General features: G+C 75.5%; 53 protein-coding genes (2 of these 53 only partly in view). 23 read left to right on the forward strand and 30 right to left on the reverse strand.

Annotated elements, in window-relative coordinates; all coding sequences use genetic code 11:
• Positions 1–3,154 carry the 5' portion of a non-ribosomal peptide synthetase gene (locus K353_RS16430; RefSeq protein WP_111554340.1) on the reverse strand. It extends 1,958 nt beyond the left edge of the window, so the window shows 3,154 of its 5,112 coding nt (coding positions 1–3,154); the start codon lies at positions 3,152–3,154; its stop codon lies beyond the left edge, outside the window.
• Between the two features lie 88 nt (positions 3,155–3,242).
• Positions 3,243–4,106: a DUF5829 family protein gene (locus K353_RS16435; RefSeq protein ID WP_111554341.1), complete on the reverse strand. Its 864-nt coding sequence runs from the start codon at positions 4,104–4,106 to the stop codon at positions 3,243–3,245.
• Positions 4,107–4,369: 263 nt separating this feature from the next.
• Here K353_RS16435 and K353_RS16440 point away from each other — a divergent pair, with 263 nt between their 5' ends.
• From K353_RS16440 to K353_RS16465, 5 genes are all read left to right on the forward strand, one after another.
• A complete protein-coding gene (locus tag K353_RS16440; protein WP_233533624.1) occupies positions 4,370–5,146 on the forward strand; it encodes an AfsR/SARP family transcriptional regulator in 777 nt (258 codons plus the stop codon).
• A 281-nt stretch (positions 5,147–5,427) separates the two neighbouring features.
• Positions 5,428–6,429 (forward strand): beta-ketoacyl-ACP synthase III, encoded by a 1,002-nt coding sequence (locus K353_RS16450; RefSeq protein ID WP_233533625.1) that lies wholly within the window; start codon positions 5,428–5,430, stop codon positions 6,427–6,429.
• Between the two features lie 93 nt (positions 6,430–6,522).
• Positions 6,523–6,771: an acyl carrier protein gene (locus K353_RS16455; protein ID WP_100835545.1), complete on the forward strand. Its 249-nt coding sequence runs from the start codon at positions 6,523–6,525 to the stop codon at positions 6,769–6,771.
• Positions 6,768–7,991 (forward strand): beta-ketoacyl synthase, encoded by a 1,224-nt coding sequence (locus K353_RS16460; protein WP_111554344.1) that lies wholly within the window; start codon positions 6,768–6,770, stop codon positions 7,989–7,991. The genes K353_RS16455 and K353_RS16460 overlap by 4 nt, the downstream gene beginning before the upstream one ends.
• 78 nt (positions 7,992–8,069) lie before the next feature.
• On the forward strand, positions 8,070–9,641 hold the full coding sequence (locus K353_RS16465) for a GMC family oxidoreductase (RefSeq protein ID WP_233533626.1): 1,572 nt from the start codon (positions 8,070–8,072) through the stop codon (positions 9,639–9,641).
• 64 nt (positions 9,642–9,705) lie between these two features.
• On the opposite strand, the gene K353_RS16470 is transcribed toward K353_RS16465, so the two are convergent.
• Together K353_RS16470 and K353_RS16475 are read right to left on the reverse strand one after the other, a co-directional pair.
• A complete protein-coding gene (locus tag K353_RS16470) occupies positions 9,706–10,578 on the reverse strand; it encodes an LLM class F420-dependent oxidoreductase (RefSeq protein WP_158585419.1) in 873 nt (290 codons plus the stop codon).
• Positions 10,575–11,531 (reverse strand): proline iminopeptidase-family hydrolase, encoded by a 957-nt coding sequence (locus tag K353_RS16475; protein ID WP_111554346.1) that lies wholly within the window; start codon positions 11,529–11,531, stop codon positions 10,575–10,577. Before K353_RS16475 ends, K353_RS16470 begins: the two co-directional genes overlap by 4 nt.
• Before the next feature lie 202 nt (positions 11,532–11,733).
• Between K353_RS16475 and K353_RS16480 the strand changes: the two genes are divergently transcribed.
• The 3 genes from K353_RS16480 (at position 11,734) to K353_RS16490 (ending at position 14,624) form a co-directional block, all read left to right on the forward strand.
• A complete protein-coding gene (locus K353_RS16480) occupies positions 11,734–12,765 on the forward strand; it encodes an acetylserotonin O-methyltransferase (protein ID WP_233533627.1) in 1,032 nt (343 codons plus the stop codon).
• Between the two features lie 63 nt (positions 12,766–12,828).
• On the forward strand, positions 12,829–13,287 hold the full coding sequence (locus K353_RS16485) for a thioesterase family protein (RefSeq protein WP_100835549.1): 459 nt from the start codon (positions 12,829–12,831) through the stop codon (positions 13,285–13,287).
• Positions 13,284–14,624 (forward strand): MFS transporter, encoded by a 1,341-nt coding sequence (locus tag K353_RS16490; RefSeq protein ID WP_111554348.1) that lies wholly within the window; start codon positions 13,284–13,286, stop codon positions 14,622–14,624. The genes K353_RS16485 and K353_RS16490 overlap by 4 nt, the downstream gene beginning before the upstream one ends.
• Before the next feature lie 79 nt (positions 14,625–14,703).
• Here the strand turns inward: K353_RS16490 and K353_RS16495 are convergent, their stop codons facing one another.
• Positions 14,704–15,114 carry a Fur family transcriptional regulator gene (locus K353_RS16495; protein WP_111554349.1) on the reverse strand — a complete coding sequence of 137 codons (411 nt, stop codon included), beginning with the start codon at positions 15,112–15,114 and terminating at the stop codon, positions 14,704–14,706.
• A 192-nt stretch (positions 15,115–15,306) separates the two neighbouring features.
• Here K353_RS16495 and katG point away from each other — a divergent pair, with 192 nt between their 5' ends.
• Positions 15,307–17,529 (forward strand): catalase/peroxidase HPI, encoded by a 2,223-nt coding sequence (gene katG / locus K353_RS16500; protein ID WP_111554350.1) that lies wholly within the window; start codon positions 15,307–15,309, stop codon positions 17,527–17,529.
• Between the two features lie 57 nt (positions 17,530–17,586).
• Here the strand turns inward: katG and ddaH are convergent, their stop codons facing one another.
• From ddaH to K353_RS16575, 15 genes are all read right to left on the reverse strand, one after another.
• Positions 17,587–18,396, reverse strand: a complete 810-nt coding sequence (ddaH, locus tag K353_RS16505) for a dimethylargininase (protein ID WP_111554351.1) — start codon at positions 18,394–18,396, stop codon at positions 17,587–17,589.
• 91 nt (positions 18,397–18,487) lie between these two features.
• Positions 18,488–19,840 (reverse strand): FAD-binding oxidoreductase, encoded by a 1,353-nt coding sequence (locus tag K353_RS16510; protein WP_111554352.1) that lies wholly within the window; start codon positions 19,838–19,840, stop codon positions 18,488–18,490.
• Complete coding sequence (locus K353_RS16515; RefSeq protein WP_233533628.1) at positions 19,837–20,193, reverse strand: hypothetical protein; 357 nt, start codon at positions 20,191–20,193, stop codon at positions 19,837–19,839. The genes K353_RS16510 and K353_RS16515 overlap by 4 nt, the downstream gene beginning before the upstream one ends.
• A complete protein-coding gene (locus K353_RS16520; protein WP_100835555.1) occupies positions 20,181–20,531 on the reverse strand; it encodes a cupin domain-containing protein in 351 nt (116 codons plus the stop codon). The genes K353_RS16515 and K353_RS16520 overlap by 13 nt, the downstream gene beginning before the upstream one ends.
• Before the next feature lie 72 nt (positions 20,532–20,603).
• Positions 20,604–21,281 carry a response regulator transcription factor gene (locus tag K353_RS16525; protein ID WP_111554354.1) on the reverse strand — a complete coding sequence of 226 codons (678 nt, stop codon included), beginning with the start codon at positions 21,279–21,281 and terminating at the stop codon, positions 20,604–20,606.
• A 157-nt stretch (positions 21,282–21,438) separates the two neighbouring features.
• On the reverse strand, positions 21,439–23,166 hold the full coding sequence (gene tsrT, locus K353_RS16530) for a tryptophan 2-C-methyltransferase (protein ID WP_111554355.1): 1,728 nt from the start codon (positions 23,164–23,166) through the stop codon (positions 21,439–21,441).
• A 53-nt stretch (positions 23,167–23,219) separates the two neighbouring features.
• Complete coding sequence (locus tag K353_RS16535) at positions 23,220–24,389, reverse strand: acyl-CoA dehydrogenase family protein (protein WP_111554356.1); 1,170 nt, start codon at positions 24,387–24,389, stop codon at positions 23,220–23,222.
• Between the two features lie 40 nt (positions 24,390–24,429).
• The gene (locus K353_RS16540) at positions 24,430–25,623 is read right to left on the reverse strand and encodes an acyl-CoA dehydrogenase family protein (protein WP_111554357.1); all 1,194 of its coding nucleotides are present in this window, start codon (positions 25,621–25,623) and stop codon (positions 24,430–24,432) included.
• On the reverse strand, positions 25,620–26,936 hold the full coding sequence (locus tag K353_RS16545; RefSeq protein ID WP_111554358.1) for an acetyl-CoA carboxylase biotin carboxylase subunit family protein: 1,317 nt from the start codon (positions 26,934–26,936) through the stop codon (positions 25,620–25,622). The genes K353_RS16540 and K353_RS16545 overlap by 4 nt, the downstream gene beginning before the upstream one ends.
• Complete coding sequence (locus K353_RS16550; RefSeq protein ID WP_111554359.1) at positions 26,933–28,216, reverse strand: ATP-grasp domain-containing protein; 1,284 nt, start codon at positions 28,214–28,216, stop codon at positions 26,933–26,935. Before K353_RS16550 ends, K353_RS16545 begins: the two co-directional genes overlap by 4 nt.
• Positions 28,213–29,484 carry an MFS transporter gene (locus K353_RS16555; RefSeq protein WP_111554360.1) on the reverse strand — a complete coding sequence of 424 codons (1,272 nt, stop codon included), beginning with the start codon at positions 29,482–29,484 and terminating at the stop codon, positions 28,213–28,215. The genes K353_RS16550 and K353_RS16555 overlap by 4 nt, the downstream gene beginning before the upstream one ends.
• A complete protein-coding gene (locus tag K353_RS16560; protein ID WP_233533629.1) occupies positions 29,481–30,644 on the reverse strand; it encodes an FAD-binding oxidoreductase in 1,164 nt (387 codons plus the stop codon). The genes K353_RS16555 and K353_RS16560 overlap by 4 nt, the downstream gene beginning before the upstream one ends.
• A complete protein-coding gene (locus tag K353_RS16565; RefSeq protein ID WP_111554361.1) occupies positions 30,641–32,188 on the reverse strand; it encodes a class I tRNA ligase family protein in 1,548 nt (515 codons plus the stop codon). Before K353_RS16565 ends, K353_RS16560 begins: the two co-directional genes overlap by 4 nt.
• Positions 32,188–33,468 carry a lysine N(6)-hydroxylase/L-ornithine N(5)-oxygenase family protein gene (locus K353_RS16570; protein WP_111554362.1) on the reverse strand — a complete coding sequence of 427 codons (1,281 nt, stop codon included), beginning with the start codon at positions 33,466–33,468 and terminating at the stop codon, positions 32,188–32,190. The genes K353_RS16565 and K353_RS16570 overlap by 1 nt, the downstream gene beginning before the upstream one ends.
• Before the next feature lie 246 nt (positions 33,469–33,714).
• Positions 33,715–35,118: a hypothetical protein gene (locus K353_RS16575; RefSeq protein WP_111554363.1), complete on the reverse strand. Its 1,404-nt coding sequence runs from the start codon at positions 35,116–35,118 to the stop codon at positions 33,715–33,717.
• A 388-nt stretch (positions 35,119–35,506) separates the two neighbouring features.
• On the opposite strand from K353_RS16575, the gene hemC reads away from it, so the two are divergent.
• Together hemC and K353_RS16585 are read left to right on the forward strand one after the other, a co-directional pair.
• On the forward strand, positions 35,507–36,433 hold the full coding sequence (gene hemC / locus K353_RS16580; RefSeq protein ID WP_111554364.1) for a hydroxymethylbilane synthase: 927 nt from the start codon (positions 35,507–35,509) through the stop codon (positions 36,431–36,433).
• Between the two features lie 68 nt (positions 36,434–36,501).
• Positions 36,502–37,248: an SDR family NAD(P)-dependent oxidoreductase gene (locus K353_RS16585; RefSeq protein ID WP_111554365.1), complete on the forward strand. Its 747-nt coding sequence runs from the start codon at positions 36,502–36,504 to the stop codon at positions 37,246–37,248.
• Between the two features lie 66 nt (positions 37,249–37,314).
• Here the strand turns inward: K353_RS16585 and K353_RS16590 are convergent, their stop codons facing one another.
• The gene (locus tag K353_RS16590; RefSeq protein ID WP_111554366.1) at positions 37,315–37,734 is read right to left on the reverse strand and encodes a VOC family protein; all 420 of its coding nucleotides are present in this window, start codon (positions 37,732–37,734) and stop codon (positions 37,315–37,317) included.
• A 76-nt stretch (positions 37,735–37,810) separates the two neighbouring features.
• Positions 37,811–38,626: a UbiA family prenyltransferase gene (locus tag K353_RS16595; protein WP_233533630.1), complete on the reverse strand. Its 816-nt coding sequence runs from the start codon at positions 38,624–38,626 to the stop codon at positions 37,811–37,813.
• A 548-nt stretch (positions 38,627–39,174) separates the two neighbouring features.
• Here K353_RS16595 and K353_RS16600 point away from each other — a divergent pair.
• The 4 genes from K353_RS16600 to K353_RS16615 all read left to right on the forward strand — a co-directional run bounded on the left by K353_RS16600 (position 39,175) and on the right by K353_RS16615 (position 42,139).
• Positions 39,175–40,239 (forward strand): type III polyketide synthase, encoded by a 1,065-nt coding sequence (locus K353_RS16600; protein WP_111554368.1) that lies wholly within the window; start codon positions 39,175–39,177, stop codon positions 40,237–40,239.
• Positions 40,240–40,245: 6 nt separating this feature from the next.
• A complete protein-coding gene (locus tag K353_RS16605; protein WP_111554369.1) occupies positions 40,246–40,764 on the forward strand; it encodes an isoprenylcysteine carboxyl methyltransferase family protein in 519 nt (172 codons plus the stop codon).
• Positions 40,761–41,789, forward strand: coding sequence for an NAD(P)/FAD-dependent oxidoreductase (locus K353_RS16610; protein ID WP_111554370.1), 1,029 nt, complete (start codon positions 40,761–40,763; stop codon positions 41,787–41,789). The genes K353_RS16605 and K353_RS16610 overlap by 4 nt, the downstream gene beginning before the upstream one ends.
• Before the next feature lie 116 nt (positions 41,790–41,905).
• Positions 41,906–42,139 (forward strand): hypothetical protein, encoded by a 234-nt coding sequence (locus K353_RS16615; protein ID WP_111554371.1) that lies wholly within the window; start codon positions 41,906–41,908, stop codon positions 42,137–42,139.
• Positions 42,140–42,154: 15 nt separating this feature from the next.
• On the opposite strand, the gene K353_RS16620 is transcribed toward K353_RS16615, so the two are convergent.
• Positions 42,155–43,033 carry a LysR substrate-binding domain-containing protein gene (locus tag K353_RS16620; protein ID WP_111554372.1) on the reverse strand — a complete coding sequence of 293 codons (879 nt, stop codon included), beginning with the start codon at positions 43,031–43,033 and terminating at the stop codon, positions 42,155–42,157.
• A gap of 88 nt (positions 43,034–43,121) precedes the next feature.
• On the opposite strand from K353_RS16620, the gene K353_RS16625 reads away from it, so the two are divergent.
• From K353_RS16625 to K353_RS16640, 4 genes are all read left to right on the forward strand, one after another.
• The gene (locus tag K353_RS16625) at positions 43,122–43,715 is read left to right on the forward strand and encodes a nuclear transport factor 2 family protein (protein WP_111554373.1); all 594 of its coding nucleotides are present in this window, start codon (positions 43,122–43,124) and stop codon (positions 43,713–43,715) included.
• A 371-nt stretch (positions 43,716–44,086) separates the two neighbouring features.
• Complete coding sequence (locus tag K353_RS16630; RefSeq protein WP_111554374.1) at positions 44,087–45,007, forward strand: hypothetical protein; 921 nt, start codon at positions 44,087–44,089, stop codon at positions 45,005–45,007.
• Between the two features lie 210 nt (positions 45,008–45,217).
• Positions 45,218–46,237 (forward strand): phosphotransferase family protein, encoded by a 1,020-nt coding sequence (locus tag K353_RS16635; protein ID WP_111554375.1) that lies wholly within the window; start codon positions 45,218–45,220, stop codon positions 46,235–46,237.
• A gap of 3 nt (positions 46,238–46,240) precedes the next feature.
• Positions 46,241–47,452, forward strand: coding sequence for an acyl-CoA dehydrogenase family protein (locus K353_RS16640; RefSeq protein WP_111554376.1), 1,212 nt, complete (start codon positions 46,241–46,243; stop codon positions 47,450–47,452).
• A 50-nt stretch (positions 47,453–47,502) separates the two neighbouring features.
• Here the strand turns inward: K353_RS16640 and K353_RS16645 are convergent, their stop codons facing one another.
• Genes K353_RS16645 through K353_RS16655 form a run of 3 tightly spaced genes read right to left on the reverse strand, consistent with a single transcriptional unit; the run spans position 47,503 to position 50,065 of the window.
• Positions 47,503–48,459, reverse strand: coding sequence for an NADPH:quinone oxidoreductase family protein (locus K353_RS16645; protein ID WP_111554377.1), 957 nt, complete (start codon positions 48,457–48,459; stop codon positions 47,503–47,505).
• Positions 48,459–49,313, reverse strand: a complete 855-nt coding sequence (locus K353_RS16650) for an SDR family oxidoreductase (RefSeq protein WP_111554378.1) — start codon at positions 49,311–49,313, stop codon at positions 48,459–48,461. The genes K353_RS16645 and K353_RS16650 overlap by 1 nt, the downstream gene beginning before the upstream one ends.
• Positions 49,310–50,065, reverse strand: a complete 756-nt coding sequence (locus tag K353_RS16655; RefSeq protein WP_111554379.1) for an SDR family oxidoreductase — start codon at positions 50,063–50,065, stop codon at positions 49,310–49,312. The genes K353_RS16650 and K353_RS16655 overlap by 4 nt, the downstream gene beginning before the upstream one ends.
• Before the next feature lie 135 nt (positions 50,066–50,200).
• Between K353_RS16655 and K353_RS16660 the strand changes: the two genes are divergently transcribed.
• Both K353_RS16660 and K353_RS16665 read left to right on the forward strand, forming a co-directional pair.
• On the forward strand, positions 50,201–50,827 hold the full coding sequence (locus K353_RS16660; protein ID WP_111554380.1) for a TetR/AcrR family transcriptional regulator: 627 nt from the start codon (positions 50,201–50,203) through the stop codon (positions 50,825–50,827).
• Positions 50,828–50,932: 105 nt separating this feature from the next.
• A complete protein-coding gene (locus K353_RS16665; protein WP_199528123.1) occupies positions 50,933–51,718 on the forward strand; it encodes a DUF2470 domain-containing protein in 786 nt (261 codons plus the stop codon).
• Between the two features lie 33 nt (positions 51,719–51,751).
• Here K353_RS16665 and K353_RS16670 read toward each other — a convergent pair whose 3' ends face one another.
• Positions 51,752–52,534, reverse strand: a complete 783-nt coding sequence (locus tag K353_RS16670) for a VOC family protein (protein ID WP_111554381.1) — start codon at positions 52,532–52,534, stop codon at positions 51,752–51,754.
• A 209-nt stretch (positions 52,535–52,743) separates the two neighbouring features.
• Between K353_RS16670 and K353_RS16675 the strand changes: the two genes are divergently transcribed.
• Positions 52,744–53,949, forward strand: a complete 1,206-nt coding sequence (locus tag K353_RS16675) for an NAD(P)/FAD-dependent oxidoreductase (protein ID WP_111554382.1) — start codon at positions 52,744–52,746, stop codon at positions 53,947–53,949.
• A 77-nt stretch (positions 53,950–54,026) separates the two neighbouring features.
• Here the strand turns inward: K353_RS16675 and K353_RS16680 are convergent, their stop codons facing one another.
• Together K353_RS16680 and K353_RS34385 are read right to left on the reverse strand one after the other, a co-directional pair.
• Entirely contained in the window at positions 54,027–54,314 is a 288-nt protein-coding gene (locus K353_RS16680; protein ID WP_199528124.1) for a DUF1876 domain-containing protein, read from the reverse strand.
• A 91-nt stretch (positions 54,315–54,405) separates the two neighbouring features.
• Entirely contained in the window at positions 54,406–54,570 is a 165-nt protein-coding gene (locus K353_RS34385; protein ID WP_158585420.1) for a hypothetical protein, read from the reverse strand.
• Between K353_RS34385 and trxA the strand changes: the two genes are divergently transcribed.
• A complete protein-coding gene (gene trxA, locus K353_RS37175) occupies positions 54,518–55,228 on the forward strand; it encodes a thioredoxin (protein WP_370447612.1) in 711 nt (236 codons plus the stop codon). The genes K353_RS34385 and trxA overlap by 53 nt on opposite strands.
• 128 nt (positions 55,229–55,356) lie before the next feature.
• On the opposite strand, the gene K353_RS16690 is transcribed toward trxA, so the two are convergent.
• Positions 55,357–55,786 carry the 3' portion of a MarR family winged helix-turn-helix transcriptional regulator gene (locus tag K353_RS16690; RefSeq protein WP_111554384.1) on the reverse strand. It continues 35 nt past the right edge of the window, so 430 of the gene's 465 nt are visible here — the last part of the coding sequence; the start codon falls outside the window, past its right edge; it ends in the stop codon at positions 55,357–55,359.

The raw sequence follows: 55,786 nt of genomic DNA on the forward strand, positions 1-55,786 counted from the left end.
CGAGCACCCGGCGGCGCTCGGCCTCCGGGAGCAGGTCGAGCCGGTCGTAGGGCAGTTCGGGGTCGTCGAGGGCGGCGGCCAGCAGGGTGAAGTAGTGGCCGACCATCCGGCGGACGGTCTCCGGCTCGAACAGGTCGGTGGCGTACTCCCAGATCAGGGTGATCGGGGCGTCGTCGTCGGCCACGCCGTGGCCGGCCCGCTGCTCGGCGCGGGGCAGCACGACCACGTTCAGGTCGGTCTTGGCGGAGCCGTTGTGCCGCTCCAGGACGCTGCCGCTCAGGCCGGCGAACTCCAGGTCGGGCAGCTGCGAGTCGTGGAAGCTGAACATGACCTGGAACAGCGGGTTGCGGGACGGGTCGCGGGGCAGGTCGAGCGCCTCGACCAGCCGGTCCAGCGGGGTGTCCTGCCACTGGTGGGCGCGGCCGGCGGTGGCGTGCACCCGCTGGGCGAGCCGGTCGAAGCCGGGGGCGCCGGAGAGGTCGATGCGCAGCGGCACGGTGTTCACGACCATGCCCATCATCTGCTCGATCTCGGCGAGCCGGCGGTTGGCCATGCCGGTGCCGACCACCAGGTCGTGCTGGCCGCTGTAGCGGGACATCAGGGCGGCGAAGCCGGTGAGCATCGCGGTGTACAGGGTGACGCCGCGGGAGCGGGCGTGGCTGCGCAGCGCGCGGGCCAGGCCGGACGGCAGGTCGATCCGGACGGCGGCGCCGGCGAAGGACTGGTCGGCGGGCCGCGGGTGGTCGGTGGCGAGCTCCAACGCGGCCGGGACGCCCGCGAGTTCGCGGGTCCAGTGGTCGAGGTAGCCGTCCAGCACCGCTCCCCGCAGCCACTCGCGCTGCCAGCGGGAGAAGTCGGTGTAGCCGATCGGCGGCTCGGGCAGCGGGGACGGGTGGCCCGCGGCGAGCGCCGGGTAGATGTCCTGGAGCTCGTGCAGGAACAGCGCGTAGGACCAGCCGTCGTGCACCAGGTGGTGCTCGACGTGCACCAGGGTGTGGTCCTCGGCGGTGTGCCGGATCAGCACCCAGCGGGCCAGCGGCGGCGCGGCCAGGTCGAAGGGGGCGTCGACGGTGCGCCGGACGATCTCCTCGGCGCGCTTCTCGCGGGCGGCCTCGTCGGGCTCGTCGCTGAGGTCGTGCAGCGGCAGGTCGACGTCCATCGGGGCGAGCGGGATCTGCCGGGGCTGTCCGTCGACGGCGCGGAAGGCGGTGCGGAACACGTCGTGCCGGCGGACGATCTCGGTGAGGGTGGCGTTCAGCGCGGCGGGGTCGAGCGGGCCGCGCAGCCGGATGGTGGCCTGGGCGTTGTAGGCGAGGTTGCCGGGGGCCAGCTCCTCCAGGTACCAGATCCGCTCCTGCGGGAAGGAGAGCGGCACCGGCACGCCCAGCGCCCGGTCGGCGGCGGCGGTGATCCGCGGGACGACGGGCGCGGCGTCCGGGGAGTCGAGGTGGGCGGCCATCGCGGCGACGGTGCGGGCCTCGTGGATCTGCCGCAGCGGCAGTTCACGGTGCAGTTCGGAGCGGACCCGGGAGGCGAGCCGGCCGGCCAGCAGCGAGTGGCCGCCGAGCGCGAAGAAGTCGTCGTCGCGGGCGATCCGGTCGACCGCCAGCAGGTCGGCGAGGATCGCGGCCAGCGCCCGTTCGGTGGGCGTGGCGGGCTCCTGCCCGGCGTCGAGGGGCTCGGCGCGCTGCGGCAGCGGCAGCGCCTCGCGGTCGATCTTGCCGCTGGGGGTGAGCGGCATCCGCTCCAGCACCAGCACGGTGTCGGGCACCATGTGCGCGGGCAGCAGGGCGGCGAGGTGGGCGCGCAGCCGCGCGGGGTCGAGGACGGCGCCCGGGGCCGGGGCGGCGTAGCCGACCAGCCGGGGTCCGGCGCCCAGGTCGGGGGCGGTGACCACGCTGTCGGCGACGTCGGGGTGCTCGGCGAGCCGGCGGGCGATCTCGTCGGGTTCGATCCGGAAGCCGCGGATCTTCACCTGGTGGTCGATCCGGCCGAGGAACTCCAGGTCGCCGTCCGGGCGGCGGACCACCAGGTCGCCGGTGCGGTAGCGCAGCGCGTCGGGCCGCCCGCCGTCCGGGTCGGGGACGAAGCGCTCGGCGGTCAGGTCGGGGCGGTGCAGGTAGCCGCGGGCGACGCCGAGGCCGCCGACCAGCAGTTCGCCGGGGGTGCCGTCGGGCACCGGGCGCAGCTCCGCGTCGACGACGGCGGTGTGCGCGCCGGCGATGGCGCGGCCGATCGACGGCTTGCCGCCGCCGGGGGCGAGTTCGGCGACGGTGGCCCAGACGGTGGTCTCGGTGGGGCCGTAGGCGTTGAACATCCGGCGGCCGGGCAGCCAGCGTTCGGCGAGCGGCTCGGGGAGCGCCTCGCCGGCGCAGACCAGCACCTCCAGGTCGGGCAGGTCGGTGTCGGGCAGGGTGGCGAGCACGGACGGCGGCACGGTGAGGTGGCTGATCCGCCGCTCGCGCAGGAAGTCGCCGAGCCCGGGTCCGGGGGCGATGTCGTCGCGCGGGGCGAGCACCAGGGTGGCGCCGGTGGCCAGCGCCATCACCGTCTCGAACACCGAGGCGTCGAAGCTGGTGGGCGCGAACTGCAGGACGCGGTGGCCGGGGCCGGCGCCGAACGCCTCGGCCTGGGCGGCGATCAGGTTGGCCAGGCCGCGCTGGAGCAGGGCCACGCCCTTGGGGCGGCCGGTGGAGCCGGAGGTGTAGATGACGTACGCGAGTTGTCCGTCCTCGGTCGCCGCCCGGGGGCCGGCCGGGTCGGAGCCCTGCGCCGGGTCGATCGTCCGGACGTCCGGGACGGGGGCCGGGCCGGGCAGCCCGGCGTCGCCGACGACCAGCTCCAGGCGGGCGTCGGCGGCCATGTGGGCGAGCCGGTCGGCCGGGTAGGCCGGGTCGAGCGGCAGCCAGGCGGCGCCGGTGCGCAGCACGGCGAGGACGGCCACCGGGAGGTCGAGCGAGGGCCTGGTGGCGATGCCGACCACGGCGCCCCGCTCCACCCCCTGCCGGGCCAGTTCGGCGGCCAGCGCCCCGGCCCGGTCGGCCAGTTCGCGGTAGGTCAGCCGGGTGCCGCGGAACTCGACCGCGACGGCGTCGGGCATTCTCGCGGCCAGGCCGTCGAAGACGTCGAGGAAAAACGGATTCCGTGCTTCCATCTGTGCGCGTTCCCCCTGGTGTCGGGACTTCACCGCAGCGCGGCGAAGGGAAGGCGGAGCATCGTTTGCCGGGCCGCCGCCGGGATATTCAGGACGCCGGGTCGAAAATCCACCGGGCGGTGCCCTGCGGTTCGAACAGGATTCGGGACGTGCCGTCGAAGTCGACGGATTCCGGGAGTTCGCCGGGGGCGGTTTCGGCCACGGACAACCGGATTTCCGCAATCCGGTCGGTGGTGCCCTCGCCGGCATTCAGGACCAGCTCGAAGTCCTCGCCGGAGAGCCGGATCGCGCCGTCCGCGGCGGCGGTCCGTTCGAAGCCCAGCGCGCCCAGCACCGCGGCCAGCCGCTCGGCCCGCTCGGGGCCGGTCTCCAGGGTCACCCCGGTCAGGTCACGCAGCAGCCGGCCGTCCTCGGCGGTGCCGAGCGAGGCGTCCAGGTAGTCGGCGCGGCGCATGGCGCCGTCGGGCCGGGGCACCGCCCCGAGGCTCTCGAAGTACTCCGGGGTGACCTCGTTGAGGAACAGCAGGATTCGGCTGCCCTCGCCCAGGTCGGCGTTGATCAGGTGGTACCAGGGCTGCTGCTCGCCGCTGCCGGGGTCGGCCCGGGTGACCAGTTGGTGCTGGTGGCGCAGGCCGGCCTCGTCCAGCAGCCGGTGCGCGACCGGCGAGGAGCCGGGCTCCTCGAAGGAGAAGACCAGACCGCCGGTGAGCGGCGAGGCGCTGGGCATCGGGCTGCCGAAGAGCTCGACCAGGGTGTTGCGGCCGGCCACGCCGAGCGTGGAGTACGAGCCGGCGACCGAGCTGTCGGCCACCTTGCGCTTGACCCGGCCGAGCCGGCCCTCGACGAAGCTGTTCGAATCGACGGCCGTCAGCACGTCCTCGCCGACCAGGACCATCACGTGGTCGATGCGCGGCACCGGGCGCTCGGCGCCGGAGGCGGATCCGCCTGTCATCGGTCTCCCCGATCTCGTTCCCGCCCTCGGCTTCCGTGTCCGGTCACCCACGGGCGGACCAGGCCATCTGGCCGGTCGAGTCTTGCATCGGGCTCCGTTCGAACACACCGGGGGAAAACCCTGGGGACCCCTGGGACGACCCTGGGTTCCACCCTGCCTCGGGAGGACCGGGCTTGACACCGCGTCGAATCCCGGGCGAGCATCCTTCCGGTCCGTTCGATTTGCGATTCGGGGGAACCGTGCAGATCAATCTCCTCGGTGCCGTGTCCGTCACCACCGGCGGCATTGACCGAACAATTCCCGCGAACCGGGTCCGCACACTCCTGGCCGTCCTGGCCCTGAATATCGGCCGGGTGGTCCCGCAGCAGGAACTGGCCGAGGAACTCTGGTCCGGCCGGCCCCCGGCCGGTGTCCCGAACGCGCTCCAGGCCGCCGCCACCCGGCTGCGCCGGGTGCTGGAGGGCCCGGCCCGCGAGCGCACCGGCGGGACGGCGCTGCGCTCCGTCCCGCACGGCTACCTGCTCGACCTGGACCGCGACTGCGTGGACGCCAACCGCTTCCTCGCGCTCACCGCGCAGGGCTCGGCGGCGCTCGCCGCGGAGCCCGGCCGGGCCCTCGGGCTGCTCCGCTCCGGCCTCCAGCTGTGGCGCGGCCCGGCCCTGGTGGACGTCGGCGACGGCCTGCGCTGCCGCTCGGCGGCGACGCTCTTCGAGGAGCGGCGGCTGACCGCCCAGGAGGACCTGGCCGAGGCGCTGCTCGCGGTCGGCGACGTCCGGCAGGCGGTCGCCGAACTGCGCCGGCTGACCGCGGCCCGGCCCTCCCACGAACGGTTCTGCGAACTGCTGATGGTGGCGCTGTACCGCTCCGGACGGCAGAGCGAGGCCCTGACCGCCTACCACCGCACCCGGCTGCGGCTGGACGAGGACTTCGGCCTGCGGCCGGGCGACGCCATGCAGCGCCGCTACGCCGAGATCCTCTCCCAGGACCCGGCGCTGCTCGGCCCGGCCGGCCACCGCGTCCCGGTGGCCGCGGCGGGCTGACCGGCTCCGCCCGCCCGACCCGCTCCACCCGCCCGACCCGCCGCACCGGCGCGACCGGCTCCACCGACCCGACCCGCTCCACCGATCCGACCCGCCGCACCGGCCCGACCTGCTCCACCGGCCACCGATGCCCGCCGGCGCCCGCGCGGTGCCCCGAACCGCCCGGTGCCGCCGCGACTTCCGCGTCCTCCGCGACTTCCGCCAAAGGAGCGTACTGCCATGACCTCGAACCGCCCCCGCCCGCCCGGCGGCCCCCGGTGACCCCGGCGACACCGGCGGCCGTGCTCTGCGGGATCGGCAGCTGCCTGCCCGCGCGCCGGGTCGGCAACGACGAGCTCGCCGGGGTGCTGGACACCTCCGACGAGTGGATCCGCTCGCGCACCGGCATCGGCAGCCGCCACTGGGCCGACCCGGACAGCGCGACCTCCGACCTAGCGGTCGGCGCGGGCCGGCGGGCGCTGGCCAGCTGCGCCCCCGAGGACCGGCCGGGGGTGGACGCGGTGGTGGTCGCCACCACCACCCCGGACCGCAGCTGCCCGGCCACCGCCCCGCTGGTGGCGGCCCGGCTGGGCCTGGGCCCGGTCGCCGCGTACGACGTGGCGGCGGTCTGCACCGGCTTCGTGTACGCGCTGGCCTCGGCGAGCGGCCTGATCGCCGCGGGCATCGCCGAGCGGGTCCTGGTGATCGGCGCGGACACCTTCTCCAGCATCCTCGACCCGGCCGACCGGACCACCTCGGTGATCTTCGGCGACGGCGCGGGCGCGGTGGTGCTGCGGGCCGGCCACCCGGACGAGCCGGGCGCGCTGGGCGCGTTCGACCTGGGCAGCGACGGGGACGGGTACGACCTGATCACCGTCCGCGGCGGCGGCTCCGAGCAGCACCTGTCGACGGCCGCCCCGGAGCCGGGGCGGGCGTACTTCACGATGGACGGCAAGGCGGTCTTCCGGCACGCGGTGGAGCGGATGTCGCGCTCCTCGCGCACCGTGCTGGACCGGGCCGGCTGGGAGCTGTCCGGCCTGGACTGGATGGTCGGCCACCAGGCCAACCGGCGCATCCTGGACCGGCTCGCCGACGACCTCGGGGTGCCGCGCGAGCGCTCGGTCGGCAACATCGCCGAGGTCGGCAACACCTCGGCGGCCTCGATCCCGCTCGCCCTGGACGACGCCCGCGGCGCCGGCCTGCTCAAGCCCGGCGACCGCGTCCTGCTGACCGCCTTCGGCGGCGGCCTCACCTGGGGCTCCGCCACCCTCACCTGGCCCGGACCGGACCGCTTCGTGTCCTGACGTTCCGTCAGTTCCCTTTCACCACGAGCACGTTCCCCACCCGCACGTTCCCTACCCGCACGTTCCGCATCCCGCGACGACGAAGGAGCCACCATGGCCACGATGTACGACACCCTCGCCGACCTGATGGTCGACCAGTTCCAGGTGGAGCGCTCGGAGATCCGGCCCGACGTCACCTTCGAGGACCTGGAGATGGACTCGCTGTTCCTGGTCGAGCTGCTGCTGGTGGTGCAGAAGGAGGTCGGGGTGCAGATCTCCGACGACGTCGCCACCCCCCGGGACACCATCGGCCGGGCCGCCGAGGCGATCGAGGAGCAGGTCGCCGCCGCGAAGGCGTCATGACCGGCACCCCGGTCGCGGTCACCGGTCTCGGCCTGGTCACTCCGGCCGGGATCGGTGCCGCGGCGAGCTGGCAGGGCGTGCTGGCGGGGGTCTCCGCCGCCCGGCGCGACCCCGCACTGGCCGGGCTGCCCGTGGACATCTCGTGCGCCGTGCCGGGCTTCGAACCGGCCAAGCACGTGGGGCGGCGCAGCTCGCTGATGCACGACCGGTTCACCCAGCTCGCCGTCACGGCCGCCCGCGAGGCGGTCCTGGACAGCGGGCTGGACACCGGGAGCTGGGACGCCGCCCGGGTCGGCGTGGTGATCGGCTGCGGGCTCGGCGGCGTCTCCACCTGGGAGAAGCAGCACCGCCGGATGCTCGACGACGGCCCGACCACGGTCTCCGCGCTGCTGATCCCGATGCTGGTGCCGAACATGGTGGCCGGCCACCTGGCGATGGAGTTCGGCGCGACCGGCCCCAACCTGGTGACCGCGACCGCCTGCGCCTCCGGCTCCACCGCCATCGGCATCGCCATGGGCCTGCTGCGCGACGGCAGTTGCGACGTGGTGATCGCCGGCGGCAGCGAGGCCGGGATCTCCCCGCTGATCGTCACCGGCTTCGCCCAGATGGGCGCGCTGTCCCGCCGCACCGACGACCCGGCGGCCGCCTCGCGGCCGTTCAGCCAGGACCGGGACGGCTTCGTGATCGGCGAGGGCAGCGGCATCCTGGTGCTGGAACGGGAGGCGGACGCCCGCGCCCGCGGCGCCCGGGTCCGGGCCCGGCTGCTGGGCTTCGGCGGCTCGGCGGACGCCCACCACATGACCGCCCCCGACCCGGAGGGCGTCGGCCAGGGCCGGGCGCTGACCTCGGCGCTCGCCGACGCGGGCGCCGCGCCGGACGAGGTCGACCACGTCAACGCGCACGGCACCTCGACGCCGCTGAACGACGTCGCCGAGGCCCGGCTGCTGGAGCGGGTGATCGGCACCGGCGCGTCCGTCACCTCGGTCAAGGGCGTGCTGGGCCACTCGCTGGGCGCGGCCGGCGCGGTGGAGGCCGCGCTGACGGTGCTCACCGTGGAGCACGCGACGGTGCCGCCGACCGCGAACCTGGAGCAGCCCGACCCCGAGATCAAGCTGGACCTGGTGGCCGGGGCGCCGCGTCCGCAGCAGGTCGGCCTGGCGGTGAGCAACTCCTTCGGGTTCGGCGGCCAGAACGCGGTCCTGGTGGTCGGCCGGGCCTGACCGCCCCGCCGACCGGGCCCCACCGACCGCCCCGCCGACCGGGCCCGACCGCCCCTCACACACAACGGAAATGGGACCGTGAGCGAGACCTTGGTCAACGACAGGACCGACAACAGGTACGACGTCATCGTGGTCGGCGCCGGCTCGGCCGGCTGCGCGGTCGCCGCCCGCTGCGCCGAGGCGGGCGCCCGGGTCCTGCTGCTGGAGGCGGGCGGCGCCGACACCAACCCGGCGATCCACGACCCGCGGCGCTTCGGCGAGCTGTGGTTCGGCCCGGAGGACTGGGCGTACCGCACCGCCGCCCAGCCGGGGGCGGCCGACCGGCAGCTGCACTGGCCGCGCGGCCGGGTGCTGGGCGGGTCGAGCTCGCTCAACGCCATGATCTGGGCCCGCGGCGCGGCGCTCGACTACGACCACTGGGCGTACCTCGGCAACGCCGGCTGGTCCTGGGCGGACGTGCTGCCGGTGTTCCGCCGGATCGAGGACTACGACACCGGCGGGGACGGGCTGCGCGGCGCGGGCGGCCCGGTGCCGGTGCTCACCGACTACCGGCCCGACCCGGTGCACCTGGCCTTCCTGGAGGCCGCCGGGAGCATCGGCGTCGAGCGCCAGGAGAACTACAACGACGGCCATCCGCACGGCATTTCGCAGATCCAGTTCACCATCGCGCAGGGCCGCCGGTTCAGCGCCGCCGCCGCGTACCTGCGCCGCCCGGGGGTGCCCGGGCCCGAGGTGCTGACGGGGGCGCGGGCCCGGCGGCTGCTGCTCCGGGACGGGCGCTGCACCGGCGTGGAGTGGGTGCGCGAGGGCCGGCTGGAGTCGGCCACCGCGGACGCCGAGGTGGTGGTCAGCGCGGGCGCGATCGAGTCGCCCCGGCTGCTGATGCTCTCCGGCATCGGCGACCCGGCCGAGCTGAAGGCGGTCGGGGTGGAGGTGGCGGCGGCCCTGCCCGGGGTCGGCCGGAACCTGCACGACCACCTGCTGGTGCCGGTGCTGTTCTCCACCGAGCGCGACCCGGGCCGCCCCTCCGAGGGGCTGGGCCCGGCCCAGACGCACCTGTTCTGGCACAGTGGCCCGGGCCTGCCCGGCCCCGACCTCCAGCCGCTGCACTTCCCCGTCCCGATGTACCTGCCCGGCATGTCCGGCCCGCCGACCGGCTTCACCCTCCAGGCGGGCCTGGTCCGGCCGGCCGGGCGCGGCTCGATCCGGCTGACCGGTGCCGAGCCGGAGGACGAACTGCTGATCGACCCGGGCGTGTTGAGCACCGCGGCGGACGTGGACCGGCTGGTCGCCGCGGTCGAGCTCTGCCGCGAGCTGGGCAACGCGGAGCCGCTGCGCACCGAGTGGGGGGCGCGCGAGCTGTACCCCGGCCCGGCGGGCTCCGGCGCGGAGCTGCGCGAGCACGTCCGGCGCACCGTCGGCACCTACCACCACCAGGTCGGCACCTGCCGGATGGGCGTGGACGCGGACGCGGTGGTCGACCCGCGGCTGCGGGTGCACGGGGTGGCGGGCCTGCGGGTCGCCGACGCCTCGGTCTTCCCGACGGTGACCACCGGCAACACGCACGCCCCCGCGCTGCTGGTGGGCGAGCGGGCGGCCGAGTTCATCGCGGCCGACCACGGCGCCGGGTGGGTGGGCGCGGCGAACTGACGGGTCGTCAGGCGAGCGGGGGCGGACCGGCGGCTGCCGGTCCGCCCCCGTCGCCGGTGGCGGGTCAGTGCGGGCGGGCGCCGATCAGCTCCGGGGCGTTGTGCTCGACCAGCTCCTCCAGTAGCGCGGTCTCCGGGTTGTACGGGGTGATCACCACCAGCCGGTGCACGCCGAGTTCGGCGTAGGCGCGGACGGTGTCCGGGTCGAGCGGCCGGGAGGGGGCGACGGTGATCCGCAGCGGCGGGCCCTGGCGGCCGACCTCGGCGGCGGCCTCGGCCAGCGAGCGCAGCTGCTCGGCGGTGGCGGCCGGACTCAGCCGGAAGCCGAACCACTCGTCGCCGTACCGGGCGGCCCGCCGGTGCGCGGCCCGGCTGTGGCCGCCGACCAGCAGCGGCACCGGGCGCTGCCGGGGGCGGGGGTGCGCGTCGACGCCCGCGAAGTCGACGAACTTGCCGTGCTGGGACGGGTGTTCGTCCTCCCAGAGCGAGCGGACGGCCCGCAGGTACTCGTCCATCTGGGCGCCGCGTTCGCGCACCGGGACGCCGAGGGCGCGCAGTTCGGGCTCCAGGTAGCCGACGGCGGTGCCGAACAGCAGGCGGCCGTCGCTGACCACGTCGAGCGAGGCGAGCTGCTTGGCCAGCACCAGCGGGTTGCGCTGCGGCAGCACGATGCAGCCGGTGCCGAGCCGGATCCGCTCGGTGCGGGCGGCGAGGTGGGTGAGCGCCACCAGGGGTTCGAGCAGCGGCTGGTCGGGCTCCAGCGGCGATTCGGGGGTGCGCGGGGCCGGCAGCACGACGTGGTCGGCGGCCCACAGCGACTCGTAGCCGAGCCGCTCGGCGCGGCGGGCGAGGCGGGTGGCCGTGGCCGGGTCGGCGAACGGGCCCAGGTTGGCGCCGAACAGCCCGACGACGGGCGGGGCGGGTACGGAGTCGATCACGGGGTGGGTGTTCCCTCGACCCGGGCCAGGAACACCTCCACCGCGGCCCGGAAAGCGGCCGGCTCCTCCAGGTGCGGCAGGTGGCCGGAGGCGCCGAACTCCAGCCGCCAGGCGCGCGGCAGGCCGCGGTAGAGCGCGTCGGCGACCTCCGGGACGACCTGGTCGTACCGGCCGGAGACCACCAGCGCGGGCAGGTCGACCGCGGCCAGCCGGTCGGTGACGTCCCAGTCCCGCAGGCTGCCGGTCATGCTGAACTCGCTCTCCCCCATCATCGTCCGGTACACCGTGGGGTCCTCGGCCATCGCGGCCATGGTGCGGCGCAGCGCCTCGGGCGCGGGCCCGGCCCGGTAGACGTGCCGCCGGTAGAACGCGGTCATCGCCTCCCCGTACGCGGCCGGGTCGACCGGCTCGCCCGCCTCGTGCCGCGCCAGCACCTCGCGCTGCCCAGCGGGCAGTCGGGCCAGCAGCCCGGCGACGCCGCGGACGTAGGCGGGCGAGGAGGCGAAGGTGTCGGCCAGCACCAGCGCGCGCAGGCCGGCGGGCCGGGTCAGCGCGGTCTCCAGGGCGAGCATGCCGCCCCAGGAGTGGCCGAGCAGGTGGAAGCCGCCGGACAGGCCCAACGCGTCGGCCAGGGCGTGCAGTTCCTCGACGAACAGCTCGGGGGTCCAGAACCCGGCGGGCGCCTCGGGGCGGTGCCCGGAACGGCCGACGCCGTACTGGTCGTAGAGCACGCAGGGCCGGCCGGCGGCGGCGAGCGCCTCGGCGAGCGGCACCAGGTAGTCGTGGGTCATGCCGGGGCCGCCGTGGCAGAGCACCAGCGGCGCCCGGCCGCCGTCGCCCCCGCCGTCACCGGGGAGGCCGCCGGGGTGGCCCCCGACCACCCGGTACCAGGTGCGGCCCCGGCGCCACTCCAGCAGGTTGCCGTCCTCGTCCCGCCGCGTCGACTCCGCCATGTCGGACCCCCGTTCGATGGTCCGGACATCATCGCGACCGACCCTGACCGGAGGCTGACCGCGCCCTGACCGCCGGGGTGGCGGGGGGTGCGGTCAGCCTCCGGTCAGCCCCCGGTCAGGCGCTGCTGGCACGATGTCGGCCGGCCGTCTGACGTGCGGCGGCCGGTTGTCCGCCGCCCGTGCGAGCAGTCCGGAGGAGCCCGTGAACGAGGTCCGTCCCCCCCAGCCCGAGGAGATCGGTGCCGCGGTCCGCCAGGTGCTCGGCGACTCGCTCGGCTACCTGTACCCGGCCGCGCTGCGGGTCGCGGTCCGGCTGGGCCTGCCCGACCTGCTGCTGTCCGGCCCGCAGAGCGCCGAGCAGCTGGCCAAGACGGTCGGCGCGGACGCCCCGTCGCTGTACCGGGTGCTGCGCTTCCTGGCCACCCGCGGCCTGTTCCGCGAGGACGAGGCGGGCGCCTTCCACCTGACCCCGGCCGCGCACGTGCTGCGCTCCGACGTCCCGTACTCGGTGCGCAGCACCGCGCTGCTGCTGACCGACCGGATGTACTGGGAGTCCACCGGCCGCCTGGAGCAGACCGTCCGGGACGGCCGCACCGCCTTCGACGGGATCTTCGGCGCCCCGCTCTTCGACCACCTGGCCGCCGTCCCCGAGGACGCCGAGACCTTCAACCGGGGCATCGCCGACCTGTCGGTGATCGAGCAGGGCGGCATCGCCGACAGCTACGCGTTCCCGGCCGAGGGCACCGTGGTGGACGTCGGCGGCGGCCCCGGCGGCTTCCTGCGCACCGTGCTGACCCGCCACCCGGGCCTGCGCGGCGTGCTGTACGAGCAGGCGTCGGTGCTGGCCGGGCACGAGCTGGACGACCCGGCGATCGAAGGCCGCTGGGAGACCGCCGAGGGCGACTTCTTCAGCACCGCTCCGGGCGGCGGCGACCTGTACGTGCTCAAGCGGGTGCTGCACGACTGGGACGACGAGCACTGCCTGCGCATCCTGCGCGCGGTGCGCGAGGCGATGCCGGAGCACGCCCGGCTGCTGATCGTCGACGCGGTGGTCCCGGCCGGCAACGACCCGCACCCCGGCAAGCTCTACGACATCGCCATGATGACCATCTTCGACGGCAAGGAGCGCACCGAGCCGGAGTTCGACGCCCTGCTGGCGGCCACCGGCCTGCGCCGGACCCGGACCGTCCCGACGCCGGGCACGGTGTCGATCGTCGAGGCCGTCCGGGCCTGACCCGGGGCCCTCCGCTCCGCCACTGCGCCGTTCCGCCGTTCCGCCGCCGTCCAGGGAGACGCGATGCCCACTCAGCAGGACCCGGGGACCCCGGAGAGCGCCGGTCCGCCGCGCGGCCGGACCGAACCGGTCTTCGTGCACTTCGACGACCTCGACGCGATGGGGTTCGTCCACAACTCCCGCTACCCGGTGCTGCTGGAGCACGCGCTGACGGTGTTCTGGGCCCGCGAGGGCTTCACCTTCACCGACGGCCGCTACAGCCGGCCGGACGTGTTCCTCGCGGTCGCCGAGTTCGCGATCTCCTACCGCAGCCCGATCCGCGGCATCGGCGAGGTCGGCGTGCACTTCTGGATCTCCCGGCTCACCGACAGCACCGCCGAGTACGGCTTCCGGGTGCTGTCCGCCGACGGCGGCACGGTGCACGCCGAGGGCCGCCGGGTGCACGTGCGGATCGACCGCGAGACCTTCCGACCGACCTCCTGGACACCGGAGTTCCACACCGTGGCGAAGACCCTGCTGTGACCGGACACCGTACCGACGCCGGGCCCGCCGCCCCCGCCGACACCGCCCTCGCCGCCCCGGCCGACGCCCCCGCTGCCGGGCCCGCCGCGCCGTCGCCGGAGCGGGTGGGCCGCGGCTTCGTCGCGGGCATCGCGCTCGCCTCGCTGGGCCTGTGGGCCGCCCTGTACACGCCCGTCCAGGTGCTGCTGGCCCGGCAGCTGGAGGTGGTCTCCCCCGGCCACAAGGAAGCCTCGCTGGCCCTGGTGACCGGGATCGGCGCCCTGGTCGCGCTGGTCGCCAACCCACTGGTGGGCGCCCTGTCCGACCGGACCGCCTCGCGGTTCGGCCGGCGCGGGCCGTGGCTGGCGGGCGGCAGCCTGCTGGGCGCGGCGGGCCTCGGGCTGCTCGCCGGGCAGCACACGGTGGCCGGGCTCGTGGCGGGCTGGGTGCTCGTCCAGCTGGGCCTGAGCGCGGCGCAGGCCGCGCTGGTCGCGGTGGTGCCGGCCCGGGTGCCGGTCTCCCAGCGGGCCGTGGTGAGCGCCTGGGTGGGGGCCACCCAGCCGCTGGCGGTGCTGGTCGGCACCGCCGCGGTGACCGGCCTGGCGAGCGACGCGGCCGGCTACCTGGTGCTGCTCGTCCTGCTGCTGGCGGCCCAGCTGCCCTTCCTGCGCTCCCTGCGCGAGGCCCCGGCCAAGGCGGCGGCGGAGCGGGGCCCGGCGGCGGGCGGCCGGACCGGGCCGCGCGCCCTGCTGCGCTCCTTCCTGATCAGCCCGCGCCGCCACCCGGACTTCGCGCTGGCCTGGCTGACCCGGCTGCTGATCCAGCTCGGCAACGCCACCGGCACCCTCTACCTGCTGTACTTCCTGCGCGACCGGATCCACTACGAGACGCTCTTCCCGGGCCGCAAGGCCGAGCAGGGCCTGCTGGTGCTGGTCGGCCTGTATTCGGTGGGCATCGTGCTGGCGGCCTTCGCGGGCGGCGTCGTCTCGGACCGGATCGGCCGCCGCAAGGCCCCGGTGACGGCGGCCGGCCTGGTCATCGCGGTGGGCGCCGGACTGCTGGCGGCGGTGCCGACCTGGCCGGTGGCGATCGTCGCGGCGGCGCTGTTCGGGCTCGGCTACGGCGTGTACGTCTCGGTCGACCAGGCGCTGATCACCGAGGTCCTGCCGGACCCGGAGACCTACGGCAAGGACCTGGGCGTGATCAACGTGGCGGCGGCGCTCCCCCACGTGCTCGGCCCGGCGATCGCCGCCCTGCTGGTCACCCACCTGGGCGGCTACCCGGCCCTGTTCGGCACCACGGCGGTGCTCAGCGCCCTCGGCGCGGTCCTGGTCCAGCGCATCCGCGGCGTCCGCTGAACCGGCGCCCACCGGGACGGCGCCCGCCGAGCTACGGACGGGCGGGCGTACGGCCGGGCCCGGGCGGGCGGGGGCCGGGTCAGGCGCAGTCGGGGCAGAGGCCGCGGTAGGTGACCTCGGCGGTGGCGAGGGTGAAGCCGAAGCGTTCGGCGGCGGGGAGGGCGGCGAGCGGGTCGCCGGTGGGGTGGACGTCGCGGACGGTGCCGCAGCCGGAGCAGACCAGGTGCTGGTGGGGCTGGTGGGCGTTGGGGTCGTAGCGCTTGGCGCGGCCGTCGGTGGCGACCTCGAGGACCTCACCGAGGGTGACCAGTTCGCCGAGCGTGTTGTAGACGGTGGCGCGGGAGATCTCGGGGAGGCGGTCGGCGGCGCGGGCGTGCACCTCGTCCGCGGTGAGGTGGACGTGGTCGCCGTCGAGCACCTCGGCGACCACCCGGCGCTGGGAGGTCAGCCGCCAGCCGCGGGCCCGCAGTCGTTCCAGCAGGTCACTCATCTCGTTCACTCCATCAGCTCAACATTCGCCCGAACTGTACAGCGGGTGTCGCCGGACACCCGATTCGAGCGGGACCACCACCCGATTGACCATGTTCTTGACTTAGACTTCGTCTATCTTAGGATCTGTTCCGGCGAACAGCCAAGGTGCCCGTCGCAGAACGTGATCCGCCCGACCCGGAGGGACGTCCCCATGCCCGAGAACGACGACGCCATCGTCACCGACCCCAAGTCCGAGGGTGCGGGCGGCTGCCCGGTCGCGCACGGCCGGGCCGCCCATCCGACCCAGGGCGGCGGCAACCAGCAGTGGTGGCCGCGCCGGCTGAACCTGAAGATCCTGGCGAAGAACCCGGCGGTGGCGAACCCGCTGGGCGCGGACTTCGACTACCCGGCGGCCTTCGCCTCGCTCGACCTGCCGGCCGTCAAGCGCGACATCGAGACGGTGCTGACCACCTCGCAGGACTGGTGGCCGGCCGACTTCGGCCACTACGGCCCGCTGATCGTCCGGATGGCCTGGCACAGCGCCGGCACCTACCGGATCACCGACGGCCGCGGCGGCGCGGGCGCCGGCCAGCAGCGCTTCGCCCCGCTCAACTCCTGGCCGGACAACGCCAACCTGGACAAGGCCCGCCGCCTGCTCTGGCCGGTGAAGCAGAAGTACGGCCAGGCGCTGTCCTGGGCCGACCTGCTGATCCTGTCGGGCAACGTGGCGCTGGAGTCGATGGGCTTCGAGACCTTCGGCTTCGGCGGCGGCCGGGCGGACGTCTGGGAGGCCGACGAGGACGTGTACTGGGGCCCGGAGACCACCTGGCTGGGTGACGAGCGCTACACCGGGGACCGCCACCTGGAGGAGCCGCTGGGCGCCGTCCAGATGGGCCTGATCTACGTCAACCCGGAGGGCCCCAACGGCAACCCGGACCCGGTCGCGGCGGCCCGCGACATCCGCGAGACCTTCCGCCGGATGGCGATGAACGACGAGGAGACCGTCGCGCTGATCGCCGGCGGCCACACCTTCGGCAAGACCCACGGCGCGGGCCCGGCGGACAACGTCGGCGACGACCCCGAGGGCGCGGCGCTGGAGGAGCAGGGCCTGGGCTGGAAGAGCAGCTACGGCTCCGGCAAGGGCGCCGACGCGATCACCTCCGGCCTGGAGGTGACCTGGACGAACACGCCCACCGCCTGGGACAACTCCTTCTTCGAGATCCTGTTCGGCCACGAGTGGGAGCTGACCAAGTCCCCGGCCGGCGCGCACCAGTGGAAGCCGAAGGACGGCGCCGGCGCGGGCACCGTGCCGGACGCCTTCGACCCGGCCAAGAAGCACGCCCCGCAGATGCTCACCACCGACCTGTCGCTGCGCTTCGACCCGGTGTACGAGCAGATCTCCCGCCGCTTCCTGAACGACCCGGCGGCGTTCGCGGACGCCTTCGCCCGGGCCTGGTACAAGCTGACGCACCGCGACATGGGCCCGGTCGTCCGCTACCTCGGCCCCGAGGTCCCGTCCGAGGAACTGCTCTGGCAGGACCCGCTGCCGGCCGCCCAGGGCGAGCCGGTCGACGCGGCGGACGTGGCGGCGCTCAAGGCGAAGCTGCTGGACTCCGGTCTGACCACCGCCCAGCTGGTGTCCACCGCGTGGGCCTCGGCGGCGTCCTTCCGCGGCAGCGACAAGCGCGGCGGCGCGAACGGCGCCCGGGTCCGGCTGGAGCCGCAGCGCGGCTGGGAGGTCAACGACCCGGAGCAGCTGGCGCAGGTGCTGCGGGTGCTGGAGGGCGTGCAGCAGGAGTTCAACGCGCGGGGCGGCAAGCAGGTCTCGCTGGCCGACCTGATCGTGCTGGGCGGCACCGCGGCGGTCGAGCGGGCCGCGAAGGAGGGCGGCGTCGAGGTCGAGGTGGGCTTCCGCCCGGGCCGGGTGGACGCCACCCAGGAGAAGACCGACGTCGAGTCGTTCGCCGCGCTGGAGCCGCAGGCCGACGGGTTCCGCAACTACCAGGGCAAGGGCACCCGGCTGCCGGCCGAGTACCTGCTGGTGGACCGGGCCAACCTGCTGAACCTGTCCGCCCCCGAGCTGACCGTCCTGGTCGGCGGCCTGCGGGTGCTGGGCGCCAACACCGGCGGCTCGCAGCACGGCGTGCTCACCGAGCGCCCGGGCACGCTGTCCAACGACTTCTTCGTCAACCTGCTGGACCTGGGCACCGTCTGGGCCCCGGTCGCCTCCGACCACACGGTGTACGAGGGCCGGGACGCCTCCGGCGCGGTGAAGTGGACCGGCACCCGGGCCGACCTGGTGTTCGGCTCCAACTCGGAGCTGCGGGCGCTGGCCGAGGTGTACGCCTCGGACGACGCCAAGGAGAAGTTCGTCGAGGACTTCGCCGCCGCCTGGACGAAGGTCATGGAGCTGGACCGCTTCGACCTGGCGTGAGGGTGAGCCGGCGGAGGGCCCGGACCGCACCGGCGGTCCGGGCCCTCCGCCGTGCCGTCAGCGGCGCAGCTCCAGGGTGCAGCACTTGACCGCGCCGCCGGCCCGGAGCAGTTCGGTCAGGTCGACGCCGATCGGGGTGAAGCCGCGTTCGCGCAGCCGCTCGGCCAGGCCGACGGCGGCCTCCGGGAGGACGACGTGCGCGCCGTCGGAGACCGCGTTCAGGCCGAACACCCGGGCGTCGTCGGCGTCGGCCAGCAGCGCGTCGGGGTAGAGGCGCTCCAGGACCGCCCGGGAGGCGGCGTCGAAGGCCGGCGGGTGGTACATGATCTCGGTGTCGCTGAGCACCGCGAGCGCGGTGTCCAGGTGGTAGTAGCGGGGGTCGACCAGCCGCAGGGTGACCACCTCGCGGCCGAGGAACTCGCGGGCCTCGGCGTGCGCGGCGGTCTCGGTGCGGAAGCCGGTGCCGGCCAGGACGCGCTCGCCGGCCACCAGCAGGTCGCCCTCGCCCTCGTTGGTCCGCTCGGCGTCCTTGACCCGCCAGCCGCGCTCGCGGAACCAGTCGGCGTACGCGGGGCCCTCGGCGGCCCGTTCGGGGTGGCGGAAGCGGGCGCCGAGCACCCGGCCGTCGAGCGTGGTGGCGCCGTTGGCGGCGAACACCATGTCGGGCAGGCCGGGCAGCGGCTCGATCAGCTCCACGGTGTGGCCCAGGCGCCGGAACAGCGCGTGCAGCTGGTCCCACTGGGCCAGCGCGGTGCCGGTGTCGGTGGGCTTGGCCGGGTCCATCCACGGGTTGATGGAGTAGTCGACGGTGAAGTGCGCGGGCCGGCACATCAGGTAGTGGCGCGGGGTCGCGGTTCGCGGCGACACGGTGGTGTCTCCTTCCGGGGCGGGACGGAACGGCCGACGGTCGGTCGGGGGCGTTCCGTGCGCGGGCACGTGCGGTTCCGCACGTGCGGTTTCAGCTGCCGATGGACTGCGGGAAGGCGAACAGCCGGTCCGGGTCGTGGCGCTGCTTGGTGGCCACCAACCGGGGGTAGTTGGCACCGTGGTAGGCGTCGCGCCAGCCCCGCAGGTCCGGATCGGTGAAGTTCAGGTAGGCGCCGCCGGTCGCGTGCGCGGCGATCAGGTGGTCGAGTCCGGCCAGCCAGTCCAGGTGCGGGGCCGGGTCCTCGCCCGGCAGCCAGGAGGTGTCCAGGCTGACCAGGTACTGCGCGTCGCGGTGGACGAAGGCGGTGGCCGCCGGGTCGACCCGGTTGATCGCCCCGCCCCAGCCGAACAGCGCGAACCCGCAGCCGTCGGCGTTGCCGCCGGGCGGCGCGGCGGCCAGGTGCGCCAGCGCGGCGGCCAGTGCGGCGGGCGGCAGCGGGCGGGCCGCGAAGTGGGTGCGGACGGCGAACGCGCCGCCGCTGGTCTCGTGCCGCAGGTGGTCCATCGCGTCCCAGAAGGCCCGGTCGGCGATCTCCGCGCGCAGCGGCGGCCCGGCGGCGAACGCCGGGGCGAGCAGCGCGCGCAGCTCGGCGGCCGGGCCCAGGTGCAGGCCGACGGTGGAGACCAGGGTCCGGCCGCCGGAGGTGGCGACGCCCAGCCGCAGCGAGGTCTCCTCGGGCGCGGTGAGCATCAGCTCCTGGACGGCCGGCAGCACGTGCTCGGCGTGCTCGGCCTCCCAGAGCAGCAGGCAGGTGGACGCGGCGGGGGCCTCGACGGCCTGGAAGGTCAGGTCGAGGTTGATCCCGAAGTTGCCGCCGCCACCGCCCCGGCAGGCCCAGTACAGGTCCTCGTTGCGGTCCGCGTCGCAGGTCAGGACGGTGCCGTCGGCGGTGGCCAGGGTGGTGGCGCGCAGCGTGTCGGCGGTCAGTCCGAACCGGCGGGAGGTGGCGGCGGAGCCGCCGCCGAGCGCCAGCCCGGCGATCCCCACCCCGGCGCCGTTGCCGAGCGGCAGCGCGAGGCCGTGCGGGCGCAGCGCGGCGTACAGCGCGCCGGTCAGCACGCCGCCGCCGACGGTGACCCGTCCGGTCGCCGGGTCGACGGTGATCGCGTCGAGGGCCCGCAGGTCCACCACCAGGCCGGAGTTGACGGAGTTCCCGGCGTACGAGTGCCCGCCGCCGCGCGGCACGATCGGCACCGCGTGGTCGCGGGCCCAGTTGATGGCCCGCAGCACGTCCGGCGGGCCGGCGGCCCGCAGCACGGCGGTGGGCGTGCGGTCGGCCCAGCGTTCGTTGAAGGCCGCGGAGGACTCGTGGAAGGCGCCGTCCCCGGGGCGCAGCAGCGGGCCGGCGGTGTGCTTGTCGAGCAGCGCCCAGTCGGCGGTCACGGGGCGATCTCCTCGATGGTGGAGGTGCCGGTGCCGGGGGTGGGGCCGTAGCGCTCCCAGGTCTCGTGCAGGCGGATGCGGCCGTCGGGGGTGAGGGTGGGGGTGTTGTGGGTGCGGCCGCAGACGATCTGGCCGTCGGTGAGGACGAAGGTGTAGCCCATGGCGAGGGTGCCGTCGGGCTGGCGGGTGCCGGCGGTCCAGCCGCGCTGGACGGTGCCGCCGGTGACCTCGCCCCAGACCAGGTCGCCCTGCTGGTGGTAGACGGCGACGGTGCGGCGGTCGCCGTCGGGGGCGTGGAAGCGGCGGCCGTCGTAGTCGAGCGGGGCGGGGTGGCGGGGGTTCACGCCTGCCACCAGATGGCGTAGTAGGCGAAGTCGGTGTCGTGCGGGTTGGCGACGGCGTGGTCGGTGTCGGCGGGGAGCAGGACGAGGTCGCCGGCGGCGATGGGGTGGCTGCCGTCGGCGGTGCGGACCTCGCCGCGGCCGCTCATGCAGATGAAGAGTTCGCGTTCGGTGTGCTGGTGGGTGTCGGTGAGGTCGCCGGGGCGCAGCACGCACCAGGCGCCGTGGAAGGGGGTGGTCAACTCGCCCCAGGGGTGCAGGAGTTTCAGGTCGAGTCCGTGGGCGCGTTCGAGCTGCCGGGGTTCCTGGCGGCGGATCACCAGGCCGGGCGGCGGGCCGTTCTCGGGCATGGCGGGGCTCCGTTCGGCGGAGGCGGTGGCAAAGGGGCGGAGGTGGGGGTGGGGAGGGCGCGGGTCGGCGGGTCAGCGGGCCGCGGCGGCGTGGCCGAGGCCGGCGTCGCGGGCGAGGACCAGGGCCTGGGCGCGGTCGGCGACGCCGAGCTTGCCGAGGATGCCGGAGATCCGGTTGCTGACCGTCTTGGAGGCGAGGGCGAGTTCCCGGGCGATGAAGGTGTTGGAGCGCCCGGCGGCGAGGTGTTCGAGGACCTCGCGCTCGCGGTCGCTGAGCTGCGGGAACGGGTAGCTGCGCGGGCGCGGGCCGACGCCGATCAGGGTGCCGAGCCGGGCCGCGATGGCGCGGTCGAGGATGGCCTCGCCCGCGCCGACGGCGTGGATGCCGCGGACGATCTGGTCGGCGGTGGCGCGTTTGACCAGGTAGCCGCGGGCGCCGGCGTGGAAGGCGGCGGCGACGGCCTTGTCGTCGTCGAGGGGACTGAACACCAGGACGCCGGTCTCGGGGGTGAGCCGGAGCACCTGGCTGATCATCCGCATGCCGGTGCCCTCGTCCATCTGCGGGTCGAGGACCAGCACGTCGGGCCGGTGCCGGGAGGTCGCGGCGAGCACTTCGCCGGTGGTGCCGGCCTCGCCGACCACCGCCGCGCCGCCGCCGGACTCCACCATGGAGCGGACGCCCTGGCGGACGGCGGGCTGGGCGTCCGCGAGCAGCACGGTCAGCGGTGCGGTGGTCCCGTGCTGGTTCATCGTCCCCTCGCGGCGTGTGGTGGTGCGGCGGGTGGTGCGCGGCGTGACAGCGGCGTGGCAGCGGTGCGGCGGCGGTGCGGCGGCGGATGATCACGGGTAGTGACGATTCCGTTATCTCATCATGATCCGATCAAACCGGCACCTCAAGTGCGCAATGTCATACAGGAGTTGGCAGATGTGACGATTGGGCGGCGGCTTCCCGGGCCTTGCGCATGATCTCCTCCCGGCCGCGCCAGTGCGACCAGAAGGCGCCGGTGTAGCCGAGCCCGCCCAGGCTGGTGAGGAAGGGGTTGTCGGCGTAGTTGTTGTCGTGCTCGCTCATGCCCTCGACGGTGGGCAGCATGACCCGGTGGTGGTCGGCCGGGTCGATCAGCGCCCACAGGTCGGTGACCGCGCCGTGCCAGCGCTCGGCCGGGTCGGCGGCCCGGGCCGGGTCGGGCAGCAGGTCGGGCGAGAAGTAGCAGACCAGCCGGAAGTTGCCGTGCTCGTCGAACATGAACTGCCGCTCGTACTCGGCCGGGGAGGCGCACATCCGCAGCGGCTTGAGCACGATCGGGCCGTCGGCGGTGTTGGACTGGAGGCCGGGGACGGTGCGCACGCCCGCGCACCGCTCGGCGATGTCGATGCCCATCGGGGTGTACGGGAACAGCCGCAGGCCGAGCGAGAAGCCGGTGACGGTGGCGTCCAGCGCCATGAAGGCGTCCACGCAGGCGCGGACCGTCTCGGGGGTCTCCCCCGGCATGCCGAACAGCGCCTCGACCATGGTGAGGATGCCGCGCTCGTGGCACAGCCGCACCAGCCGCTCGGTGTCGGCGAAGGTGTAGTAGGTGCCGCCCTTCTCGGTGACCTTCCAGCCGCTGAGCACCTCGGGGCGGATGTGGTCGCTGCCCACGTTGACGCCCCGGCAGCCGGCCGCGGCCAGCAGGTCGGCGAACTCCTCGTCGAACGGGCTGGGCTGGCAGTAGACCCAGAGCCGCAGCTGGTTGAGCGGGTTGTCCGGGTCGGCGTGCCGGCGCCGGACGATCTCCCGCAGCAGGTTCTTGGCGTGCGCGATGGACAGGTTGAACTCGCTGTCGGTGGTGTGCTGGTCCAGGATGCCCTGGGCCGCCAGCGACTCCATCTCGTCGACCACCGAGGCGAGTTCGCGCTGCCCGTAGCGGGTGCCCTTGGCGTCGGGCTCGACGCAGTGCGAGCAGCGGTAGGCGCAGCCGTTCTTGGTCAGGATCGAGCCCAGGCCGCCGCGCCGGTAGTACTCCAGGTTGTCGACCCGGCGCGGCACGCCGGAGCGCCGCCGGTACACCGAGAGCCGGTCGACCTGCCAGACCCGGGGCTCGAACTGCCCGGTGGCCTCGGCGGGTTGGGGCTTGCCGTGGCGGACGGTGAGGACGGCGGGCGGCACCCGGACGGCGCCGCGCGCGGTGTTGCGGATCAGGCCGGGGATGCCGGCGGTGTCGCGGCCCTCGGCGACCGCGGCGGCCAGCTCGCAGAGGATCTTCTCGCCGGGGCCCTTCACGCCGTAGTCGATGCCGAAGTACTCGACCAGCGCGAACGGCATGGTGGAGAAGCCGATCCCGCCGCCGACCACGGGGGCGTCGGTGTGCCGGCGGATCTCGGTGATGATCTCCCGGTGCTCGCCGACGAACGGGCGCTGCTCGAAGGCGTACACGGTGTCGGTGTTGCGGACGGTCACCCCGACCAGCATCGGGGAGCGCTCGGCGAAGTACTCGTGCAGGCAGGCTTTCCAGTCGTCGCGGCGGAAGGTCAGGTCGAGCACCTCCACCTCGAAGCCGTCGTCCTCCAGCGCGGTGGTGAGCACGTCGAGGGCGTACGGCGCGATCGGCGGATGCACCTTGTTCGGGTTGACCAGCAGGACGAGTCTGCTCATCGGGGTTCCCTCCCTTGGGGGTTGGCGGCGGGGAGTTCAACTGCGGCGGGGGCTCAGACCAGGCCGAGGCTGATGCCGAACTCCGGCTCGGAGCCCAGCAGGTAGGCCCCGGCGGACTGCAGGATGCGGTCCTGGGCGACCAGGTGCTGGACGAGCACGGTGGTGTCGCGCAGCCAGCGGTCCATCGGCGAGGAGCGGTTGATCGACCAGGTCTGGAGCAGGTCGTAGAGCCGGGCGACCACGTCGCGGGAGCTGCGGAAGGCGTGCAGCCAGGACAGCGGGGAGGCCGCCCGCTCGGTCGGGGTGAGGTCGCCCAGGGTGCCGCCGGCCGCCAGCACCGCCCACTGCCGGCGCATCGCGCCGTACACGCCCTCCCGGGTGGCGTTGAACTCGGCTTCCAGCCGGGCGAGTTCGGTCTGCACCCGCCAGCTGTCGGCCCAGCTGCGGCCGGCCATCCGGTCGTAGCGGGTGGTGGCCACCTCGCGGGCGTGGTCGAGGGCGGCGCGGGCCACCCCGAGCGGGACGCCGCACATCGCCCGGGTGAAGGAGTCGGGCTGGGCGAGCGGGCCGGGGCGGCCCTGCGGGGTGGCGAAGGTGTAGGTGTGCTCCTCGGGGACGAACACGTCGTCCATCGTGTAGTCGCAACTGCCGCTGCCGCACAGGCCGGTGGTGTCCCAGTTGTCGACCACCTCGACGGCGGAGCGGGGCACCAGGAACTGCCGGGAGTCGTGCCGGTGCTTGCTGCCGGGCTCGGCCCAGGGCTCGCCGTCCTGGTAGAGGAAGGCCCCGGAGGTCACCCAGTCGGCGTGCTTGACGCCGGAGCCGAACGACCAGCGTCCGCTGAGCCGGAAGCCGCCGGGGACCCGCTCGGCCCGGCCGGCGGGCTGGAGCAGTCCGGCCACCACCAGGTCCGGGCGCGGGAAGACCTCCTTGGCGACGGTCTGGTCCAGGAAGTTGGCGTAGATGCCGGTGTTGGCGCCGATCACCGCGCACCAGGCGGCCGAGGCGTCGCCGTACGCGAGCGCCTCCACCACCTCGGTCTGCTCCATCGAGGTGAGTCCGGGGCCGCCCCACTCGGGGCCGTAGCACATGCCGAACACGCCGGTGGCGCGCAGCAGTTCGACCACCTCGGCGGGCAGGGTGCGGTTGGCCTCGATCTCCGGGGCCTTCTCCCGCAGCACCGGCGCCAGCTCCTTCGCCCGGCGCAGGATCTCCGATGTCATCGCGTCACTTCTCCTTCTCTGTCGGGGGTGGGGCGTCGGGTCAGGTGGAGAGGCCGAGGCTGATCCGGAACAGCGGCGGCCGGCCGAGCAGGTAGGCGCCGACCGACTCCAGCACCGCGTCCTGGGCGGTGAGGTTCTGGCACATCACGGCGGTGTCGCGCAGCCAGCGGTCCATCGGCGAGGAGCGGTTGATCGACCAGGTCTGGAGCAGGTCGTAGAGCCGGACCACGACGGCCCGGGAGGTGCGGAAGGCGTGCAGCCAGGCGAGCGGGGAGGCGGCCCGCTCGGTCGGGGTGAGGTCGTCCAGGGTGCCGCCGGCCGCCAGCACCTCCCACTGCCGCCGGGCCGCCCCGTACACGCCCTCCCGTGCGGCGTGGAACTCGGCCTCGCAGCGCGCGAGTTCGGTCTGCACCCGCCAGCTGTCGGCCCAGCTGCGGCCGGCCATCCGGTCGTAGCGGGCGGTGGCCGTCTCGCGGGCGTGGTCGAGGGCGGCGCGGGCCACCCCGAGCGGGACGCCGCACAGGGCGCGCATGAAGGAGTCGGGCTGGGCGAGCGGGCCCGGGGTGCCGCGGACCTCCCAGAAGGTGAAGGTGTGCTCCTCGGGGACGAACACCCCGTCCATCGTGTAGTCGCAGCTGCCGGTCCCGCGCAGGCCGGTGGTGTCCCAGTTCTCGACCACCTCGACGGCGGAGCGCGGCACCAGGAACTGCCGGGAGTCGTGGGCGTGCGGGCTGCCGGGCTCGGCCCAGGGCTCGCCGTCCTGGAACAGGAAGGCCCCGGAGGTCACCCAGTCGCTGTGCTTGATCCCGGAGCCGAACGACCAGCGCCCGCTGAGCCGGAAGCCGCCGGGGACCCGCTCGGCCCGGCCGGCCGGGGCGAGCACGCCCGCGGTGATCAGGTCCAGGTCGGGGTAGACGTCCTTGACCACGGACTGGTGCAGGAAGTTGGCCAGCAGGCCGCTGTTGGCGCCGATCACCGCGCACCAGGCGGCCGAGGCGTCGCCGTACGCGAGCGCCTCCACCACCTCCAGCTGCTCGATCGAGGTGAGTTCCGGGCCGCCCCGGGCGCGGGCGAAGCACATCCGGAACACGCCGGTGGCGCGCAGCAGTTCGACCACCTCGGCGGGCAGGGTGCGGTTGGCCTCGATCTCCGGGGCCTTCTCCCGCAGCACCGGCGCCAGCTCCTTGGCACGGCGCAGGATCTCGGCGGCGTCCAGGGCCGCGGCGGCGCTCACCGGTCCACGTCCAGCAGTCCGGCGGGCATCGCGAACGGGGCCTGCGGGTCGGCCGGGCCGACCTCGGAGACCCGGGTCTCGACCAGCTCGGCGGCGGCGGCCAGCCGCTGCTCGCAGGCGGCGAGGCTGTCGGCCTCACACACCACGAAGGAGTGCCGGGCCAGGTAGCCGCCGGGGGGCAGCCGCAGCACGGTGCCGGTCGGGGCCATCGGCGCGGCGTGCAGCAGGCCGGGCGCGTCGCCGGGCTTGGGGAGGGTCAACTCCTCCAGCCGGCAGTCCTGTTCGGGGCAGCCGAAGCGGATGCCGGCCACCGCGGCGCGGCTCGGGGCGGTCCGCGGGCGGCGGCCGACCGCGACGTCGAACAGCACCTCGCCGGGCTCGATGCCGGTGGCGATCCGGCCCAGCAGCGGGATCAGGTCGCCGCCGAGCCGGCCGTTGACCTCGATGATCAGCGGTCCGCGCGGGGTGAGCCGCAGCTCGGTGTGGGTGATGCCGTCCTCGACGCCGAGCGCCCGGTGCGCGTCGGCCAGCACGGCCAGCAGCGCGGGGTCGGCGAGCAGCGGGTCGGCGGCGTCGACGATGTGGCCGACCTCCTCGAAGTACGGCTCGTCGCTGCTGTACTTGCGGGCCAGGAACAGCGGCAGGTACTCGCCCCGGTGGACGGCGCCGTCCACGCTGATCTCCGGCCCGCCCGCGTACTCCTCGACGATCACGCTGGCCCGGTACGGCCCGGGGTCGACCCGGCTGGCGGACAGCGCGGTGTCGAACGCCGCGTCGAGCTCGCCCTCGTCGGCGGCGAAGACCACGCCGATGCTGGCGCCCATGGCGCGCGGCTTGAGCACCACCGGGTAGCCGATCCGGGCGGCGGCGGCGCGGGCCTCCGCCAGGTCGGTGGTGAGCGCGAAGCCGGGCTGGCGCAGTCCGGCGGCGGTGAGCACGGTGCGGGTGCGGTCCTTGTCGCGCACGCCGCGCACGCCGCGCTCGGACAGGCCGGGGACGCCGAGTTCGGCGGCCAGCAGGCCGGCGTCCAGCACCAGCGGCTCGTCCCAGCAGAGCAGGCCGACGATGTTCCGGCGGGCGGCGATCTCCCGGACGGTGGCGTTCATGGTGGCGGTGTCGAAGACGTCGGCCACCACGATCTCGTCGAAGTACTCGCGCTGCCAGGTCGGCCGCAGGTTGTTGACCAGCAGCAGTTCCAGTCCGGAGGCGCGGGCCCGGCGGCTCATCGGGCCGACCAGGTACTCGCGGTACTCCTTCAGTCCGCTGCCGATCACCAGCAGCGTGCCGGGTGTTGCTTCCTGACGTTCCGTCATGATTCCTCCGCTGCGCGGGAGTCGAGGTCGAACCGGACCAGTGCGGCGGCCTCGTCGGCCAGCCGCCGGGCCTCGGCGGGGGTGTCGGCGAGGGCCGTGACGATGCCGACCCGGTCCCAGGAGCTGCGCAGTCCGGCGGCGCGGTGGCCGGGGGCGATGCCGACCACGGCCAGTTGCACGCCCTCGGCGGCGGCGGCCGCGTCCAGGCCGTGCACGGCGGTGACGGTGCCGGGCCGGTCGGGGGCCAGGAAGGCGGCGGCGGTGGCCCGTTCGGCCTTGGCGGGCAGCGGGCCGGGGTCGTCGCCGCGCATCAGCGCGTAGTAGGCGCGGGTGAGGTCGACCGGGTAGGCGGCCTCGATCAGGTCGGTGATCGAGTCGCCGGGCAGCCGTCCGGCGCACTCGACCAGCACCGGGACGCCGTCGGCGAGGATCCACTCGCAGTGCAGCACGCCGGTGCCGAAGCCGACGGCGGCGGCCAGCCGTTCGGTCTCGGCGGCCAGCAGTTCGCAGGTGTCCGGCGGCAGTTCGGCCGGGACGGTGTGCCCGGCCTCGATCGGGTACCGGCCGGGGTAGAGCAGCTTGCCGGTGGTGTTGGCGAACACCGGGCGCCCGCCGGAGACCAGCATCTCGACGCTGAACTCCGGCCCCTGGACGTACTCCTCGGCCAGCATGGCGGCCGCGATCGGCCGGTCCGGGACGAACACGCCCTCGTCCTGGGCCTGCCCGAACGCCCAGGCCGCCTCGACCTCCTCCGGCCCGCGCACCACCAGGGTGCCGACCGAGGCCTGCCGGTTGGCGGGCTTGAGCACCGCCGGGCCGGGGTGCCGGGCCAGGAAGCCGGCCAGCTCGGCGGCGTCGGCGACCGGCTCGCTGGCCGGGTTGGCGATCCCGGCGGCAGCCGCGACCACCCGCAACTGGTGCTTGTCGCGCAGCAGTTGGGCCGCGCCCAGACCGGCCCCGGGCAGCCCGTAGCGCTCGGCGAGCCGGGCCGCGAACGGCACCGCGTACTCGACGGCGGGGATCACCGCGACCGGGTCGAGCCCGGGGTGGGCGGCGAAGAAGGCGTCCGCCCGGCCCGGCAGGTGGTACTCCCACTCGATCAGCCCGCGGGCGTAGTCGATGCCTTCGACGGCCTCGGCGAGGTGCCGCTTGCGGGCGACGTCCGGCTCCTCGACGTAGACCACCGAGCCGGTCTCCTGGAAGGCGGCCACGGCGGGCACCGCGAAGGCCACGTAGCCGACGATCAGCACCGGGCCGGCGGGGGCGGGGCGGGCGTTCATACGGTCTCCTCCACGGGTTCCGGGTCGGTGTCCCGGCGCTCGGCGTCCGCCGGGCCCGCCCGGTGCTTGATGCCGAGCAGCGCGAGCACCCCGGCCAGGCCGTTGACCAGCGCCATCAGCACCCAGAACCCGGCGTGCAGCCTGGTCCAGGCCCAGACGCCGAACAGCGGTCCGACCGCCGAGGCCAGCCCGGCCGCGGCCTGCATGGTGGCCAGGTAGCGGGCCTTGGCCGCGGCCGGGAAGGTCGCCGGGTGGGCGAACATGCTGGGCCCGGCGATCATCAGGCCGCTGACCGCGAGCACCGCGCCGAACAGCACGAACGCCCCGGAGTGCACGGCCAGCCCGTAGGCGGCCAGGCCGAGCGAGTTGACCAGGTGGCCGACGCCGACCGCCAGGTGGGTGGGGATGCGGGTGATGTACGCGGTGATCTTCAGCTCGCAGGTGATCAGCACCAGCGAGGAGGCGGTCAGCACCGCGCTGTACAGCCAGGTCGGGTAGCCGTCGTGGACGATCTCCAGCGGCAGCGAGATCGAGGACTGCACGTAGGCGACCGTCCCGAGCACCACCGCGGCCAGGTAGGCCAGGTACGCCCGGTCCCGGAGCATCGCCGCGTACGCCGCCCGGCCGCCGGAGCGCCGCTCGGACTTCGCCTGCGGGGTCGGCTCGGGCACCTGGTGCCGGGGCAGCAGCCGGTGGGCGAGCAGCGCGTAGACCAGGGTGGTGGCGCCGTCCAGCCAGAACAGCAGGTCCCAGTCGAGCAGGATGACGCCCGCGGCGATCAGCGGGGCGAGCGCCGCGCCGGTGTTCAGCGCGATCCGCATCATGGAGAACGCCATCACCTGGTAGCGCTCCGGCATCAGGTCGCTGAGCAGCACCGAGGCGGCCGGCCGGTACGCCTGGGCGCACAGCCCGGCCAGCGCGATCGCCACCAGCAGCACCGGGACCCGCCCGGGCCGGGCCAGCAGCGGCAGCACCGCGACCAGCGGCGCGGAGCAGGCCATCGCCGCGACGATCGCGGTGCGCGCCCCGAGCCGGTGGGTGATCTCCCCGCCGAGCACGGTGCCGAACACGGTGCCCAGGCTGTAGGCGGCCAGCGCCAGGCCCGCGGTGCCGTCGGACATCCCCCGGTGCGTCAGGTACAGCACCAGGAAGGTCTGGACGAACGCGCCGAGCTGGTTGACCAGGACGCCGCCGAGCAGGTAGCGGACGGTGGCCGGGGTGGCCCGGAGCGTATCGAGGACCCCGATCGGTGGCCCTTCGTCGGTCATGCCGCCTCCCTCACTGCCTCGGCGATGCGCTCCGCGACCAGCGGAGCGGTGGAGAACCCGCTGCCGCCGCAGGCGGCGCGGGTCCACAGGCCCGGGGAGACCCGGGCCAGCAGCGGGCCGCCGGTGGCGGCGTCCGCGGTGTAGTGGCAGACCCGGACGCCCGCCACGGGGTAGCGCTCCAGGTCGGGCAGGACGCCCTCGGCGGCCAGCCGGTCCAGGTACGGGCGCTGGTCCTCGCCGCCGCTGTCGGTGTCCGCGACGGGGCGGCACACCGTGTCGGAGCTGAGCTTGAGCAGGGTGCCCGCGCCGGGCGGCAGCACCCAGCCGCGGCCCTCGCGGCCGAGGCCGCCCGCGGTGGGGGCGGTGTCCCAGCGGTCGCCGCCGGCCGGCCGGCCCAGGTAGAGCATGGTCTGCCGGTACAGGGTGACGGGGCTGTCGGCGAGCCGGCGCGTCCACGGGCCGCCGGCCAGCAGGGCCAGGTCGCCGCGGAGCACCTCGCCGGTGTCCAGCACGATCCGCCCGGAGCCGGTGAACACCGAGCGGACGGTGCTGTGCGGGCGCAGCGCCACCCCCGGCCGGGCGGTCAGCCAGCGGACGGCGGCGCGCAGCACCCGGTCGGCGAGCAGCACGCCGCCGGTGCGCTCGCGCACCCCGACGGTGCCGGGCGGCAGGCCCAGCGGCGGGAGGTCGACCGGCGCGGGCAGGTCGACCGGGACGCCCGCCCGCCCGGCCGCGGCGAGCAGTTCGTCGAGGCGGTCCGCGGGGTGGGCGGTCAGGACCCCGACCCGGCGGTACAGCGCGGTGCCGAGCAGGGTCTCCAGCTCCTCCCAGTGGCGGTGCGCGGCGAGCCGGCGGGCGGTGCCGTCGGGGTCGCCGGGCAGCAGGGTGCGCAGGGCGCGGTGCTGGTCGTGCGAGGTGGCGTCGGGGTTGGGCAGCGGGCCGCGCTCCAGCACGGTGACCCGGTGCCCGGCCCGGGCGCAGGCGACGGCGGTGAGCAGCCCGGTGACGCCCGCGCCGACCACCAGCACGTGGGCGGCGGCGCTGCCGGTGGTGCCGCCGTCCGCGCTGCCCGCGCTGCCGGTGGTGCCGCCGTCCGCCCGGGCGGTGCCGCCCGTCCCGCCGGTGGTGCCGCTGTCCGCCCGGGCGGCGGCGGTGCTCACCGTCCGCCGCCGCGCACGCGGGTCGCCAGCCGGGGCAGGGCGCGGGGCAGGGCGGTGGTGGCGGTCGGTTCGGCGGGGATGGCGGGGTCGGGCAGGGCCTCGGCCCCGAGGTCGACCAGCAGCGGGGCGGCGCAGCGCAGGAACAGGTCGAGTTCGTGCCAGAAGTCGCCCGCGTCCGCGTCGGTGACCTCCCAGCGGTCGAGCCGGCCGAGCTGTTCGGTGAGGGTGAACGCGGCGGCGCTGAGGCTGAAGCGGCGCGGGCGCAGGGCGGCCGCGAAGCGTTCGGCGATCAGGGCGGCGGCGTGCCGGGAGCGGTCGCTGACCGGCAGCGGGCCGCGGTCGAGGTACGCCTCGGCCTTGGCGGCGACCCGGTTCCACGGTTCGACCAGGCGCTGGCCGCAGACCCGGTCCATGGCGGCGCGGGTGAAGTTGGTGCGCTGGAAGTCCGGTCCGGTGACGGCCAGGTAGTAGCGGGCCAGGTCGCGCGGGACTTCGGCGGTGAGCTGGCGTCCGGTGACGACGTGGCCGCGGCTGGTGGAGAACTTGTCGCTGTCGAGCTCGTAGAACTCGTTGGTGACGAAGTGCGCGGGCAGGGCGAGGCCGCCGAGGGCCAGCAGCATGGCGGTGCCGGCCAGCGCGAAGGCGAAGCTGGCGTCGGAGCCGAAGAAGTAGACCACTTCGGGTCCGGCCTCCAACGCCCAGTGCCGTTCCTCGTCGCCGGGCACCTCGCCGCGCGACTCGGCGGCCAGTGCGATGGCGTGCAGGCTCCAGGCGACCGTCTCGGTGTCGGAGTACAGCACCTGGCCGGGGGTCTCGGCGAACGGGGCGGGGATGCCCCAGTCGATCGGCAGGGTGATCGGGTAGTCGGGCAGCCGGCGGGCCATCAGCTCCTCGACCAGTTGGGCGAGCCGGGGCCGCATGGTGGGGGCGAGCCGGGCGAAGTGGCTGGCGAGGGCGGCCCGGTGCTCCTCCAGCGGCAGGACCAGGACCTCCTTCTCCCGCAGTTCGACCGGGAGTTCGGGGTGCCGGGTGGAGCGCGGGCCGAGCAGTTCGCCGGAGGCGATCCAGTGGCCGCAGTTCTCGCACAGCCCGGCGCAGCCCTCGGCCAGGCAGACCGGGCAGCCGCCGCGGACGTAGGCGTCGGTGAGGTACTCGCCGGTGGCCGGCAGGTACGGGAAGCGCACCTTGCGCAGCCGCAGGTGCCCCTCGCCGTGCAGCCGCTCGAAGAAGGTGCGGACGGTCTTCAGGTAGCGCTCGTCGAAGCGGACGAAGCCGTCGGGGACGATGCCGGCCGCGGCCAGGGTGGCCTCGACCTGTTCGGCGGCGCGCAGCCGCAGTTCCTCGGGGGCCTCGCCGAGCCGGCGGGCGGTGGTGACGATGTAGTTCTGGGTGAAGTGGACGCCGGTGCCGAACAGGCTGTCGCGGCCGGTGGCGCGGGCGTAGCGGGCGCAGACGTCGGCGGAGAGGAACGGCCCGGCCAGGTGGCCCAGGTGCAGGTCACCGTTGGCGGTGGGGCCGGGGGCGATCACCAGCAGCGCGGCCATCAGCGGGCACCGGCCGGGGCGAGGCCGTGGCGCTCCAGCAGGTCGCCGGTGATGTCGCGGGCCCGGTGGGCGAGCACGCTGATCAGCGAGTCGGCGATGCCGTGGGTGGCCTCGTTGACGCCCTGGAGGTAGAGCGCGGCGTCGGTGCCGGTGCCCAGGTCGACCCGGTAGTCGCGGCTGACGGTGACATCGGACAGGCCGGTCTTCCCGGTCAGCTCCCGGACCAGGGACGGCATCCGGCTGTCGTAGCCGGTGCCGAGCAGGACCAGGTCGCAGCGGAGTTCGGTGACCTTGCCGGTGCGCCGGTCGCGCAGGTCGAGGACCACCTCGCCGTCCTCCTCGCGGGCGGCGAGCACCTCGGTCATCGCCCGGACCTCGGCCCGGCCGGTGCCGATCATCTTCTCCCGGTAGAGCAGCATGTACAGCTCGTCCAGGAACGGCGGGGCGAGGGCCGCGTAGTTGGTGAACCGCATCTCGTCGAGGAGCTGGGCGCGGGTCTCGGCGGGGGCGTCGAAGAACTCGTCGACGAAGGACGGGTAGAACAGCTCATTGACGAACTTGCTGGTCTGGTAGTTCTGCAGGCCGATCGAGCGGACCAGCATGGTGACGGTGGAGTTCGGCAGGTTCTCGTACAGCGCCATGAACATCTCGGCGGCGCTCTGCGCGCCGCCGACCACCACGGTGCGCAGCGGGGCGTCCTTGTCGACGGCGTTGATCCGGCTGCGGAAGCGGGCGCTGTGGATGAGCTTCTCGGCGGGCAGGTCGGCGAAGACCTCCGGGATGTGCATGTCGCGCCCGGCGCCGACGACCAGGTCGCGGCAGCGGACGGTGTCGCCGTCGGCGAGGGTGACCTGCCAGCCGATCAGCCGGCCGTCGGCGTCGTGGCGCGGCTCGGTGGCGGTGACCCGGGCGTCGTAGCGGATGCGCACCTTCTCCAGCGAGCGGGCCACCCACTGGAGGTAGTCGGAGAACTCCCAGCGGTGCGGGTGGAAGGTGCCCAGGTTGATGAACTGGTCGAGCCGGTCGTGCTGGTGCAGGAAGTTGAGGAACGAGAAGCGGCTGCGCGGGTCGCGCAGCGTCACCAGGTCCTTCAGGAAGGACACCTGGCTGCGGGCCCAGGGCATCAGCAGGTCGCGCTGCCACTTGATGTCCGGGGCCTGCTCCAGCAGCAGGGTGCGCTCGGCCAGTTCGGCCGATCCGCTCTCCTCGATCGCGGCGGCGAGGGCCAGGTTCGCCGGGCCGGCGCCGATCGCCAGTACGCCCACCTCTAGGTCAGCCACATTCTCCCCCTCGGGAATTCGGTCGAACTCGGTTGAACTCGGTTTCGTCCAGGGCCGGTTGTCGTGTCGGCAGCGCGGCGTCGTCGTGTCGGCATCGCGGCGTGGTCGCGGCGTCGTCGCGTCGAGGAATCTAGGAAGCCGGGCTTCCCGGGGGGTAGGGCGCGTTTCCCGGCGGCGGGGGAAATTCCGGACGGGAACGCCGGAGGGGCCCCGGGGGAGCTTCCCCCGGGGCCCCTCCGGCGTTCCCTACTTGCGGGTGATGCGCAGCACGCCGGTCTCGGTGCCCTGGTAGAGGGTGCCGTCGGGCGCGGTGGTGCCGGTCATCTGGAGCGGGTTGTACAGCAGTCCGATGCCGAAGGCGGTGCTGGTGAGCTTGGCGCCGGTGGCCGGGTCGATCACGGCGTGCGCGTAGGTGGCGAAGGTCTGCGCGCCGATCGAGTCGGTCGGGCCGCTGACGGTGGCGGTGTAGATCAGGTTGTCGCCGAGCGAGAGCCGGGGCAGCGCCGCCGACTTGACGTCGCTCTCCCAGACGGTGGCGCAGCCGGTGCCGCTCCCGTTCAGGTCGATCCGGGCCAGGCCGCCCTGGTAGGAGGCCGAGGACGGGACGCTGGCGGGCGCGCCCTCGGGCAGCGCCGGGTACGGGTAGCCGTAGGTGTTGGTGACGAACACGCTGCGGCCGGAGGCGATCACCGCGTCCTCGGTGCCGCTGGCGGCCCACTTGGTGAGCACTGGCGTGGTGCAGACCGGCGCCGGTCCGGCGTCGACCCTGTAGACCAGCAGGTTCTCGTGCGGGGCGGCGTTGTCGGTGAGGGCGACGTACTCGGTGCCGTCGCCGGGACCGAAGAAGCTGGGCGTGGCGCCGGTGCCCCAGCTGAGCTGGCCGGGCTTGCGGCCGGGGCCGCGGTCGTAGGGGGCGCGCCACTGCACGACGGGCGTGCCGTCGGCGGCCTGGCCGAGCAGGTAGAGGGCGTGGTCGGTGGCGACGGCGGTGTGGCCGGGGACGGTGGAGATGCTGTTGGCGACGCCCTCGCCGGTGGCCAGGGTGCGCACCGCGCCGGTGGCGGTGTCGGCGGTGCCGATCACGCCGCCGCCTGTGGCGAACCACACCCTGCCGTCCCAGCCGGGGCTGAGGCCGACGATGTTGTCGCCGGACGGGACGGCGCCGGCCAGCGGGGTGCTCTGGTCGACGGTCAACTGCCAGCCGCTGCCCGCCCGGTGGTGGCCGATCCGGAGCAGGTTGTCGTTGCCGTCGACTCCCACCAGCCGGTCGTCCTGGTCCAGGTAGGCGTACACGCCGCCGAACAGCGCGCCCTTGGGCAGCTCCAGCGAGGCGAGGTCCTTGCCGCTGGCCGGGTCGAGCAGGTGCACGGTCGGGGTCTGGCCGAAGATCGTGGTGCAGAGCGCGACGGGGTAGCCGTCCCGGCCGACGGTGACGGTCGGGCAGGCCGAGGCGAGCGCGGTGCGGCTCCAGTTGACGGCGCCGGTGCCGGGCCCGGCGTACGGGGTGGTGTCGCTGGACGCCGAGTCGCCGTGCATGCCGGCGTTGCCGTTCGGGGCGGTCGCCGGGTTCTGCGGCGGCAGCGGCCCGAAGGCGGTGGCGGCGAGCGCGGCGGCCAGGGCGAGGGCGGGGAGCAGCAGTCGTGAGCGCATGGCAGGTCCTTGTTCCGGGAGTCGGACGTGTTCCGCCGGGAGCGGAAGGGGAGGACGCCGAACGGCACCGGGGCAGGAAGGCGCGGAGCCGCTCGGCGGAGTGCGTGAGCGGCCCTCGGCAGGAGGGAGGGGAACGGGCCGCGTCAGCCGACGCGGCGACACCCCGTCGTGGTGGCACGGCCATGGTCGACATGGCGGCGGCTCACCAGCAGGGTCATGTCAGGCACCCTAGCGCCGGCACCCCGCCCCCCGCCGCCCCCGTCCCACCCCTCGGACGGCCCCGTCCCCCGCCTCCCGTCCCGGTGCTTCCCGACATTCGGTCGGAAACCGGACCGCTCGCGCGGCGCTAACATACCGTCAGAGTGAGCGTTCCCGACGGGAGTTGACGATGGTCGAACTGGTGGTGGGGTCGCGCGCCAGCCAGCTGGCGCGGGCCCAGGTCAAGGAGTTCCTCGCCCCGCTGCGCGAGCGCTTCCCGGACGTCGTGTTCCGCCACCGGGTGATCCTGGAGGACGGCGACCTCGACCGGAAGTCCGACCTGCGCGCGGTCTCCGAACGCGGCGGCGGCGCCGCGTTCGCCGGACGGCAGGCCGCCGCCCTGCTCGGCGGCGAGGTCGACGTGGTCGTCCACTCCCTCAAGGACCTGCCCACCGCCGACCCCGACGGCCTGGTGCTGCTCCCCTCCCCGCCGCGCGCCGACGTCCGGGACGCCCTGTGCGGGGCCGCCCTCGCCGGCCTCCCGGCCGGTGCCCGGGTCGGCACCTCCGCCGCCCGCCGGATCGCCCAACTCCTGCACGTGCGGCCCGACCTGGCCCCCGAGCGGATCCGCGGCAACGTCCCGACCCGGCTGGCCCGGCTGCGCACCCTGGACGCGGTCGTCGTGGCCGCGGCCGGCCTGCACCGGCTCGGCCGCGCCGGGGAGGCCGCCGAGTTCCTCCCGCTCGACCGCTTCCCGCCCAGCCCCGGGCAGGGCGCCCTCGGCATCCAGGTCCGCGCCGACGACGCCGGGACCCGCGAACTGCTCGCCGGCACCGGCGACCCCGGCACCGACGCCGAGGTCCGCGCCGAACGCGCCATGCTCGCCGAACTCCACGGCGGCTGCTCCGTCCCGGTCGGCGCCCTCGCCACCACCGCCGACGGCATCCTCACCCTGCACGGCCAGATCACCTCCCCCTGCGGCACCCGGCAGATCGAGGCCCGCCTCTCCGGCACCCCCGTCGGCCCCGAGAAGCTCGGCCGCGCGGTGGCCGGCCTGCTCCTCGACCAGGACGCCGAGACCCTGCTGCGCGGACCGCGCCCGCGCCCGCTCGCCTGAACGGGCGCCGGAACGCACCGACCGATTGCCGCCAGCGCCCGGCGCCCGCCCGGACGAAGCTCGACGCCATGGACAGCAACCGACTCGAAGGACACGTCGCCCTGGTGACCGGCGGCAGCCGGGGCATCGGCGCCGCCATCGCGCTGCGGCTCGCCGCGGAGGGCGCCGACGTCGCCCTGACCTACCGCCAGGACACCGAACGGGCCGAACAGGTGGCCCGGGAGATCGAGGGACTGGGCCGCCGGGCCCTGGCGATCCGGGCCGACAGCGCGGACGAGGCGGCCCTGACCGGCGCGGTGGCCCGCACCGTGCGCACGCTCGGCCGGCTGGACGTGCTGGTCGGCAACGCGGCCGCCTTCCCCACCGGCCCGCTGGACGGGGTCGGCACGGCGCAGCTCGACGCCGTCCTGGCCGTCAACGTCCGCGCCCCGTTTCTGCTGGCCCGGGCCGCCGCGGCGCACCTGCCGGCGGGCGGCCGGATCATCGGCATCGGCAGCAACATCGCCGACCGGGTCCCCTTCCCCGGCCTCGCCCTGTACGCGATGACCAAGACCGCCCTGGTCGGCCTGACCAAGGGCCTGGCCCGCGAACTCGGCCCGCGCGGCATCACCGTCAACCTGGTCCACCCCGGCCCGACCGACACCGACGCCAACCCCGCCGACGGCCCCGGCGCCAGCGCGATCAGCGGCCTCACCGCCCTCGGCCGCTACGCCGCCCCCGCCGAGATCGCCGCCACCGTCGCCCACCTGGCCGGGCCCGACGCCGGGTACGTCACCGGCGCGGTGATCGCGGTGGACGGCGGTTTCTCGGCCTGACCGCCCCGGCGCGGAGCGGGCGGTCCGATGCGGGCGGCCCAGCGCGGAGCGGGCGGCCCGGCGCGGTCAGAGCACCAGGTCGTCGTGCTCGTCGAAGATCCAGCCGTCCTCGTACAGCACCTCGAACAGGTGGCCGTCGGGGTCGGTGAAGTACCCGCTGTGTCCCCAGGGGTTCGGGCCGGCCGGGCGGGTGACGGCGGCGCCCAGCTCGGCGGCCCGGGCCATGACCCGGTACACCTCGTCGGCGCTGCGGGCCACGTACGCCAGGGCGAAACCGGCGAAGCCGCCCGGCCCCCGGTCGGGCAGCCCGGCGTCGGCCGCGAAGTCCGCCCGGGACTGGAACCCGACCGCGACGCCGCCCAGTTCGAACAGCGCGAACCCGTCCGAGCCCGCCGCGGACCGCCGCCAGCCCAGCTCCTGGTAGAACGCCACCGAGGCGGCGACGTCGCGCACCCCGAGCAGGATCAGGTTGAGTCGCTGTCGCACTGTCTTCCTCCGGTGGCCGTGTCCGGCGCGCCATCCTGCCACCCGCCGCCGACAGCCCCGCCCGGCGCCCGCGGGCTCAACCGCGCAGCCCGCCCCCGAGCAGCAGCAGGCCGAGCGCCAGCGCCGCCGCCGCGATCACCGCCAGGAAGGGGGCGCGGCTGCGGGGCGGGGCGAGCAGGGTGGCCAGGGCGGGCGGGGCGGTGACGGCGAGGGCGGGCCAGCCGGGGGCGAGCAGCAGGGCGGCGGCGGTCGCGGCGAGGACGGCGACGGCCGCCGAGGCGCGGCGGCCCATCCGCTGGGGCAGGCCGCGGATGCCGGCGGCGCGGTCCGCGACCAGGTCGGGCAGCACGTTGGCGAAGTGCCCGGCGACACCGAGCAGCGCGCCCGCACCGAGCACCCCGGGGGCGGGCCACGGCCGTCCGGGCAGGGCGAGCGTCACGAACGCCGGCAGCAGCGCGAAGGCCACCGCGTACGGGAGCCAGGACCAGACGGTCGCCTTCAGCCGCAGGTTGTACGCCCAGCCCGCGGCCACCGCCGCCAGGTGGACCGCCGCCGCGGCCACCCCGCAGGCCGCCGAGAGCAGCACGCAGCAGACCACCGCCCAGCGGGTGGCCCCGGCGACCTGCCCCGCCGTCACCTCCGCCGCGGCGAGCGGCTTGTCGGGCCGCCCCGCGTCCGCGTCCCGCCGCCGGTCGATCAGGTCGTTGCTCCAGCCGATCGACAGCTGCCCGGCGGCGACCGCACCGGCGGTGAGCACCGTGCCGAGCGCGCCGCGCCCGGCCTCCGCGGCCATCGCGGCGGCCAGGGCGGTCACGGCGGCGGAGGGCGCGGGGTGGCAGGCGCGCAGCAGCGCCCCCATCCGGGCCCGGGACACCACCGCTGCGCTGCTCACACCGGCCAGGCTAGGCGGTGCGCGGCGGATCGCCGCCGAGGACATGAGCGAATCGTCAAGATCCGCCCTGGGAAAGGCGGTTCACCCGCCCGGCGCGGCCCGGCGGATGACACACTCCCCCGGCCCGTCCACGGCCGCCCGAGCCCGCTCAGGCCCGCCCGCGGAAGGAGGACCCGGCGGCGCGGAGCCCCGGCCCCGGCGCTGCCCCGCCGACCGCCCGGCTGCTGCCGCCACCGCCACCGCCACCGCTGCCGCTGCCGCGCCGCGCCCGGCGGGCGGGCGGGCGGCCGGTGACCGGGCGGCGGCCCCGGGTGCGGGTCGTCGGTGCGGTGCTGCTGACGCTCCGGCCGCACCCGCCCGTCGGCACGCACCACCCGCCGGCCCGCTCCCCCCTCGCCCCACGGCTCCGTCGTCCCCGCCCGCGGGTTGGTCCCGCCGGCAGTGGCGGCCCGCGACCGGGCCCCGGAGTTGACGCTCCGTCACCGACCGGGACGCGCCCGGCCGGGCGAATTGCCCGGTTCTCTCCGGATCTTCCCTATTCTGGGCCGGTGACGCGGATCGCGGCTGTGCACGGAGTGCTCCCGGCCCACCGCTACGGGCAGCGGGAGTTGGCCGGAGCGGTGGCGGCGCTGCGCCCGGGCGCCGGGCAGGCGGGGGCGTTGGCGGAGCGGTTCTTCGCGGGGTCGGGGGTGGAGTTCCGGCACCTGGCGTTCCCGCTGGAGCGCTACCCGGAGCTGGGCGGTTTCGGCCGGGCCAACGACGCCTGGCTGACGGCCGCCGCCGAACTCGCCGAGCGGGCCGCCGCGCAGGCCCTGGACGAGGCCGAAATCCCCTCCCAGCGGGTCGACTTCGTGGTCTCCACCACGGTCACGGGCATCGCGGTCCCGTCCCTGGAGGCCCGGTTGGCGTCCCGGCTGGGGCTGCGCGAGGACGTCCGGCGGCTGCCGCTGTTCGGGCTGGGCTGCGCGGGCGGGGCGGCGGGGGTCGCGGCGGTGGACGACCTGCTGGCGGGCCGTCCGGACGGGGTGGCGCTGCTGCTGGCCACCGAGCTGTGCTCGCTGACGCTCCGGCGCGCCGACACCTCGGCGGCGAACCTGCTGGCCACGGCCCTGTTCGGGGACGGCGCGGGCGCGCTGGTCGCGGTCGGCGACGCGGCCGGTGCCGCGCTCGGCTGCGCGGGGCCCGAGGTGGTGGCGACCCGCAGCCGGCTGTACCCGGGCACCGAGCGGCTGCTCGGCTGGGAGGTCGGCGACTCCGGGTTCGGCATCCTGCTGGGCGCCGAACTCCCCGAGCTGGTACGGCTGCACGTGGGCGAGGAGGTGGCGTCCTTCCTGGCCGCGCACGACCTCAAGCCGGGCGATGTGACGGCCTGGATCTGCCACCCGGGCGGCCCCCGGGTGCTGGACGTGCTGGAGGAGGAACTCGGCCTGCCCGCCACCGCGCTGGCCCCGAGCCGGGCCTCGCTGGCGCGCTGCGGCAACCTCTCCTCGGCGTCCGTGCTGCACATCCTGCGGGACGTGCTCGCGGCCGGCCCGCCGCCGCCCGGCTCGTACGGGCTGATGCTGGCGCTCGGGCCCGGCTTCGCCTCCGAACTCGTCCTCCTGCGCTGGTAGTCGAAGATGATCCCCTACACCGTCCTGATCGCGCTGGTCGCCGTGGAGCGGCTGGCGGAACTGCTGGTCGCCCGCCGCAACGCCGTCTGGAGCCTGGCCCGGGGCGGCGTCGAGTACGGGCGGGGGCACTACCCGGCGATGGTGGTGCTGCACACCGCGCTGCTGGCCGGCTGCCTGCTCGAAGTCCGGTACGCGGGGCGGCCGTTCCTGCCCGCGCTGGGCTGGCCGATGCTGGCGCTGGCGCTGGGCGCGCAGGGGCTGCGCTGGTGGTGCATCCGGACGCTGGGGCCGCGCTGGAACACCCGGGTGATCGTGGTGCCGGGCCTGCCGCTGGTCTCCGGCGGCCCGTACCGGTGGCTGCGGCACCCCAACTACCTGGCGGTGGTGGTCGAGGGCTTCGCGCTGCCGCTGGTGCACACCGCGTGGGCCACCGCGCTCTGCTTCACGGTGCTGGACGCCTGGCTGCTGGCCACCCGGCTGCGCTGCGAGGACGCCGCGCTGACCCGCTGCCGGGTGGCCGGGTGATCGACCTGCTGGTGGTCGGCGGCGGCCCGGCCGGGCTGGCCACCGCGATCCACGCCGCCCGCGCGGGGCTGGCCACCACCGTCCTGGAGCCGCGGCCGACGCCGATCGACAAGGCGTGCGGCGAGGGCCTGATGCCGGGCGCGGTGCGGGCCCTGGAGCGGCTGGGCGTCGAGGTCGGGGGCCGCCCGTTCGCGGGCATCCGCTACCTGTCCGCGGACGGCGCCCGCACCGCCGAGGCCCGCTTCCGCACCGGGCACGGCCTGGGCGTGCGCCGCACCGCCCTGCACGCCGCGCTCGCCGCCCGCGCCGAACAGCTCGGCGTCCACCGCCGCACCGCCCGGGCCGACGGCCTGCGGCTGGGCCAAGACTCGATCACCGTCGGCGAGTTGACCGCCCGCCACCTGGTCGCGGCGGACGGCCTGCACTCCCCCGTCCGCCGCGCGCTCGGCCTGCACCTGCCCGCCCCCGGTCGGCACCCGGCCAGGTACGGGCAGCGGCGGCACTTCGCGGTCCGGCCGTGGAGCGACCTGGTCGAGGTGCACTGGTCGCGGCACGCCGAGGCGTACGTCACGCCGGTCGCGGACGGGACGGTCGGGGTCGCCGTGCTCGGCACCGCCCGCCTCCCGTTCGACCGCCAACTCGCCTCCTTCCCGGCCCTGCTGGACCGCCTCGGCGACGCCCCGGCCGGCCCGGTCCGGGGCGCGGGCCCCCTGCGGCAGCGGGCCGGGGCCCGGGTGCACGGCCGGGTCCTGCTGGTCGGCGACGCGGCCGGCTACCTGGACGCCCTGACCGGCGAGGGCGTCGCCCTCGCCCTGGCCTCCGCCGAGGCCGCCGTCCGCTGCCTCACCACCGGCCGCCCCGCCGCCTACGAACGCGCCTGGCACCGCGCCACCCGCCCCTACCGCTTCCTCACCTCCGCCCTCCTGACCACCCGCCACCACCCCTGGCTGGGCCCCCGCATCGTCCCCCTCGCCGCCACCCTCCCCCCGCTCTTCCGCACCGCCGTCAACCTCCTGGCCCGCTGACCCGGACCGGGCCGACGGGTCGGGCGGCCTGCCCGGGGAACCGCCCTTCGCACCGGACCGGCGACGCGGGGTGACGCCGACGGGCCGTTGGGCGGGGGGCGCGGGACACTGGGGGTATGAGCGAGTCCGGAGACATATTCCGCCCGCCGGTCGTGGTCCGCCCGCCGACCCGCGGGGTGCGGTCGTACCGGCGGGTGGAGATCTACGGGCGGACGGTGGGGCGGGCGACCGGGCCGGAGGAGGTGGTGGAGCTGATCCGGCGGGCGGGGGTCGCGGAGCCGGACCTGGACGATCCGGACCTGGTGGGGTGGCGAGGCGGGGACCGGACGGTGTGGGGGCGGGCGGTGTGAGGCGGTCGTGGCGGGTCAGGGGGCGGGGAGGGCGCGGAGGTAGGCGCGGACCGCTCCGGAGGTCTCGTCGGGGCGGCCGATAACCAGCAGGTCCGGCCCCGGTGCGGTTCCGTGCAGGGGGCGGTAGACGAGGCCGGGCAGGGTGATCCGTTCGGTGGCGGCGGGGACGAGGGCCACGCCGGCGCCGGCCGAGGCGAGGGCGAGGACACCGAGGGTGCTGCCGACCACCCGGACCCGGGCGCGGTCCTGCTCGGCGGCGGGCCGGATCCGGGACAGGACGGTCTCGTCCTCCTCGCGGCCGGCGAAGACGATGAGGTCGTGGGCGGCCAGCGCGGCGGCGGTGACCGTGGCGGCGGAGGCCAGTTCGTGGTCGGAGCGCAGGGCGACGGAGAGCGGGGTGGGCGCGCGGCGGACGACCCGCAGGCCGTCGGCGTCGCCGAGGGCGAGGTCGGGGCAGTAGCCGAGGTCGAGCGTGCCGTCGCGCACCGCCTGGACCTGGGCGGCGGGCGGGAGCTCGGTCAGGGCGAGTCCGACCCGGGGGTGGGCCAGCCGGAAGCCGTGCAGGTCGTCGGGGAGGACGCCCTGGAGGACGGCGACGCCGGAGAAGCCGATCCGCACCGTCCCGGTCTCGCCGCGCACGGACTGCCGGGCGGTCCGCAGGGCCCGGTCGGCCTGGGCCAGGGTGCGGCGGGCCGCGGGGAGCAGCAGTTCGCCGGCCTCGGTGAGTTCGACGCTCCGGCTGGTCCTGGTGAACAGCCGCCCGCCCACCTCGCGCTCCAGGGCCTGCACCTGAGCGCTGAGGGTGGACTGGGTGACGTTCAGCCGGGCGGCGGCCCGGCCGAAGTGCCGCTCGTCGGCGACGGCGACGAAGTAGCGCAGGTGCCGCAGTTCCACGGCCCGCCCTCCCGTCCATCGTCCGCGGCGATCGTTCGATCGTATCTTTCGGTTGGATCTATCGCTCTCCGGAGCGAAGACTGGACGCGTGAACGCGACACTCCAGGACCGACAGGACATCGCCGACCTCATGACCGGGTGGATCCACCGCGACCTGGGCGACTGGGAGCGGCTGAAGGACCTCTTCCACCCCGACGGCCGGATCGAGATCACCTGGTTCGAGGGGCCGGCGCACGAGTTCGTCGACGCCTCCGCCCGGATGGGGGCCTCCGCCTTCCGCACCAAGCACCTGATCACCGCGCCCGTGGTGGCCTTCTCCGCGGACGGCACCCGCGCCGTCAGCGAGACCAACGCCGTCATCATCGGCGAGAACACCGACCTCCGGCTCGGCTGCGAGGGCCACAACCGGTTCGTCGACCGCCTGGAGAAGCGGGACGGGGTGTGGCGGATCAGCGACCGCAAGAGCGTCTACGACTTCGCCTCGTTCACCTTCCCGGCCGGCCCCGTCGACATCGACCCGCGGGCGGTCGACCGGCACCCGCGGGAGTACGCGGCCCTCGCCTACCTGCTGGAGGCCACCGGCTACCCGGTGGGCCGGGTCTTCGCGACCCGGGGCAGCGAGCTGGAGCGCGACCTCAAGGAGTCCGCGACCGCCTGGCTGCACGAGCGGACGGACGGCTGACGACCCGCCCGCCGCGCGCCACCGATCGCCACCGCGCGGGCCAGCGCGCACGAGGGACGCCGGACGACACGATCGGACCGCCCACCGTCGAGGTGGGCCCGGACCGCGCTGCCGGTGCCGGTGCCGGTGTCGCCGGTTCCGGCCGACCGGGTGGTCACGGACGCCCCCTCGGACGAGTGGTCCCCCTCCGGTGTCCACCCGCCCGGGCGAGGGGCGGATCGGGCGCGGGGGCAGGCGGGGAACGGGCCCGGGGTGGGCCTTCCGGGGCAACGGGGTCCCCCCTGGTGCGGAGCGGCCCGGCTCTGGAGTGGCCGGGCGGCGGTCGGCGGGAGTGGATGGTCTCCAGTGCCGCGCCGTCCCCTGGAGCCCCGATGCCCCGTACCCGCCGTGCTGCCGCCGCCCCGCTGTCCCGCACCCGCCCCGCCTGCCGCAGGTGCCGCACCCGCCGGGCCGCCGTGGCCGTGGTGCTGTCGCTGTCCGTCCTCTCGGCCGCGGGGTGCTCGGCGTCCTCGGACCCGAGCGCCCCGCCGGCCGCCGAGTCCTCGCCCGCCACCGCGGCGCCGGTCGCCGACGCGGGTCCGTCGGTGTCGGCGTTCGCCACCACGGTGGGCACCCGGGTGGCACTGGCCCGGGTGGGCAGCCTGGGCCCGCTCCTGGTGGACGACCAGGGCCGCACCCTGTACCTGTACGGCGCCGACACCTCGGTGCACGCGACCTGCCTGGACGAGTGCGCGAAGTCCTGGCCGCCGGTGACCACCCCGGGTTTCCCGTCGGCCGGGCCCGGCGTGGACGACGGGCTGCTGGGCGCGGCGGCGCTGCCGGACGGGACGGCCCAGGTGCTGTACAAGGGCCACCCGCTGTACCGCTACACCGGCGACCACGGGCCGGGCGAGACCGCCGGGCACACGGTGGCGGGGCCGCAGGGCCCCTTCTACGCCGTCACCTCGCTGGGCGACCCGGTCGGCGTCGACATCGCCGCGCTGCGCGGCGCGGGGGGCGCGGTCCCGAGCCCGGGCGCGAGCGCGAGTGTCAGCACGGGGGCCGCCACCGGCGCGGGGGCCACGCCCGCACCGGACGCGACCACCGACCCGACGGCGTCCCCGACGACGCCCCAGGCGGACCCCGGCACCCAGACCCCGGCTGCGCAGACCCCGGCCACCCAGACACCCGCCACCCAGACACCCGCACTGGCCACCCAGGCCCCGGCCGACGGCTCGGGGGCCGCCCCCGCCGGTGGCGATCCGGCCGGTGGCGGCGCCCCGGTGGGCGGGGCGGGGTCGCAGCCGGGCTGAGCCCACGGTCGCGGAACGCCCGCCCGGGACGCCGTTCCGGGCGGGCGTTCCGCGACCGGCCCTGCGGCCGTCCCCGCAACCGACCCCCGCAGCCGTCCCCGCGATCGCGTCCGTGGCCGGTTCCGTGGTCGCTCGTTGACAAGTGTCGTCGCCGGACCGATCCTAAGCAAGCGCTTAGTCAGTACGTCCCGACCCCTGCGAGGTGCCCCGATGACCACCGCTGCTCCGCCCGGACTAGACCTGGAGAGGCTGCGCGCCCACCTGGACACCGCGCTGCCGGCGCCCGTCGCGGGGCCGCTCACGGCGCGGCTGTTCGAGGGCGGGCGGTCCAACCTGACGTACCTGGTCGAGGACGGTGCCTCCCGCTGGGTGCTGCGCCGTCCGCCGCTCGGGCACGTGCTGGCCACCGCGCACGACATGGCCCGCGAGTACCGGGTGCTGGGCGCGCTGGCCGGGACGGCGGTGCCGGTGCCGCGGCCGGTGCTGCTGGTCGAGGACACCGGGGTGATCGGCGCGCCGTTCTACCTGATGGAGTACGTGCCCGGCACCGCGCACCGGGACGCGAAGGCGCTGGCCACGCTCGGCGAGGACCGGGTGCACGCCCTGGGCGTGCGGCTGGTGGAGACCCTGGTCGCCCTGCACGCGCTGGACCCGGAGGCCGCGGGCCTGGCCGGCTTCGGCCGTCCCGAGGGCTTCCTGGAGCGCCAACTGCGGCGCTGGGGGAAGCAGTTGGACGCCTCCCGGAGCCGCGAGGTGCCGGGCGCGGACGAGCTGCACCGCCGCCTCGGCGAGACCCTGCCGGTCTCCCCCGCCCCGGCGCTGGTGCACGGCGACTACCGGCTGGACAACGTCCTGGTGGACGGCGAGGACCGGATCACCGCCGTCCTGGACTGGGAGATGTCCACCGTCGGCGACCCGCTCACCGACCTGGGCCTGCTGGTGATGTACACCGAACTGGCCCGCCGCTTCGACGGGGTGCTCCCCGGCGCGGCCCTCGCCCCCGGCTTCCCGTCCACGGCCGAGCTGGTCCGCCGCTACGCGGAGGGCTCCGGCCGGGACGTCGCCGGGCTCGGCTGGTACGTCGCCTTCGCCTCGTTCAAGCTGGCGGTCGTGCTGGAGGGCATCCACTTCCGCTACACCCAGGGCGGCACCGTCGGCGCGGGCTTCGACCGGGTCGGCGAACTCGTGCCGCTGTTCGTGGAGTTCGGGCTCGAATCGCTGGAGGGCTGAGGAATGGATTTCGGGTACGACGCCAGGACGACCGAGCTGCTCGGCGAACTCGGCTCCTTCATGGACGAGTTCGTCTATCCCGCCGAACCGGTGCTGGCCGGGCAGCTCGACGACCCGGGGCGCGAGCCGTGGTCGATCCCGCCGGTGATCGGCGAGTTGCGGGCCGCCGCGAAGTCCCGCGGCCTGTGGAACCTGTTCCTGCCCGGGGAGCTGGGCGCCGGGCTGACCAACCTCCAGTACGCGCCGCTGGCCGAACTCACCGGCCGTTCCATCCTGTTGGCCCCGCCCGCGCTCAACTGCGCGGCCCCCGACACCGGCAACATGGAGCTGCTCGCCCAGTTCGGCTCCCCCGAGCAGCGGGAACGCTGGCTGCGACCGCTGCTCGACGGCACCACGCGCTCCGCCTTCGCGATGACCGAACCGGACGTGGCCTCCTCGGACGCCACCAACATCACCACCCGGATCGAGCGCGACGGCGACGAGTACGTCGTCAACGGCCGCAAGTGGTACATCACCGGGGCGATGAACCCGGACTGCGGGATCCTCATCGTGATGGGCAAGACCGACCCCGCCGCCGAGACCCGCCGCCAGCAGTCGATGGTCCTCGTCCCGCGCGACACCCCGGGCGTGCGGGTGCTGCGCGGCATGCGGGTGTTCGGCTACGAGGACACCGACCACGGCGGCCACGCCGAGATCCTGTTCGAGGACGTCCGCGTCCCCGCCGCGAACCTGATCGGCGAGGAGGGCGGCGGCTTCGCCATCGCCCAGGCCCGGCTCGGGCCCGGCCGCATCCACCACTGCATGCGCGCCCTCGGGATCGCCGAACGCGCCCTCGAACTCACCTGCCGCCGGGTCGGCTCCCGGGTCGCCTTCGGCCGTCCGCTCGCCGACCAGGGCGTCGTCCAGGACTGGATCGCCGAGGCCCGGGTCCGCATCGAGCAGGCCCGGTTGCTGGTCCTGAAGACCGCCTGGCTGATGGACACCGTCGGCAACCGCGGCGCCCACACCGAGATCCAGGCGATCAAGATCGCCGTCCCGTCCACCGTCGAGTGGATCCTCGACAAGGCCGTCCAGGCCCACGGCGCGGCCGGCGTCAGCCAGGACACCCCGCTCGCCCAGCTCTGGTCCGGCAACCGCACCCTGCGCCTGGCCGACGGCCCGGACGAGGTCCACAAGCGCTCGCTCGCCCGCCGCGAGCTGAGGAAGTACCGCTGAGCGCAGGGGAGTGGGAGACCCGCTGACGGGGCCCCTCCCCAGGGGTCCCGTCAGGGGACGATCGCGAGGCGGCCCGTGGTGGTGCCGGAGGCGACGTCGTGGACGGCGGTGGCGGCGGCGTCCAGCGGGAGGCGGGCGGAGACCAGCGGGCGGGGGGCCAGCGCGGTGAGCGCGGCGTGGCAGTCCCGGACGGCGGCGGGGTCCTCGGTGACGTAGCGGCCCCAGTGCAGGCCGAGCAGCGAGTAGTTCTTGACCAGGGCGTGGCCGAGGGCCGGGGCGGGGATCTCGCCGGAGGCGAAGCCGACCAGCACGATCCGGCCCTCGAAGGCGACGCACCGGGTGGAGCCGGTGAAGGCGGGGCCGCCGACCGGGTCGAAGACCACGTCCGCGCCGCGCCCGCCGGTGGCGTCCTTGACGGCGGCGACGAAGTCCCCGGCGCGGCGGTCGACGACCAGGTCGGCGCCCAGCTCGCTCGCCACCGCGGCCTTCTCCGGGCCGCCGACCACGGCGATGACGAACGCCCCGGCGGCCTTGCCGAGTTGGACGGCGGCGCTGCCGACGCCGCCCGCCGCGGCGTGCACCAGCAGGGTCTCGCCGGGGGCCAGGCGGGCGCGGCGGTGCAGGGCGAACCAGGCGGTCTGGTAGGCGATGTGGAAGGCGGCGGCCTCGGCGTCGTCCAGGTGGCCGGGGGCGGGCAGCGCGGTGGCGGCGTTCATCAGGGCCTGCTCGGCGAACGCCCCGGCGGGCAGCTCGGCGGTGCCGATCAGGCGTTCGCCGGTGCGCGGGCCCTCGGCGACCTCGCCGCAGAGTTCCACGCCGGGGGTGAACGGCAGTGGCGGGCGGACCTGGTAGAGCCCGGCGGCCATCAGCGCGTCGGGGAAGTTGACGGCCGCGGCCCGGACCCTGACCAGGAGCTGGCCGGGGCCGGGGACGGGCGGGTCGGCGTCCTCGACCAGCTTCATCACGTCGCGGGGCGCGCCGAGTTCGGTGATCTGCCAGGCTCGCATCAGTTCTCCCGGAGGGTCTCGATCTGCTGCTGGAGCCGGTTCATGCCGTGCAGCCAGCGGTCGGGGGTGGTGGCGCGGGCCGCGTAGTGGTCGGCGGTCTCCGGGTGCGGCAGGATCAGGAACTCCCCGGCCGCCATGCCGCGCAGGGCCGCCGCGGCGGCCTCGGCGGGTTCGATCGCGGTGGGTTCGAGCAGCACCTTCCCGTGGGTGCCGGTGCCGTCCAGCATCCGGGTGCGCACCCCCTGCGGGCAGAGCGCGTGCACCCGGACGCCGCGGTGCCGGTAGGTCGCGGACAGCCACTCGGCGTAGGCCAGCGCGCCGTGCTTGGTGACGGCGTACGGGGCGGAGCCGAGCATGGTGAGCAGTCCGGCGGCGGAGACGGTGGCCAGGAAGCGGCCGGTGCCGCGCTCCAGCCAGTCGGGCAGCAGCAGGCGGCTGGCCCGGACGTGGCCGAGCACGTTGACCTGCCAGGCCGTCTCCCAGGCGTCGGGGGTGGCGTCGGGGCCGCCGGTGGTGGCGACGCCCGCGTTGGCGCAGTACAGGTCGACGGCGCCGAGGTGGGCGCGGGCGGCGTCGACCAGGGCGGTGACGCCGTCCTCGCTCGCCGCGTCGCCGGGGACGGCGTGCCCGCCGGTCTCGGCGGCGACGGCGCGGGCGGCGTCGGCGTCGAGGTCGTTGACCACCACCCGGGCGCCGGCGGCGGCCAGCGCCCGGGCGAGGGCCGCGCCGATGCCGTGCCCGGCGCCGGTGACGACCGCGCCGACGCCCTCGAACTCCGCGCCGGGACCGGTCGCGGTGGCGTCGGTCGCAGCGGCACCGGTCGCGTCGGGGCCGGTCGCGTCGGGGCCGGTCACAGCCCGCCGCCGAGGGTGACGCCGCCGTCGACCACCAGGGTCTGGCCGGTGATCCAGCCGGCGTCCTCGGAGAGCAGGAAGCAGACGGCGCCGGCCACGTCCTCGGGCAGGCCGAGGCGGCCGAGCGGGTAGGCGCGGGCGACCTTCTCCTCCCGGCCCTCGTAGAGCGCCTCGGCGAACTTGGTCTTGACCACGGCGGGGGCGACGGCGTTGATCCGGACGCCGGGGCCGAGTTCGGAGGCGAGTTCCATGGTGAGGCGGATCAGCGCGGCCTTGGAGACGCCGTACATGCCGATGCCGTTGGAGGCCCGGAGGCCGGCGATGGAGGCGACGTTGACGACCGCGCCGCCGTGCTCGGCCATCCAGGCGGCGTGGGCGCGGCGGGTCCAGGCCAGCGGGGCGAGCACGTTGACGGCGAGGATCTTGGCCGCGGCGGCGGGGTCGGTATCCAGGACCGGGCCGTAGACGGGGTTGATGCCGGTGTTGTTGACCAGCAGGTCGAGGCGGCCGTAGGTGTCCAGGACGGTGGCGACGGTCTCCTCCTGGTGCGCGGCGTCGTCGGACTTCCCGGCGACGGCGATCGCGTGCGCGGGCCCGCCGAGGGCCTGGACGGCCTCGTCCAGGGTCTCCTTGGTGCGGGCGGTGAGGCAGACCCTCGCCCCGCGCCGGACCAGTTCCCGCGCGACGCCGAACCCGATGCCCCGGCTCGCGCCGGTGACCACGGCCACCTTGCCCTCGAACGACACTGTCATCGCCGTACCTCTCGGATCTGCGGGTGCTCCGGGCCCCCGCGTTGACTAAGCGCTTGCTTAGCATCTTGGCGGCGGGCGACACTGTCAACAGCCCGACCCGCCGACCCGCGCCCGACCGTCTGGGAGGATGACCCCATGACCGACCCAGCGACCGCCGCGCTCTGGCCCGGGGAGCGCACCGAGGCCGCCCGGCGGCTGCTGCTGGCCGCCGTGGACTCCTTCGCCCGCCGCGGCTACCACGCCACCACCACCCGGGACATCGCCACCGCCGCCGGGATGAGCCCGGCCGCGCTGTACATCCACTACCCGTCGAAGGCGGCGCTGCTCGCCGAGATCTCCCGCACCGGCCACCGGGCCACCCTGGAGCTGGTGGAGCGGGCCGAGGCCGCCGGGTCCGACCCGGTGGAGCGGATGCGGGCGCTGGCGGAGTCCTTCACGGTCTGGCACGCCCGCGGCCACACCGTCGGCCGGATCGTCAACCACGAGCTGCACGCGCTGCCCGAGGAGGACTTCGCGGCCGTCGCCGAGCTACGCATCCGGATCGAGGAGGCGGTGCTGCGGATCATCGCGGACGGGGTGGCGCGGGGCCTGTTCCGCGTCCCGGACCAGCGCACCGCGGCCCGCGCGGTCACCTCGCTGGGCATCGACGTCTCGCGCTGGTACACCGAGCGCAGCAGCGAGTCCCCCGAGGAGCTGGGGCGGCGCTACGGGCTGCTGGTGCTGCGGATGCTGGGCGCGCCGGCCGACCGGATCGGCGACTGAGGCCGACCGGATCGCCGACCGGATCGGCGACCGGCCGCGCGCCACTGGACCTCCCACCCTCCTGGCGATTAGGTTAGCCTTACCTAATCGTCAAGGAGGCTCCCCGTGCTGCCCCAGCCCGACCGCCGCCCGTCCGCCCACGAACGCGCCCGCACCCTGCTGGAGTTCGCCTCCTCCGCCGTGCTGGACGTCCGCGGCGCCGACCTCACCGCCCGTCCCGGCCTGCCCCCGCAGGTCGCCTGCGCGCTGCGGCCGGACGGATCGGTGGCCGTGCTGGTCGGCCGCGAGTCGGCCCTGCACCGGATCACCGCACTGGCCCGCGGCCCGCTCACCGCCGAACTCGACTGCGTGGACGTGGCCCCCGTCGCCCTCCCGCACCGCATCCGCGGCCGCCTCCAGGTCCAGGGCCTCCTCTCCCGCTCCCCCGGCGAGGACCCGGCCGCGCTGTTCCCCCGCCACGGGCACCGCGGCGAGGCCGGCGTGCTGCTCCGGCTGGAGCCCGACCACCTGGCGCTGGACGACCTGTGGGGCTCCGAGTGCTGCCTCGACCCGGACGGGCTGGCCGCCGCCGAGCCCGACCCGGTGGCCGCCGAGGAGGCCTGCCTGCTCCAGCACCTGGCCGCCGCCCACACCGACCAGCTGCGCGAACTCGGCGCCCGCGCCCTGGACCGCCCCGACGGCCCGCCGGCCGGCTGGCACCCCGCCGACCGGCTGCGCGAGGTCCGCCCGGTCGCCCTGGACCGGCGCGGCCTGCGGGTGCGCCTGCTCGGCGCCGGCAGCGCCCTGGACGCCCGCTTCGAGTTCCACCGCCCCGTCGCCCACCCGGAGGAGCTGCCGGAGGCGATGCACCGCCTGTTCGCCCCGGTCCTGCACGGCGGCCGGGGCGACTGACGCCCGGGGCCCGGAGCGGCCCTCCCCCGGGCCCTAGCCGGGGCCGAGGACCGAGAAGTGCCCGCCCTCGGCGTCCGCCAGCCGGGCCACCCGGCCGTACGGGGAGTCGGCCGGGCCGTCCAGCACCCGGCCGCCGAGGTCGACGGCCCGGCGGGCGGCGGCGTCGGTGTCGGCGACCGAGAAGAACACCTCCCAGTGCGGGGAGAGGTCCCGCGCGGCGCGCAGCGCGGCGACGCTGCGGCCCTCGGAGCGCAGCACCACCCGCTCGTGCTCGTAGCGGACCTCGAAGTGCGCCGGGTCGCGGTCGTCCCAGCGGAACACCTCGCCGTAGAACAGCGCGGCGGCGAACGGGTCGGCGGTGCGCAGCTCGATCCAGGCGGGGGCGCCGGGCCGGGCCGTCCAGGGGGTGTCGCCGGGCCGGGGGTCGGCGGGTTCGCCCTCCCAGATGCCGAAGGTCGCGCCGAACGGGTCGGCGGCCAGCGCGACCCGGCCCGCGTCGAAGGCGAGCGGGCCGACCGCGAGGGTGCCGCCGCGCTCGCGGACGCCGTCGGCGGCCCGGTCGGCGCTCTCGATGCCGAAGTAGGTGGTCCAGGCGACCGGGCGCTCCCAGTCGGTGCTGAGCGCGCTCAGCCCGGCGACCTCGACGCCGTCGGCCAGCGCGCGCAGGTAGCTGCCCCAGCGGTCCGGCCCGGAGGTGAACTCCCAGCCCAGCAGCGGCCCGTAGAAGTCCCGCGCGGCCGGCAGGTCCCGGACCGTCAGGCCGACCCAGCACGGCACCGCGGGCACGCAGCGCACCGTGGCCGTTCGCTCCACCATCCCGCGGGCTCCCTTCGCCGCTCCGCCGGCCGGACGGCCGGACCCGCCCAGCCTAGGCCGACGGCCCCGCCGGATCGTGGTCCGCCTCGCGGGCGAATCCCGGCCGCCGCACCGGGCCGACCGGCGCGGGTCCCCCGGTCGGACGCGTGCCGGTGCCAAGGTCGGGCAGGACGGGGGCACGGGAACACCACTGCGGGAAGGACGTGGACATGGACACCGGGATCGTGATCGTCGGGGCGGGCCTGGCCGGGGCGAAGGCCGCCGAGGCGCTGCGCGCGGAGGGCTACCAGGGGCCGGTCACCCTGGTCGGCGACGAGTCCGAGCGGCCGTACGAGCGGCCGCCGCTGTCCAAGGGGTACCTGCTCGGCAAGGAGGAGAAGGAGAAGGCCTACGTCCACCCCGCCGACTGGTACGAGCGGCACGGGGTGACGCTGCGGCTGGGCACCGCGGCCACCGGCATCGACACGGCCGGGCACACCGTCACCCTGGAGGGCGGCGAGCGGCTGCCGTTCTCCAAGCTGCTGCTGGCCACCGGTTCGGCCCCGCGCACGCTGCCGGTGCCGGGCGGCGACGGGGACTTCGTGCGGACGCTGCGCCGGATCGGCGACAGCGAGGGACTGAAGGCCGTGTTCCGCCCCGGGGCGCGGGTGGTGGTGGTCGGCGCGGGCTGGATCGGCCTGGAGGCCGCCGCCGCGGCCCGCACCGCCGGGGCCGAGGTCACCGTGCTGGAGGCCGCCGAACTGCCGCTGCTGCGGGTGCTGGGCCGGGAGGCCGCACAGGTCTTCGCCGACCTGCACCGGGCGCACGGCGTCGACCTGCGCCTCGGCGTCGAGGTCGCGGAGCTGCGCGCGGACGGCGTCCGGCTCGGCGACGGCGGCACCGTCCCGACGGACGTGCTGCTGGTCGGCGTCGGCATCAGCCCGAACACGGCACTGGCCGGGAACGCCGGGCTGACCGTCGACGACGGCGTCCGCACCGACCAGCACCTGGCCACCTCGCACCCCGACGTGTTCGCGGCGGGCGACGTGGCCAACGCCTTCCACCCGCTGTTCGGCCGGCCGATCCGGGTCGAGCACTGGGCGAACGCGCTCCACCAGCCCGCGGTGGCCGCCGCCTCGATGCTCGGCAAGTCCGCGGTGTACGACCGCGTCCCGTACTTCTTCACCGACCAGTACGACCTGGGCATGGAGTACACCGGCTACGCGGAGCCCGGCGGCTACGACCGGGTGGTGTTCCGGGGCGACGTGGCCGGGCGGGAGTTCATCGCGTTCTGGCTCTCCGGCGGGAAGGTGCTGGCGGGCATGAACGTCAACGTCTGGGACGTCACCGACCCGATCCGCGAACTGGTCCGCTCCGGGCGGCCGGTGGACCCGGAGCGGCTGGCCGACCCGGCGGTGCCGCTGGCCGAACTCTGACCCGGCCGGGCCGTCACCGGGGGTCCGGGGCCCGCCTCGGTTCGCCCACCTCGCGCCGTCGCACGCCGCACGCCGCCTCAGGTCACCTCGCGCCACATCAGCGGGGCCATCGGGTCGGCGGTCGGCCGGCTGACCTCCTCGTGCGCCTTGGTGAGCAGCTGCATGGCGAGGTCGTTGAGCGCGCGGGCCCCGGCGACCTCCTCGCCGACACGCAGCTGCAGGCTGTCGTCGTGGTGCCGGGTGGAGAAGCCGTGCCCGCGCAGCTCGGTGCCGTCGGAGAGGCGGACCAGCGCGGCCGCCTTGGTGCGGTCGCCGTCCTCCTGGAACTCCATCTCGATGTGCCATCCGACCAGGGTCCTCATCATGGCCGCCACCTCCCGGGTGGGTACGGGGTGTTCGAACCGGTCCGGTCCTTCCAGGGTGCGCCGGGCGGACCGGACCGGCCAGGGGAGCCCGTCACGGCAGGGGTTCCACGGGGGCCGGGCCGTCCGGCGCCTCGGGCGCGCACTCCTCGCGGCCGGTGTCGGTGTGCACCACGCGCACCGGGTGGCCGGGGTCGTCGGGGTGGATGATCTGCTGCGGTCGGCCGCAGCGCGGGCAGAGCAGGGGAATCCGGTTCATCGCCACTGTCCACGCGCCCCGCGGCGGGCAGCTCCCCGGGCCCGCGTGGCCTCCTCACCTCCAGTGTGCCGCCGCACCGCCCCCGACCCTCAAGTCCGGGGCGCCCGGTGTCGATAACCGTGACGGGGGTGCGGCCCGGGCGCCAGCGCCGCACCCCCTCCCCTCCCCTCCGGGCTCCCCCCTCCCCGGCGCTCGGAATAGTTCCGCAGGCAGCGGAGTTGTGCGGGGCGACGGACCCGATCGGCGGGGCCAGGACGGCGAGAGGCAGGTGGCGACGATGAGCACGGTGGAATTGACCAAGGACAACTTCGACGAGGTGGTCCAGGGCGAGGACGGCAAGGCGTTCGTCCTGATCGATTTCTGGGCGGCCTGGTGCGGCCCGTGCCGCCAGTTCGCACCGGTCTTCGAGCGGGCGTCGGACAAGCACGCGGACCTCACCTTCGCGAAGGTCGACACCGAGGCCCAGCAGGAGCTCGCCGCGGCGTTCGACATCCGGTCGATTCCGACCCTGGCGATCATCCGCGAGGGCGTCCTGGTCTTCGCCCAGCCCGGCGCGCTCCCCGAAGCCGCCCTGGAGGACCTGATCGGCCAGGCCCGGAAGCTCGACATGGCCGAGGTCCACGCCGGCGTCGCGGCCCAGAAGGCCGACCAGAACTGACCGTCCCCGCACGGTAGTTCCCCCGCACCACCGAAGTCCCGCACAGGGGCCCCCGGAGCACCCGCGCCTCCGGAGGCCCCTGCGGTGCGTCCGGGCCCGGTACCGGCCCAGGGCCAGGAAATCCGGGCTCAGGAGTCGGCGGCGCGTAGGCGGTCGCCGACGGTGTGGAGGATGTCGGCCAGGGCGGTGAGCTGGTCGGGGGTGAGGACGTCGATGAGGGCTTCGCGGACGGCGGCGACGTGGCCCGGGGCGGCGGCTCGCAGGGCGGTCCAGCCCTGGTCAGTGATTTCGGCGAAGACGCCGCGGACGTCGCTGGGACAGGAGCGGCGGCCGACCAGTCCGGCCTTCTCCAGCTGGGTGACCTGGTAGGTGAGGCCGCTCTTGGAGGTGACCAGGCGGTCGGCCAGGTCGGTCATCCGGAGCGAGCCGCCGGGGGCGGCGGAGAGCTGCACCAGGATCTCGTACTGGGTGTGGGAGAGCCCCGCGTCCTCCTTGAGCTGGCGCTCCAGTCGGCGGGCGACCAGGTTGGTGGCGGCGACGAACCCGCGCCAGGCGGCC

The organism is Kitasatospora sp. SolWspMP-SS2h, from assembly GCF_003259315.1.
Lineage (GTDB): Bacteria > Actinomycetota > Actinomycetes > Streptomycetales > Streptomycetaceae > Kitasatospora > Kitasatospora fiedleri.

What these genes read in the sequence shown, in the direction of transcription:
- K353_RS16435 (WP_111554341.1), bottom strand. Translation starts at nt 4,106, where the DNA reads ATGACAGGCGGATCCGCCTCCGGCGCCGAGCGCCCGGTGCCGCGCATC.
- K353_RS16455 (WP_100835545.1), top strand. Translation starts at nt 6,523, where the DNA reads ATGGCCACGATGTACGACACCCTCGCCGACCTGATGGTCGACCAGTTC.
- K353_RS16460 (WP_111554344.1), top strand. Translation starts at nt 6,768, where the DNA reads ATGACCGGCACCCCGGTCGCGGTCACCGGTCTCGGCCTGGTCACTCCG.
- K353_RS16475 (WP_111554346.1), bottom strand. Translation starts at nt 11,531, where the DNA reads ATGGCGGAGTCGACGCGGCGGGACGAGGACGGCAACCTGCTGGAGTGG.
- K353_RS16485 (WP_100835549.1), top strand. Translation starts at nt 12,829, where the DNA reads ATGCCCACTCAGCAGGACCCGGGGACCCCGGAGAGCGCCGGTCCGCCG.
- K353_RS16495 (WP_111554349.1), bottom strand. Translation starts at nt 15,114, where the DNA reads ATGAGTGACCTGCTGGAACGACTGCGGGCCCGCGGCTGGCGGCTGACC.
- katG (WP_111554350.1), top strand. Translation starts at nt 15,307, where the DNA reads ATGCCCGAGAACGACGACGCCATCGTCACCGACCCCAAGTCCGAGGGT.
- K353_RS16520 (WP_100835555.1), bottom strand. Translation starts at nt 20,531, where the DNA reads ATGCCCGAGAACGGCCCGCCGCCCGGCCTGGTGATCCGCCGCCAGGAA.
- K353_RS16525 (WP_111554354.1), bottom strand. Translation starts at nt 21,281, where the DNA reads ATGAACCAGCACGGGACCACCGCACCGCTGACCGTGCTGCTCGCGGAC.
- tsrT (WP_111554355.1), bottom strand. Translation starts at nt 23,166, where the DNA reads ATGAGCAGACTCGTCCTGCTGGTCAACCCGAACAAGGTGCATCCGCCG.
- K353_RS16535 (WP_111554356.1), bottom strand. Translation starts at nt 24,389, where the DNA reads ATGACATCGGAGATCCTGCGCCGGGCGAAGGAGCTGGCGCCGGTGCTG.
- K353_RS16545 (WP_111554358.1), bottom strand. Translation starts at nt 26,936, where the DNA reads ATGACGGAACGTCAGGAAGCAACACCCGGCACGCTGCTGGTGATCGGC.
- K353_RS16550 (WP_111554359.1), bottom strand. Translation starts at nt 28,216, where the DNA reads ATGAACGCCCGCCCCGCCCCCGCCGGCCCGGTGCTGATCGTCGGCTAC.
- K353_RS16555 (WP_111554360.1), bottom strand. Translation starts at nt 29,484, where the DNA reads ATGACCGACGAAGGGCCACCGATCGGGGTCCTCGATACGCTCCGGGCC.
- K353_RS16565 (WP_111554361.1), bottom strand. Translation starts at nt 32,188, where the DNA reads ATGGCCGCGCTGCTGGTGATCGCCCCCGGCCCCACCGCCAACGGTGAC.
- K353_RS16575 (WP_111554363.1), bottom strand. Translation starts at nt 35,118, where the DNA reads ATGCGCTCACGACTGCTGCTCCCCGCCCTCGCCCTGGCCGCCGCGCTC.
- hemC (WP_111554364.1), top strand. Translation starts at nt 35,507, where the DNA reads ATGGTCGAACTGGTGGTGGGGTCGCGCGCCAGCCAGCTGGCGCGGGCC.
- K353_RS16585 (WP_111554365.1), top strand. Translation starts at nt 36,502, where the DNA reads ATGGACAGCAACCGACTCGAAGGACACGTCGCCCTGGTGACCGGCGGC.
- K353_RS16605 (WP_111554369.1), top strand. Translation starts at nt 40,246, where the DNA reads ATGATCCCCTACACCGTCCTGATCGCGCTGGTCGCCGTGGAGCGGCTG.
- K353_RS16615 (WP_111554371.1), top strand. Translation starts at nt 41,906, where the DNA reads ATGAGCGAGTCCGGAGACATATTCCGCCCGCCGGTCGTGGTCCGCCCG.
- K353_RS16630 (WP_111554374.1), top strand. Translation starts at nt 44,087, where the DNA reads ATGCCCCGTACCCGCCGTGCTGCCGCCGCCCCGCTGTCCCGCACCCGC.
- K353_RS16635 (WP_111554375.1), top strand. Translation starts at nt 45,218, where the DNA reads ATGACCACCGCTGCTCCGCCCGGACTAGACCTGGAGAGGCTGCGCGCC.
- K353_RS16640 (WP_111554376.1), top strand. Translation starts at nt 46,241, where the DNA reads ATGGATTTCGGGTACGACGCCAGGACGACCGAGCTGCTCGGCGAACTC.
- K353_RS16645 (WP_111554377.1), bottom strand. Translation starts at nt 48,459, where the DNA reads ATGCGAGCCTGGCAGATCACCGAACTCGGCGCGCCCCGCGACGTGATG.
- K353_RS16655 (WP_111554379.1), bottom strand. Translation starts at nt 50,065, where the DNA reads ATGACAGTGTCGTTCGAGGGCAAGGTGGCCGTGGTCACCGGCGCGAGC.
- K353_RS16660 (WP_111554380.1), top strand. Translation starts at nt 50,201, where the DNA reads ATGACCGACCCAGCGACCGCCGCGCTCTGGCCCGGGGAGCGCACCGAG.
- K353_RS16670 (WP_111554381.1), bottom strand. Translation starts at nt 52,534, where the DNA reads ATGGTGGAGCGAACGGCCACGGTGCGCTGCGTGCCCGCGGTGCCGTGC.
- K353_RS16675 (WP_111554382.1), top strand. Translation starts at nt 52,744, where the DNA reads ATGGACACCGGGATCGTGATCGTCGGGGCGGGCCTGGCCGGGGCGAAG.
- K353_RS16680 (WP_199528124.1), bottom strand. Translation starts at nt 54,314, where the DNA reads ATGATGAGGACCCTGGTCGGATGGCACATCGAGATGGAGTTCCAGGAG.
- trxA (WP_370447612.1), top strand. Translation starts at nt 54,518, where the DNA reads ATGATCTGCTGCGGTCGGCCGCAGCGCGGGCAGAGCAGGGGAATCCGG.
- K353_RS34385 (WP_158585420.1), bottom strand. Translation starts at nt 54,570, where the DNA reads ATGAACCGGATTCCCCTGCTCTGCCCGCGCTGCGGCCGACCGCAGCAG.